At 29.0% G+C, this 56,713-nt stretch carries 66 protein-coding genes and 1 tRNA gene (2 of these 67 only partly in view); 19 read left to right on the forward strand and 48 right to left on the reverse strand.

The annotated features are described in order from the left end of the window. Positions 1–1,281, forward strand: partial view of an O-acetylhomoserine aminocarboxypropyltransferase/cysteine synthase family protein gene (locus AC5SLZ_RS03085; protein WP_494616151.1) — the 3' portion only. 48 nt of this gene lie to the left of the window's left edge; only the last 1,281 of its 1,329 coding nucleotides appear in the window; its start codon lies beyond the left edge, outside the window; it ends in the stop codon at positions 1,279–1,281. Between the two features lie 29 nt (positions 1,282–1,310). Here the strand turns inward: AC5SLZ_RS03085 and AC5SLZ_RS03090 are convergent, their stop codons facing one another. Next, the gene (locus AC5SLZ_RS03090) at positions 1,311–2,291 is read right to left on the reverse strand and encodes a COX15/CtaA family protein (RefSeq protein WP_494616153.1); all 981 of its coding nucleotides are present in this window, start codon (positions 2,289–2,291) and stop codon (positions 1,311–1,313) included. Positions 2,292–2,379: 88 nt separating this feature from the next. Between AC5SLZ_RS03090 and AC5SLZ_RS03095 the strand changes: the two genes are divergently transcribed. Beyond that, positions 2,380–2,670: a chorismate mutase gene (locus AC5SLZ_RS03095; RefSeq protein ID WP_494616154.1), complete on the forward strand. Its 291-nt coding sequence runs from the start codon at positions 2,380–2,382 to the stop codon at positions 2,668–2,670. Here AC5SLZ_RS03095 and AC5SLZ_RS03100 read toward each other — a convergent pair whose 3' ends face one another. From AC5SLZ_RS03100 to AC5SLZ_RS03125, 6 genes are read right to left on the reverse strand one after another with little or no spacing between them, the layout of a single operon-like run. After that, entirely contained in the window at positions 2,671–2,862 is a 192-nt protein-coding gene (locus AC5SLZ_RS03100) for a 50S ribosomal protein L33 (RefSeq protein ID WP_028036963.1), read from the reverse strand. Position 2,863: 1 nt separating this feature from the next. Next, complete coding sequence (locus AC5SLZ_RS03105; protein ID WP_494616155.1) at positions 2,864–3,235, reverse strand: MerR family transcriptional regulator; 372 nt, start codon at positions 3,233–3,235, stop codon at positions 2,864–2,866. Next, positions 3,228–3,527, reverse strand: a complete 300-nt coding sequence (locus tag AC5SLZ_RS03110; RefSeq protein WP_494616157.1) for an HU family DNA-binding protein — start codon at positions 3,525–3,527, stop codon at positions 3,228–3,230. Before AC5SLZ_RS03110 ends, AC5SLZ_RS03105 begins: the two co-directional genes overlap by 8 nt. Before the next feature lie 4 nt (positions 3,528–3,531). Then, entirely contained in the window at positions 3,532–4,533 is a 1,002-nt protein-coding gene (plsX, locus tag AC5SLZ_RS03115) for a phosphate acyltransferase PlsX (protein WP_494616158.1), read from the reverse strand. A gap of 13 nt (positions 4,534–4,546) precedes the next feature. Beyond that, on the reverse strand, positions 4,547–4,729 hold the full coding sequence (gene rpmF, locus AC5SLZ_RS03120; RefSeq protein WP_008544930.1) for a 50S ribosomal protein L32: 183 nt from the start codon (positions 4,727–4,729) through the stop codon (positions 4,547–4,549). A gap of 2 nt (positions 4,730–4,731) precedes the next feature. Next, a complete protein-coding gene (locus tag AC5SLZ_RS03125; RefSeq protein ID WP_028036959.1) occupies positions 4,732–5,199 on the reverse strand; it encodes a ubiquinol-cytochrome C chaperone family protein in 468 nt (155 codons plus the stop codon). On the opposite strand from AC5SLZ_RS03125, the gene bamE reads away from it, so the two are divergent. After that, positions 5,198–5,683, forward strand: coding sequence for an outer membrane protein assembly factor BamE domain-containing protein (bamE, locus tag AC5SLZ_RS03130; RefSeq protein WP_028036958.1), 486 nt, complete (start codon positions 5,198–5,200; stop codon positions 5,681–5,683). The two genes, AC5SLZ_RS03125 and bamE, sit on opposite strands and share 2 nt — an antisense overlap. Here bamE and AC5SLZ_RS03135 read toward each other — a convergent pair. The 11 genes from AC5SLZ_RS03135 to AC5SLZ_RS03185 all read right to left on the reverse strand — a co-directional run bounded on the left by AC5SLZ_RS03135 (position 5,670) and on the right by AC5SLZ_RS03185 (position 15,205). Beyond that, positions 5,670–7,775 carry a sodium-translocating pyrophosphatase gene (locus AC5SLZ_RS03135; RefSeq protein ID WP_028036957.1) on the reverse strand — a complete coding sequence of 702 codons (2,106 nt, stop codon included), beginning with the start codon at positions 7,773–7,775 and terminating at the stop codon, positions 5,670–5,672. The two genes, bamE and AC5SLZ_RS03135, sit on opposite strands and share 14 nt — an antisense overlap. Before the next feature lie 78 nt (positions 7,776–7,853). After that, complete coding sequence (gene thiL, locus AC5SLZ_RS03140; RefSeq protein WP_494616160.1) at positions 7,854–8,813, reverse strand: thiamine-phosphate kinase; 960 nt, start codon at positions 8,811–8,813, stop codon at positions 7,854–7,856. Beyond that, positions 8,806–9,210, reverse strand: coding sequence for a transcription antitermination factor NusB (locus AC5SLZ_RS03145; RefSeq protein ID WP_494616161.1), 405 nt, complete (start codon positions 9,208–9,210; stop codon positions 8,806–8,808). The genes thiL and AC5SLZ_RS03145 overlap by 8 nt, the downstream gene beginning before the upstream one ends. Further along, a complete protein-coding gene (gene ribH, locus AC5SLZ_RS03150) occupies positions 9,207–9,596 on the reverse strand; it encodes a 6,7-dimethyl-8-ribityllumazine synthase (RefSeq protein WP_494616162.1) in 390 nt (129 codons plus the stop codon). Before ribH ends, AC5SLZ_RS03145 begins: the two co-directional genes overlap by 4 nt. Continuing rightward, positions 9,596–10,696: a 3,4-dihydroxy-2-butanone-4-phosphate synthase gene (ribB, locus tag AC5SLZ_RS03155; RefSeq protein ID WP_494616164.1), complete on the reverse strand. Its 1,101-nt coding sequence runs from the start codon at positions 10,694–10,696 to the stop codon at positions 9,596–9,598. The genes ribH and ribB overlap by 1 nt, the downstream gene beginning before the upstream one ends. Continuing rightward, positions 10,683–11,276, reverse strand: coding sequence for a riboflavin synthase (locus AC5SLZ_RS03160; RefSeq protein WP_494616165.1), 594 nt, complete (start codon positions 11,274–11,276; stop codon positions 10,683–10,685). Before AC5SLZ_RS03160 ends, ribB begins: the two co-directional genes overlap by 14 nt. Before the next feature lies 1 nt (position 11,277). Beyond that, complete coding sequence (gene ribD, locus AC5SLZ_RS03165; RefSeq protein ID WP_494616166.1) at positions 11,278–12,384, reverse strand: bifunctional diaminohydroxyphosphoribosylaminopyrimidine deaminase/5-amino-6-(5-phosphoribosylamino)uracil reductase RibD; 1,107 nt, start codon at positions 12,382–12,384, stop codon at positions 11,278–11,280. Continuing rightward, positions 12,365–12,823, reverse strand: coding sequence for a transcriptional regulator NrdR (nrdR, locus tag AC5SLZ_RS03170; protein ID WP_028036950.1), 459 nt, complete (start codon positions 12,821–12,823; stop codon positions 12,365–12,367). The genes ribD and nrdR overlap by 20 nt, the downstream gene beginning before the upstream one ends. 3 nt (positions 12,824–12,826) lie before the next feature. Further along, a complete protein-coding gene (glyA, locus tag AC5SLZ_RS03175; RefSeq protein WP_494616168.1) occupies positions 12,827–14,134 on the reverse strand; it encodes a serine hydroxymethyltransferase in 1,308 nt (435 codons plus the stop codon). Between the two features lie 2 nt (positions 14,135–14,136). Continuing rightward, positions 14,137–14,562 (reverse strand): ribose 5-phosphate isomerase B, encoded by a 426-nt coding sequence (gene rpiB / locus AC5SLZ_RS03180; RefSeq protein WP_494616169.1) that lies wholly within the window; start codon positions 14,560–14,562, stop codon positions 14,137–14,139. 1 nt (position 14,563) lies between these two features. Further along, the gene (locus tag AC5SLZ_RS03185; protein ID WP_494616170.1) at positions 14,564–15,205 is read right to left on the reverse strand and encodes an aspartyl/asparaginyl beta-hydroxylase domain-containing protein; all 642 of its coding nucleotides are present in this window, start codon (positions 15,203–15,205) and stop codon (positions 14,564–14,566) included. 73 nt (positions 15,206–15,278) lie between these two features. Between AC5SLZ_RS03185 and hemB the strand changes: the two genes are divergently transcribed. Beyond that, positions 15,279–16,268 (forward strand): porphobilinogen synthase, encoded by a 990-nt coding sequence (hemB, locus tag AC5SLZ_RS03190; protein ID WP_494616171.1) that lies wholly within the window; start codon positions 15,279–15,281, stop codon positions 16,266–16,268. Here the strand turns inward: hemB and recO are convergent, their stop codons facing one another. Genes recO through dapA form a run of 10 tightly spaced genes read right to left on the reverse strand, consistent with a single transcriptional unit; the run spans position 16,269 to position 23,597 of the window. Next, complete coding sequence (recO, locus tag AC5SLZ_RS03195) at positions 16,269–16,949, reverse strand: DNA repair protein RecO (RefSeq protein ID WP_494616173.1); 681 nt, start codon at positions 16,947–16,949, stop codon at positions 16,269–16,271. A 7-nt stretch (positions 16,950–16,956) separates the two neighbouring features. Next, positions 16,957–17,619: a ribonuclease III gene (rnc, locus tag AC5SLZ_RS03200; protein WP_494616174.1), complete on the reverse strand. Its 663-nt coding sequence runs from the start codon at positions 17,617–17,619 to the stop codon at positions 16,957–16,959. Then, positions 17,619–18,356 carry a signal peptidase I gene (gene lepB / locus AC5SLZ_RS03205; protein WP_494616175.1) on the reverse strand — a complete coding sequence of 246 codons (738 nt, stop codon included), beginning with the start codon at positions 18,354–18,356 and terminating at the stop codon, positions 17,619–17,621. Before lepB ends, rnc begins: the two co-directional genes overlap by 1 nt. Further along, positions 18,353–18,739, reverse strand: a complete 387-nt coding sequence (gene acpS / locus AC5SLZ_RS03210) for a holo-ACP synthase (protein WP_028036942.1) — start codon at positions 18,737–18,739, stop codon at positions 18,353–18,355. Before acpS ends, lepB begins: the two co-directional genes overlap by 4 nt. A gap of 3 nt (positions 18,740–18,742) precedes the next feature. Further along, on the reverse strand, positions 18,743–19,462 hold the full coding sequence (locus tag AC5SLZ_RS03215; RefSeq protein ID WP_494616176.1) for a pyridoxine 5'-phosphate synthase: 720 nt from the start codon (positions 19,460–19,462) through the stop codon (positions 18,743–18,745). Next, entirely contained in the window at positions 19,459–20,046 is a 588-nt protein-coding gene (gene pyrE, locus AC5SLZ_RS03220) for an orotate phosphoribosyltransferase (RefSeq protein WP_028036940.1), read from the reverse strand. Before pyrE ends, AC5SLZ_RS03215 begins: the two co-directional genes overlap by 4 nt. Continuing rightward, positions 20,003–21,748, reverse strand: a complete 1,746-nt coding sequence (locus AC5SLZ_RS03225) for a RelA/SpoT family protein (protein WP_028036939.1) — start codon at positions 21,746–21,748, stop codon at positions 20,003–20,005. The genes pyrE and AC5SLZ_RS03225 overlap by 44 nt, the downstream gene beginning before the upstream one ends. A 19-nt stretch (positions 21,749–21,767) precedes the next feature. After that, a complete protein-coding gene (gene folK / locus AC5SLZ_RS03230) occupies positions 21,768–22,280 on the reverse strand; it encodes a 2-amino-4-hydroxy-6-hydroxymethyldihydropteridine diphosphokinase (RefSeq protein ID WP_494616178.1) in 513 nt (170 codons plus the stop codon). Beyond that, positions 22,246–22,716 carry an SsrA-binding protein SmpB gene (gene smpB / locus AC5SLZ_RS03235; protein WP_494616179.1) on the reverse strand — a complete coding sequence of 157 codons (471 nt, stop codon included), beginning with the start codon at positions 22,714–22,716 and terminating at the stop codon, positions 22,246–22,248. Before smpB ends, folK begins: the two co-directional genes overlap by 35 nt. Then, positions 22,716–23,597: a 4-hydroxy-tetrahydrodipicolinate synthase gene (dapA, locus tag AC5SLZ_RS03240; protein ID WP_494616180.1), complete on the reverse strand. Its 882-nt coding sequence runs from the start codon at positions 23,595–23,597 to the stop codon at positions 22,716–22,718. The genes smpB and dapA overlap by 1 nt, the downstream gene beginning before the upstream one ends. A gap of 43 nt (positions 23,598–23,640) precedes the next feature. Between dapA and AC5SLZ_RS03245 the strand changes: the two genes are divergently transcribed. After that, positions 23,641–25,869 (forward strand): lytic transglycosylase domain-containing protein, encoded by a 2,229-nt coding sequence (locus AC5SLZ_RS03245; RefSeq protein ID WP_494616181.1) that lies wholly within the window; start codon positions 23,641–23,643, stop codon positions 25,867–25,869. Here the strand turns inward: AC5SLZ_RS03245 and AC5SLZ_RS03250 are convergent. After that, a tRNA-Ser gene (locus AC5SLZ_RS03250) sits at positions 25,870–25,961 on the reverse strand. Positions 25,962–26,028: 67 nt separating this feature from the next. Here AC5SLZ_RS03250 and AC5SLZ_RS03255 point away from each other — a divergent pair. Genes AC5SLZ_RS03255 through AC5SLZ_RS03280 form a run of 6 tightly spaced genes read left to right on the forward strand, consistent with a single transcriptional unit; the run spans position 26,029 to position 32,694 of the window. Then, complete coding sequence (locus tag AC5SLZ_RS03255; RefSeq protein ID WP_494616183.1) at positions 26,029–27,282, forward strand: sarcosine oxidase subunit beta family protein; 1,254 nt, start codon at positions 26,029–26,031, stop codon at positions 27,280–27,282. Next, a complete protein-coding gene (locus AC5SLZ_RS03260) occupies positions 27,282–27,557 on the forward strand; it encodes a sarcosine oxidase subunit delta (RefSeq protein WP_494616184.1) in 276 nt (91 codons plus the stop codon). Before AC5SLZ_RS03255 ends, AC5SLZ_RS03260 begins: the two co-directional genes overlap by 1 nt. Before the next feature lies 1 nt (position 27,558). Then, entirely contained in the window at positions 27,559–30,564 is a 3,006-nt protein-coding gene (locus tag AC5SLZ_RS03265; protein WP_494616185.1) for a sarcosine oxidase subunit alpha family protein, read from the forward strand. Then, a complete protein-coding gene (locus AC5SLZ_RS03270; protein WP_494616186.1) occupies positions 30,557–31,120 on the forward strand; it encodes a sarcosine oxidase subunit gamma family protein in 564 nt (187 codons plus the stop codon). Before AC5SLZ_RS03265 ends, AC5SLZ_RS03270 begins: the two co-directional genes overlap by 8 nt. Before the next feature lie 34 nt (positions 31,121–31,154). Continuing rightward, a complete protein-coding gene (locus AC5SLZ_RS03275) occupies positions 31,155–31,922 on the forward strand; it encodes a transporter substrate-binding domain-containing protein (RefSeq protein ID WP_494616187.1) in 768 nt (255 codons plus the stop codon). Between the two features lie 40 nt (positions 31,923–31,962). Further along, entirely contained in the window at positions 31,963–32,694 is a 732-nt protein-coding gene (locus tag AC5SLZ_RS03280) for an amino acid ABC transporter permease (RefSeq protein ID WP_494616189.1), read from the forward strand. A gap of 3 nt (positions 32,695–32,697) precedes the next feature. Here the strand turns inward: AC5SLZ_RS03280 and AC5SLZ_RS03285 are convergent, their stop codons facing one another. The 7 genes from AC5SLZ_RS03285 to gatC are packed head-to-tail and all read right to left on the reverse strand — an operon-like array spanning position 32,698 to position 39,333. Further along, positions 32,698–33,177: a thermonuclease family protein gene (locus tag AC5SLZ_RS03285; RefSeq protein ID WP_494616190.1), complete on the reverse strand. Its 480-nt coding sequence runs from the start codon at positions 33,175–33,177 to the stop codon at positions 32,698–32,700. Further along, positions 33,140–34,510, reverse strand: a complete 1,371-nt coding sequence (locus tag AC5SLZ_RS03290; protein WP_494616192.1) for an MATE family efflux transporter — start codon at positions 34,508–34,510, stop codon at positions 33,140–33,142. The genes AC5SLZ_RS03285 and AC5SLZ_RS03290 overlap by 38 nt, the downstream gene beginning before the upstream one ends. A 6-nt stretch (positions 34,511–34,516) precedes the next feature. Continuing rightward, complete coding sequence (trhO, locus tag AC5SLZ_RS03295; protein ID WP_494616193.1) at positions 34,517–35,425, reverse strand: oxygen-dependent tRNA uridine(34) hydroxylase TrhO; 909 nt, start codon at positions 35,423–35,425, stop codon at positions 34,517–34,519. Next, the gene (locus AC5SLZ_RS03300; protein WP_494616194.1) at positions 35,425–36,075 is read right to left on the reverse strand and encodes an O-methyltransferase; all 651 of its coding nucleotides are present in this window, start codon (positions 36,073–36,075) and stop codon (positions 35,425–35,427) included. The genes trhO and AC5SLZ_RS03300 overlap by 1 nt, the downstream gene beginning before the upstream one ends. Before the next feature lie 38 nt (positions 36,076–36,113). Next, entirely contained in the window at positions 36,114–37,589 is a 1,476-nt protein-coding gene (gene gatB / locus AC5SLZ_RS03305; RefSeq protein WP_494616196.1) for an Asp-tRNA(Asn)/Glu-tRNA(Gln) amidotransferase subunit GatB, read from the reverse strand. Beyond that, a complete protein-coding gene (gatA, locus tag AC5SLZ_RS03310; protein ID WP_494616197.1) occupies positions 37,589–39,046 on the reverse strand; it encodes an Asp-tRNA(Asn)/Glu-tRNA(Gln) amidotransferase subunit GatA in 1,458 nt (485 codons plus the stop codon). The genes gatB and gatA overlap by 1 nt, the downstream gene beginning before the upstream one ends. Next, positions 39,046–39,333 carry an Asp-tRNA(Asn)/Glu-tRNA(Gln) amidotransferase subunit GatC gene (gatC, locus tag AC5SLZ_RS03315; protein WP_028036922.1) on the reverse strand — a complete coding sequence of 96 codons (288 nt, stop codon included), beginning with the start codon at positions 39,331–39,333 and terminating at the stop codon, positions 39,046–39,048. The genes gatA and gatC overlap by 1 nt, the downstream gene beginning before the upstream one ends. A 50-nt stretch (positions 39,334–39,383) precedes the next feature. Here gatC and ruvX point away from each other — a divergent pair, with 50 nt between their 5' ends. The 6 genes from ruvX to AC5SLZ_RS03345 are packed head-to-tail and all read left to right on the forward strand — an operon-like array spanning position 39,384 to position 45,846. Continuing rightward, a complete protein-coding gene (gene ruvX / locus AC5SLZ_RS03320; protein ID WP_028036921.1) occupies positions 39,384–39,839 on the forward strand; it encodes a Holliday junction resolvase RuvX in 456 nt (151 codons plus the stop codon). Positions 39,840–39,881: 42 nt separating this feature from the next. Beyond that, a complete protein-coding gene (locus AC5SLZ_RS03325; protein ID WP_028036920.1) occupies positions 39,882–40,823 on the forward strand; it encodes an aspartate carbamoyltransferase catalytic subunit in 942 nt (313 codons plus the stop codon). Next, entirely contained in the window at positions 40,824–42,110 is a 1,287-nt protein-coding gene (pyrC, locus tag AC5SLZ_RS03330; protein ID WP_494616199.1) for a dihydroorotase, read from the forward strand. A gap of 2 nt (positions 42,111–42,112) precedes the next feature. Then, a complete protein-coding gene (gene plsY / locus AC5SLZ_RS03335) occupies positions 42,113–42,691 on the forward strand; it encodes a glycerol-3-phosphate 1-O-acyltransferase PlsY (protein WP_494616200.1) in 579 nt (192 codons plus the stop codon). Positions 42,692–42,728: 37 nt separating this feature from the next. Beyond that, positions 42,729–45,332, forward strand: coding sequence for a type I DNA topoisomerase (gene topA, locus AC5SLZ_RS03340; RefSeq protein ID WP_494616202.1), 2,604 nt, complete (start codon positions 42,729–42,731; stop codon positions 45,330–45,332). Between the two features lie 52 nt (positions 45,333–45,384). Then, positions 45,385–45,846, forward strand: coding sequence for a RidA family protein (locus AC5SLZ_RS03345; protein WP_494616204.1), 462 nt, complete (start codon positions 45,385–45,387; stop codon positions 45,844–45,846). A gap of 3 nt (positions 45,847–45,849) precedes the next feature. Here the strand turns inward: AC5SLZ_RS03345 and AC5SLZ_RS03350 are convergent, their stop codons facing one another. Continuing rightward, positions 45,850–47,148: a UDP-glucose dehydrogenase family protein gene (locus AC5SLZ_RS03350; protein ID WP_494616205.1), complete on the reverse strand. Its 1,299-nt coding sequence runs from the start codon at positions 47,146–47,148 to the stop codon at positions 45,850–45,852. Further along, a complete protein-coding gene (locus tag AC5SLZ_RS03355) occupies positions 47,145–47,960 on the reverse strand; it encodes a sugar phosphate nucleotidyltransferase (protein WP_494616207.1) in 816 nt (271 codons plus the stop codon). Before AC5SLZ_RS03355 ends, AC5SLZ_RS03350 begins: the two co-directional genes overlap by 4 nt. A 4-nt stretch (positions 47,961–47,964) precedes the next feature. Between AC5SLZ_RS03355 and AC5SLZ_RS03360 the strand changes: the two genes are divergently transcribed. Continuing rightward, positions 47,965–48,810 (forward strand): pantoate--beta-alanine ligase, encoded by an 846-nt coding sequence (locus AC5SLZ_RS03360; RefSeq protein ID WP_494616208.1) that lies wholly within the window; start codon positions 47,965–47,967, stop codon positions 48,808–48,810. Positions 48,811–48,812: 2 nt separating this feature from the next. Here AC5SLZ_RS03360 and mgtE read toward each other — a convergent pair whose 3' ends face one another. Next, positions 48,813–50,186 (reverse strand): magnesium transporter, encoded by a 1,374-nt coding sequence (gene mgtE, locus AC5SLZ_RS03365; protein WP_297681950.1) that lies wholly within the window; start codon positions 50,184–50,186, stop codon positions 48,813–48,815. A gap of 60 nt (positions 50,187–50,246) precedes the next feature. On the opposite strand from mgtE, the gene lipB reads away from it, so the two are divergent. After that, the gene (lipB, locus tag AC5SLZ_RS03370; protein WP_494616210.1) at positions 50,247–50,864 is read left to right on the forward strand and encodes a lipoyl(octanoyl) transferase LipB; all 618 of its coding nucleotides are present in this window, start codon (positions 50,247–50,249) and stop codon (positions 50,862–50,864) included. Here the strand turns inward: lipB and AC5SLZ_RS03375 are convergent. The 9 genes in view from AC5SLZ_RS03375 to rpsE are tightly spaced (at most 56 nt apart) and all read right to left on the reverse strand, a layout consistent with a single transcriptional unit that may run on beyond the window. Beyond that, entirely contained in the window at positions 50,842–51,759 is a 918-nt protein-coding gene (locus tag AC5SLZ_RS03375) for an RluA family pseudouridine synthase (RefSeq protein ID WP_494616212.1), read from the reverse strand. The two genes, lipB and AC5SLZ_RS03375, sit on opposite strands and share 23 nt — an antisense overlap. A 10-nt stretch (positions 51,760–51,769) precedes the next feature. After that, entirely contained in the window at positions 51,770–52,213 is a 444-nt protein-coding gene (rplQ, locus tag AC5SLZ_RS03380) for a 50S ribosomal protein L17 (protein ID WP_028036909.1), read from the reverse strand. Beyond that, a complete protein-coding gene (locus AC5SLZ_RS03385; protein WP_028036908.1) occupies positions 52,213–53,241 on the reverse strand; it encodes a DNA-directed RNA polymerase subunit alpha in 1,029 nt (342 codons plus the stop codon). Before AC5SLZ_RS03385 ends, rplQ begins: the two co-directional genes overlap by 1 nt. After that, positions 53,241–53,690, reverse strand: coding sequence for a 30S ribosomal protein S11 (gene rpsK / locus AC5SLZ_RS03390; protein WP_080658537.1), 450 nt, complete (start codon positions 53,688–53,690; stop codon positions 53,241–53,243). The genes AC5SLZ_RS03385 and rpsK overlap by 1 nt, the downstream gene beginning before the upstream one ends. 2 nt (positions 53,691–53,692) lie before the next feature. Further along, positions 53,693–54,076, reverse strand: coding sequence for a 30S ribosomal protein S13 (rpsM, locus tag AC5SLZ_RS03395; protein WP_028036906.1), 384 nt, complete (start codon positions 54,074–54,076; stop codon positions 53,693–53,695). A gap of 56 nt (positions 54,077–54,132) precedes the next feature. After that, positions 54,133–54,696, reverse strand: coding sequence for an adenylate kinase (locus AC5SLZ_RS03400; RefSeq protein WP_494614944.1), 564 nt, complete (start codon positions 54,694–54,696; stop codon positions 54,133–54,135). 2 nt (positions 54,697–54,698) lie between these two features. Then, positions 54,699–55,979, reverse strand: coding sequence for a preprotein translocase subunit SecY (secY, locus tag AC5SLZ_RS03405; protein WP_494614945.1), 1,281 nt, complete (start codon positions 55,977–55,979; stop codon positions 54,699–54,701). A gap of 9 nt (positions 55,980–55,988) precedes the next feature. Then, a complete protein-coding gene (gene rplO, locus AC5SLZ_RS03410) occupies positions 55,989–56,441 on the reverse strand; it encodes a 50S ribosomal protein L15 (RefSeq protein WP_028036903.1) in 453 nt (150 codons plus the stop codon). After that, positions 56,441–56,713, reverse strand: partial view of a 30S ribosomal protein S5 gene (gene rpsE / locus AC5SLZ_RS03415; protein ID WP_028036902.1) — the 3' portion only. It continues 243 nt past the right edge of the window; 273 of the gene's 516 nt are visible here — the last part of the coding sequence; its start codon lies off the right edge, out of view — the gene reads right to left on this strand; it ends in the stop codon at positions 56,441–56,443. Before rpsE ends, rplO begins: the two co-directional genes overlap by 1 nt.

Raw genomic sequence — 56,713 nt, forward strand, 5'->3', positions numbered from 1 at the left:
GACTATAGAAGTGACCCTTCAACAAATGCTGTAGCAGTGCCTATCTATAGAACTACATCATATCAATTCGATAGTACAGAGCATGCAGCCAACCTGTTTGCATTAAAAGAGTTTGGTAATATTTACACAAGAATCATGAACCCAACCAATGATGTGTTGGAAAAAAGACTGGCGGCTCTTGATGGTGGTTTGGCGAGTTTAACCGTTTCATCTGGACAAACAGCTTCGACCTTTGCAATATTAAATGTTGCTCAAGCTGGAGATAACATTGTTAGTTCAACAGATCTTTATGGTGGAACTGTATCATTGTTTACACATACATTAAGTAAACTTGGTATTGAAGTAAGATATGCTGACCCTTCTGATCCAAAGAACTTTGAAAAAGCTATAGATGATAAAACAAGAGCTTTTTATGGAGAAACTTTACCAAATCCATATTTAAGAGCTTTTCCTATCAAAGAAGTTTCGGATATTGGAAGAAAATACAATATACCACTTATTGTTGATAATACGGCTGCACCAGTAATTTGTAAGCCATTAGAACATGGAGCTGCTGTTGTGGTTTATTCGCTAACAAAATATATAGCAGGTCACGGTACCGTTGTAGGTGGAGCATTGGTTGATGGTGGTAATTTTGATTGGACAGCAGATCCAAAAAGGCAACCTCTTTTCAACGAACCTGATGCTAGTTATGGGGGTGTAGTTTGGGGCAAAGCTGTTCCGGAACTTACAGGTGCCAATGTTTCTTTTGCAGTAAGAGCAAGAGTAACAATTTTAAGAGATCTTGGCTCAGCACTATCACCTGATAATGCATTTGGTGTAATTCAAGGCTTAGAAACTGTGGCTTTAAGAATGAAACAACATTGTGAAAATGCTTCTAAAGTTGTTGATTATTTAAAGAAACATAAAGCAGTAGATAAAGTGATTTATGCTACTGAACATAATGATGAAATAAATAATCGAGCTAAAAAATATCTCAAAGGTGGTTATGGTGCGCTAATTGGCATTGAACTGGCTGGAGGTATTGAAGCAGGAAAAAGATTTATTGAGTCTTTAAAAATGTTCTACCATGTTGCAAACATTGGTGATGCTAGAAGCTTAGCAATTCATCCAGCAACAACTACACATAGTCAACTTACTGAAAATGAGTTAGCTGCAGCCGGAGTAACACCTGGCTATGTAAGATTGAGTATTGGTTTGGAACATATAGACGACATTATTGATGATTTAGATCAAGCTTTAGAGAATTCTTCTAAAGGTAAATTAAAAGCTGTTAGTTAATTTGAGTTTTATATGTCTACAAATAGAAACTAATTAGTTTTTTCCTCATACTTAGTTATGTAGAGGAAATATAAAGTTGATAATATTATCAAAATAGAATTTATCTGGTGTAAAGATGCATAAAAGATTTTTACTCCAGATAAAATAGTAAATATCCCTAAAATAATTTGTAAAAATAAACTAGCTCCCATGAAAACCACAGGGATTCTAAAAATTTTATTCTGATCTTTAATAATAAAAAAAAGAATATAGATATAAATACCAACAATTAAATAAGCCAAATTTCGATGAATGAACTGAACTATAGAGGGATTATCAAAAACACTTATGTTTAAAAAATCAATAAACTGACTATCATCAGGAAAATAAGATAAACCCATCAATGGCCATGTATTATAAATTTTTCCAGCATCCATTCCGGATACAAAAGCACCTATTATTAATTGTAAAAATAATAAAAAAAGAAAAAACTTTACTAAATTGATATTTATTGAAGCATAATGAGTTTGAATTTTAGTCAATTTAAGAAAGTTCCAAAATACAACCGATAAAATTATAAAAGCTGTTACTAAATGTAATGAAAGTCTATAATGACTAACGTCCACTCTATCTATTAATCCACTTGATACCATATACCACCCCATAAATCCTTGAAAACAAACTAACAAAAAAATTAATCCATATTTTTTAAAAATCCATAAACCATTTTTAATGTAAAAAAACATAAGCGGTATTAACACTGTTAATCCAATTAATCTGCCTAATTGACGATGCCCCCACTCCCACCAAAAAATTACCTTAAATTCATGGAGTGTCATATTGTAGTTTTGTTCTCTAAATTCTGGGATAGTTTTATAAAGTTCAAAATAATCTAGCCATTTATCGTTTGTGAATGGTGGAAGAAATCCCACAAACAATTCCCAAGTTGTTATTGATAATCCTGAGTCAGTTAGTCTTGTTAAACCACCAACTAAAATTATAAGAATTATAAGTCCAATTAATGTAAGCAACCAGATTCTTAACTGTAAATTTAAGTGATTATTCTGACTGTACATATATAAATAAATATAATAATTATTAATAAATCCAATAAATTAAATGTCGCCAAAAAATAAAAAAAAATTAGAGAGTATTCGTATAAAACTAGATAATTTAGATAATAAACTTCTAGCTTTAATCAAATATCGAACTTCTCTTGTTAAAGAAGTTCTTAAGTTAAAAGAGTTTAAAAAAGAAATAGTAGATCAAAAAAGAATTAATTTTATTTTAAATAAAATTAAAGGGAAATCTAAAAAATTTAAAATTGACCCAAAAATTACTAATCGTATATGGAAGAATATGATTTGGTCCTACATTGACTACGAGAGACGAAATTTCAAAAAGAAGTGATTACTTACTGTGAGGTGGAAGCTTTTTTTCCACAAATGTTTCGTGTTTTCTTGTAGCCGGATTGTATTTTTTAGCTGAAAGTTTTACTTTTGCTTTCTCTCCGCCAGCAGGTTTTTTTACATAGTAAAAGAAAGGACTATCTGGTTTTGACTCGGGAACTAATCTAACTTTTACGTGTGTTTTTTTTGCCATTTTATTTTAAACTTTTTAAATTTTTAACTATTTTAGAAATTTTAACTAATTTATTTCTTAAATTATCAGCTTTTATAGAATTATTTGCCATTTCGTCAAGTTCTAAAGAATGCTCTCCATTAAGTAACTTTTTAACACCATTTATAGTCATGCCTTGTTCTTTAAGAAGAAATTTAACTTTTTTGAGAAGATTAATGCAATTTTCATCATAATACCTTCTATTCGAATTTAAGATTTTTGGTTTGATTTGCTTAAATTGTGTTTCCCAAAACCTAATAATATGAGTTGGAAGTTCCCCCTTTTTATTAGATTTTAAATTTAATATTTTAGCAACCTCGCCTATTGTTTTATAGGCACTATCAGATTTATCCATTATCTTTTAAATTTACAAATTCTTTAAATTCTTTTGAGGGTTTAAATAATACAACATCTCTACTTGAAATAATTTTAGTTTCTTTGGTTTTTGGATTTCTTCCTATTCTTGATTTCTTTTCTCGTATGGAAAAAGTACCAAATTTAGATAGTTTTAATTTCTTTTCTTTTTTAATATTTGAAACAATTGATGATAAAAAATCTTCAATAAGGTTTTCTGAAATTTGTTTTGAAAAACCTAGTTGCATATAAACTAAATTAACTAAGTCTTTTTTAGTTAAGTTTATTCTCATTAAATTAAATATTTTGCTTGATCTTTTCTATCAAATTACCTTTTACAATTCTATGACAAACATCTAAGGAATTTGAAAATCCAATATAATCAGTCCCCCCATGACTTTTGACAACTGGTGAGTCAAGACCAATAAAGATAGCACCATTATATAGCCTTGGATCTAGACGTTTTTTAAATTTATTCAAATTTGAAATATTTAATAATGATGAAATTTTTCCAATTATTGATCCTGTCATAGCCTTCTTAAGTTCACTAGTGATGAAGTTTGCCGTACCTTCAGCTGTCTTTAAGGCAACGTTACCAGTGAAACCATCAGAAACAATTACATTAACATTCCCATCCATTAAATGATTTCCTTCTATGTAACCTGAAAAATTATAGTTTTCTGTTTTTTTATCATTTAAAGCTTGGTAAGTTTCTTTAATAGTTTCATTTCCTTTAATTTCCTCTGATCCTATATTTAATAAACCAACATTAGGTTTTTCACTTGGGTATAATGATGTGTAAAGAGAGGCACCCATTATAGAAAAATCTAATAAGTTTTTAGAGCTACATTCTATATTTGCACCTAAATCTAAAACAACACTCATTCCTTTTTTGTTTGGCCAAAGAGCAGATAATGCGGGTTTGTCTATATTCTCAATCATTTTAAGATTAAGTTTTGAAATAACTAATAAAGCACCTGTATTTCCAGCTGACACAACAATATCAGCTTCCTTTTTCTTAACACTATCAATGGCAAGCCACATACTAGTATTTTTTCCTCTTTTAGCACCTTCAAGTGGGCTGTCAGTACTTTTAACTACATCTGTAGTATGAACGATTTCAAAATGATCTTTATTTACTTTGTTATTAATAAGATTATTAATTTTATTTTGATCACCAAAAATCTTATAAAATATATTTTTGTTTAATTCATGATTAAGAATAATACCTTCAATAACTTTATTTGGTGAGTTGTCACCACCCATTGCATCAACTGCAATTTTAATCAGATCTGTCATTTTAGATTTTTTATTATTCTTTTGGGTCTAAAACTTGTCTTCCCTTGTACATACCAGTTTTCAAATCTAAATGATGAGAAAGCCTATATTCTCCAGACTTTTTATCTTCAACAATATTTTTTGTTGAATATTTCATCGTTTGAGCTCTTCTCATTCCAGTTCTGGACGGGGTTTGTTTTCGTTTTGGTACAGCCATAATTATGGGTTACTTACACTTTTTAAATAAGAATTCAAAGTTTTTTTTGATAAATTTTCATCAAATAACTCAAAATAATCAAGTAAATGATCAATTTTAATAAAATCAGTTAAAAAAATTGTAAACTTTTCTATTTTTTGCAATCTTGTTAAATTGTTCCAGAAATGAATTTCTGAAACCATTGAGTGAAATAGATTTATATAATCTTTCATCTTTTTATTAATAGATTGGTCACCATAACCAATTTCTCTAATACTAAGCTCAAGTTGTCTGAAGTTGAAATCATAAATTTCTTGTAAAATAATCTTATTTTCTTCGTTTTTAAAATTTTTTAAAAAAAAAGCAAAATGTAATAAAAATAAGGTTAATCGATCTGAAAAATTATCTTCTCTATTTAAAGATTTATATAAGTCTTTATTTCTAGTGTAATTAATTAAATTGTTATAAATATATAGATATTTTTCACTCATGATAAAAATATTATATATAATTTTTCTTTCATTAATAGTTACAAATTGTTCAATTAAAAAAGTTGTTAAACATCACGGTGTACCTTTTCTAGAAAAAAAACAATCCTCATTAATTGTAAATAAAACTAATAAAAATGACATAATACAAATATTAGGAAATCCATCTACAAAAAGTAAGTTTGATAATGACTTATGGATCTATATTGAAAGAAAGCAAACACAATCAAAATTAATTAATTTAGGTAAAATGAAAATATATAAAAATGACGTCCTAGTATTAGATATAGACAATTATGGAATTCTTAGGAGTAAGCAATTTTACAACAAAAATGATATGAAAAAAATACAAAAGGTAGAAGCAACTACAAAAAGAGGATTTAAAAGAAATACGTTTGTTTATGATTTTATGTCTAGCATGAGACAAAAGATTAATGACCCTCTTGGATCGAGGGCCAAAAAAAGAAACGAAATTAACCAGCGATAACTGCTAATAAAAGTAAAGCAACAATATTGGTAATTTTTATCATTGGGTTAACAGCAGGACCTGCTGTATCTTTATATGGATCACCTACAGTATCACCAGTTACAGCAGCTTTATGAGCTTCTGAACCTTTTCCACCATAATTTCCATCTTCGATATATTTTTTAGCGTTATCCCAAGCACCACCACCAGCAGTCATTGATACGGCGACAAATAATCCTGTAATAATTACTCCCAACAACATGGCACCAACTGCAGCTAATGCAGCTACTTGGCCACCAATTAAAAGAATTATAAAATAAAGAACAACTGGAGATAAAACAGGCAATAAAGATGGTAATATCATTTCTTTAATTGCTGCTACAGTTAAAAGATCAACTAATTTAGCATAATCTGGTTTTTGTTTTCTCTTCATTATACCTGGGAATTTTTTAAATTGCCTTCTAACTTCAACAACTACAGCACCACCTGCTCTTCCAACAGCTTGCATTCCCATTGAACCAAATAGATAAGGTAACATTCCACCAATTAACAAACCTACAACTACGTAAGGATTAGATAAATCAAATGTTACAACTATACCCTCTAATTTAGAACCAGCTACATTTGAGAAATGTTTAATATCTTCAACGTAAGCTGCGAATAGAACTAAAGCTCCTAGACCAGCTGATCCAATCGCATAACCTTTAGTAACAGCTTTTGTAGTGTTACCTACAGCATCAAGAGCATCGGTAGTTTTTCTAACTTTTTTATCTAAGTTAGACATTTCGGCAATTCCACCGGCATTATCAGTTACTGGGCCATAAGCATCCAATGCAACAACCATACCAGCAAGAGCTAGCATAGTAGTAACAGCGATTGCTATTCCAAAAAGACCAGCGATCGCATTAGTGGCTAAAATTCCAGCAACAATAATTAACGCAGGGACAGCAGTAGCTTCCATAGAAACAGCTAAACCTTGAATAACGTTTGTACCATGTCCTGTTGTAGACGAAGCAGCTACAGATTTTACTGGTCTGTAATTTGTACCTGTATAATATTCAGTAATCCAAATTAACAATCCTGTAATTACTAGTCCAATTATTCCACAGTAATATAAACTCATACCATTAAAACTTTTACCATTAACATTATATTCTGTAGCAAAACCTATTACATAATCAGTAACTGGATACAAAATAACTATTGAAGTAATAGCTGATACAATAAACCCTTTATATAAAGCATTCATTACATTTTTGTCTTTTCCAAGTTTAACAAAGAAAGTTCCTAGTATTGAAGTTATAATACAAGCACCACCAATTGTTAGAGGGTAAATCATCATGCTCATGTCTCCTTGAAAGAAAATAGATGACAAAACCATAGTTGCAACAATTGTAACAGCATATGTTTCAAATAAATCAGCAGCCATACCAGCACAATCACCAACATTATCACCAACATTATCTGCAATAACAGCAGGGTTTCGTGGATCATCTTCTGGAATACCAGCCTCAACTTTACCCACTAAATCTGCACCAACGTCAGCACCTTTTGTAAAGATACCACCGCCTAGTCTTGCAAAAATAGAAATTAGAGAAGCCCCAAAACCTAGAGCAACAAGTGCGTTAACAATTTCTCTTTCATCGATGTTAAATTTTAATAAATAGTAATAATAAACAGCTATAGATAATAATGCTAAACCAGCAACCAACATACCAGTTACAGCACCCGATTTAAATGCTACTGATAAGCCTTGAGCCAGCCCTTTTCTAGAGGCTTCAGCTGTTCTAACGTTAGCTTCAACAGAAACTAACATTCCAACATAACCAGCTATACCAGATAATGTAGCACCAACTAAATATCCCAAACCAACTAAAGGACTAAATGCAATACTTACAATTACTAAAACAACTACACCAACAATAGCTATTGTTTTATATTGTCTAGCTAGATAAGCCTTAGCTCCAATTTGAATTGCAGAGGCAATTTCTTGCATTTTGGCATTACCTGCGCTTTGATTTAAAATATTTTTACCAGTAAAAAACCCATAAACTATGGATAATAAACCAGCTCCGATTGTGTATAATAAAATAGTCTCTACTGTTGCGCTCATATAAACCTTAAGGTTGTTGGTTGTTAAATTTTAAGCCCGGACAATACAAAAAAAGCTAAAAAAGACAATAATTAACTTTTAGAATTGGTGGATATAACCAGAGCTTTTAATCAGTAAAAGCTGACCTTTTTTATCAATAATAACCGGTTTTTCATTAATTCGTCTAATTTTGCCAATTTTTGATATTTTAATACCTAGTTTCTTTGATGTACTTTTAATGATTCTAGATTTATCAACACCAGCTGTAAATAAAATCTGATAATCATCACCATTAGATATAAAATTTATTTTTTTAAGATTGTTTGTTTTTAAATATGTATTTAAATTTCTAGATACAGGAATTTTTTCTTCAAAAATTTTATAGGATAATTTTTGCTTGTTTAGCATTTTTCTAAGATCATCAATCAAACCATCAGATATGTCTATTGACGAATTAGCAAATTTTAATAATTCTTTAGCTAATTTAATATGAATTTCAGGTTCAAAGTATTTTTTTACAAAATATTTTTTAAGTTTTTTGTTTGTTTTAATCTTGTTTTGTAAAATTTTTAAACCAATAAAACTATCCCCTAGATTCCCTGATACATATATATCATCATTATATTTAGCCTTATTTCTATAAACAATATTTTTTGAATAACCTACTGAGGTAATAGAGAAACTTAGTTTGTTTGAAAAAGTTGTATCACCTCCACATAAAAAAATTCCATATCTATCTTGTTCTTGTTTTAATGAGATAGAAATTTTAGACAAATTCTTATGTGTAAATGTTTTTTTATTCCCACTACCTGATATGAAATAATATTTTGGCAAAACACCTTTGCAAATTAGGTCTGAAATAGAAGACCTTATTATCTTTTTAATTACTAATTCAGGATTTTTAAAATCAAGAAAATGAGTTCCTTCATTATAAGTATCTATTGAAATCACTAAAGATTTTTTTTTATCGAAAAAAACATCATCGTTCAGATCTAGTGAATACTTATTAAATTTTGATAATTTTGAAAAATATTTCCTAATTAAATCAAATTCATGCATTTTTTGTTCTTAACTTTTTTCCAACATTATCTAGTAAGGCATTTAAATATTTTGTTTGGGAGTCTTCTAAGAAAAAATTTGATGAATTTAAGTATTCTTTGATTATGATATTGATGGAGATATTTGGTTTATATAAAAATTCGTAAGTAGCTGCTTTTAAAATAGTTTGAAAGACTTTGTCTAGGTTGTCTAAAACAAACTCATCACCAAGTTTATTGTTTAATTCATCTAATATTAAATCATTACGCTCAATAGTGCCAAAAACTATATCTTTTATAAACTTTTTAAATCTGTGCTTTGGAAAATCAATACTATCATCCTCATTATAAAATTTACCATATAGTTTTTGAATTATGATAACTCTTGGGTTATTTTTTGGATTAAAATGAGTTTTCATTTTTGTGATAAAACTGAGTTTACCGCAACTGCTGCTTCACCACCTTTTTTTCTTCGTAATTTAGCTTGTTTCATATTTAAACAAGTTATAATTCCATTTCCGATAGGTTTTTTACTAAGAACTGACATATGCATGATCGCATTAGTTGAAGCTTGTGAAATAAAATCGAAATGTGGTGTTTGACCTTTGATAACACATCCAAGAGCCAAAAAAGCATCGTATTTTTTAATATTTTTGGAAATAGTTACAGGTATCTCAAAAACTCCAGGTACTTTAATAGTCTTAACTATATTTGATTTTGGGATTAATCTTAATGCACTATCAAGAAGACCTTTGGCTATATCCTTATAATAATCTGCCACAACTATTAGATATTTTTTTTTCATTAAATAATTTCTTGTTTGGTAATTCTTATACCATAACCCTCTAAACCTATAACCTTTTTAGGAGATTTTGTAATCAAGGTCATATCTTTAATTTTTAAATCTTTTAATATTTGAGCACCAATACCATAATTTCTAATAAGTTTATCTTTTCCCTTTTTATAAAAATCCTTATTTTTGTAGTCTTTAAGAGTTTGAGTAACTGATTTAAGATTTATATCTTTTATAAATACCAGAACACAATTATTAAATTTTTTAAAATAATTTAAAGTTTTATTAAAAGAATTTGGTAACTGTTGATTTATAAGATAGTTTTGAACAACATTAGATGAAATTACTCTTACTCTAGGTTGAGCACCTTTTTTAATCGTACCCTTAATTAAAGCAAAATGTTCAGATCCATCTAATAGATTTTCGTATATTTTAATCTTATATTTTTGATTTTTAACTTCAATTAAACTCTGTTTCTTTAATTTAATTAATTTTTCTTTTTTTAACCTATAAGCAATTAAATCTTCAATTTTACCAATTTTAAGATTGTGTTTTTTTGCAAAATTAAATAAATCTTGCCCTTTGGCCATTGTTCCATCTTCATTCATAATTTCGCAAATTACAGCTGAGTTATTTTTTTTTGCTAATTTAGATATATCTACAGATGCCTCTGTATGACCAGCTCTTACTAAAACACCGCCATCTTTTGCAATTATTGGGAATACATGACCTGGGGACACAATATCATTTTTTTTTACATTTTTTTTAGATGCAATTTTAATAGTTTTAGCTCTATCTTTTGCAGAAATTCCGGTGGTAATTCCCTTTTTTGCTTCAATAGAAACTGTAAATGCAGTTTTGTTTCGTGATTGATTGTTTGCTGACATCAAAGTTAAATTCAATCGTTTTGCCTGAACAGAGTCTAAAGCTAAACAAATTAAACCACGGCCATACTTAGCCATAAAATTTATATTTTTTGCATTAGAATTAGATGTTGAGATTATCAAATCACCTTCGTTTTCTCTTTTCTCATCATCAACCAAGATAAACATACCACCTCTTTTAGCAATATTGATAATACTTTCTATTGATGCAAAATTATTTTTTGGCATTAAAATAATTCCTAACGTATTTAGATAAGATATCTATCTCTATATTTACAAGATCATTTTTTTTGATAGTCGACAGATTTGTTTCATTGTATGTATGAGGAATAACCCATATTTGAAACCCTTTTTTTGAAAGTTTTGATATTGTTAGGGAAATACCATTTACACATATTGATGCTTTTTCAATTAAGTTTTTTCGTTCTTTGATCGGGACCTCGAATTCAAATAAATAAGATTTATCCACATTCTTTATATCTTTTACCTTGGCGATAGTATCAACATGACCTTGGCAAATATGGCCTGAAATTTTTGTTCCATATTTTAAAGGTAATTCAAGATTTATAACATTTTTAGTTTTTAAATATTTGAATTTTGATCTAACTAAAGTTTCATTAGAGAGATAAAATTCCATTAATTTTGAGTTATATGAAATTAACGTCAAACAAACACCATCACAAGCTACTGACAAACCTTTATCTTTTTTGGAAACATTAAGATTGCTTTTTACAAATATATTTAACCCTTTTGGTCTTTTAATAATTTTTGCAACAGTACCCTGATTATAAATAATTCCATTAAACATATTAGTTTTTATATAATGTTATTTTATCTTTACCCAAGTTTAAGTTTAAATTTATTTTATTTTTATAATTTTTCTTTAATACATCTAAACTATTAAATTTCAAATACTCAGTTACTTTTGAAAGATTTTTAGGGCTTTTATATAAATAAAATTTATTAAAAATTCTATTTTTTAAAAGATGACTTGTTAATTCATCACCACCTTCAATTAATAAATTTCTACAATTTTGCATGTATAATTTTTTTAATAAATATTTAAAATTAAACCTACCTTGTTTGTTTACTTTAGATTTAATTAATTGGATTTTTTTTTTCGTAAAATCTAAAACTTTAGATTTATCAGCTTGATTATAAAAAATTATAGTATTATCTTTATTTGCAGTTTTTATTAGATAGCTATTAATTTTAGTTTGAAGTCTATTATCTAAAATTATTCTCTTGGGTGAATATTTACCAAACTCTTTAATTCTACAATTTAATTTAGAATTATCTTTGTTTAAAGTTTTGTATGAGACCATTATAGCATCATTCTTGTATCTTAATAAATGTGTAAATTTATCAGAATGTACATTTGTAATCTTTTTATTTAATTTACTATAAATAAGATTATTTTTTGATACAGCAATTTTACCAGTCACATAAGGTAATTCATTTTTTCTATTAAAAAAATATGTTGAGTAAAAGTTATTAATTTTATCCTGAAGAAGACCTTTTTTAACTTTGATATTATTTAATTTTAAAACTTTTAAACTTTTATTTCTTACTCTTTTATCAATATCTGCAACAGAATATATGACCTCAGAAATTTTAGATTTAATAATTATATCTGTACATGGTGGTGTTAACCCATGGTGACAACATGGTTCCAAAGTAACATACATCTTTGAACCATTTAATTCATCTATACAATTCTTTATCGCATTGAATTCTGCATGAGGTCTTCCATTATATGATGTTTGACCGATAGAGATTATTTTATCGTTTTTAACTATTACACACCCTACAGATGGATTTGATCCTGTAAGTCCTAGACGAGAGTTAGCCAACTTTAAGGCTATCTCCATATAAAATTTATCTTTTAGCGAAAATTTATCTTTTTTTGTAGACATCAAGTTTGTCCACGAATTGCACAAAATCTTTTTCTTCTCTAAAGTTTCTATAAACAGATGCAAATCGGACGTATGCAACTGGATCAAGTTCTTTTAAACCCTCCATCACCATGGTCCCAATTGTATTTGTCGAAATTTCACTTTGACCTAATTCTTCTAATGCTCTCGAAATTTTACTTATAAATTTCTCTACAGTTTCTGTATCTATTGGTCTTTTCTTAAGAGCTATATAGATTGATTTAGCCAATTTATCTCTATCAAAAGTTGATTTTCTTCCATTCTTTTTTACAACCATTATTTCTCTAAACTGAACTCTCTCGAATGTTGTAAAACGTGCACCACAGACACACAATCTTCTTCGTCTTATAGCGGTACCATCTTCAGTAGGTCTTGAGTCGACAACAGATGTCTCCCCTTTTTTACATATTGAACAAATCATCTATTATAAATTCTTATATATAGGAAATGATGAAGTTAAAGAAATAACTTCATTTCTGACTTCATTTTCAACTTTGCTATTATCAGTTGGATTTTCAGAAAGTCCTTTTATTACTTTAGTTATAAGTTCTCCAACTTTTTGACATTCATTAAGACCAAAACCTCTTGTTGTTATAGCTTGTGTTCCAAGTCTAATCCCAGAAGTTATCATTGGTTTTTCAGTATCAAAAGGAATACCATTTTTATTACATGTTATATTTGCTCTGGATAAACTTTCTGCTGCTAGATTACCTTTAACTTTGTAAGGTCTTAGATCTACTAACATTAAGTGTGTATCGGTACCATCTGAATAAATCTTAAAGCCATTATTCTTTAAAGTCTCAGCTAAAATTTTTGCATTAGCTAAAACAGACTTAATATATTCTTTGAACTCAGGCTGAAGTGCTTCTAAAAATCCAGCAGCTTTAGCGGCTATCACATGCATTAGTGGCCCACCTTGATAACCAGGAAAAACTGCTGTATTAAATTTTTTAGCTAAATCTTCATGATTAGTTAAAATAATTCCACCCCTTGCACTTCTGAAAACTTTATGAGTTGTTGAAGTGACTACGTGAGCATAATCACATGGGTTTGGATACCCTTTTCCAGCAACTAAACCAGAAAAATGAGCCATATCAACCATCAGGTATGCGCCAACTTTATCTGCTATATCTCTAAATCTTTTAAAATCAATTACTCTTGAATAAGCACTACCACCACAAATTATTAATTTTGGTTTATGTTCAAGAGCAAGTTTTTCAACATTATCGTAATCAATGAGCTCTGACTCTTTATCAACATCGTAACCTATTGGATTAAACCATTTACCTGACATTGAGATTTTTAATCCATGAGTAATATGACCACCAGAATTTAAACTCATTCCCATAAATGTGTCTCCTGGATTTAATAATGCTAAAAATACAGCACCATTAGCTTGTGCACCTGAATGTGGTTGGGCGTTAGCAAATTTACAATTGAATAATTTTTTTAATCTTTCAATAGCTAAATTTTCAGCTACATCAACGTGTTCACATCCGTTATAATATCTTCTACCAGGATAGCCTTCCGCATATTTGTTGGTTAAAACTGAACCTTGAGCCTCTAATACAGCTTGTGAAACAATATTTTCAGATGCTATCAACTCTATATGCTGTTGTTGTCTTAATAGCTCATCTTGAATTGCTTTGTATAGTGCAGGATCTTTTTTAGATAAACTATCTTCAAAAAAACTTTTATAGTTGTCATTTAAATAATTTTTTTCACTAGACATAATTAAATCTTTTTAATTCTTTTTGAATGTCTGCCACCTTCAAATTTTGTATCTAAAAAAACGCCCACACAACTTAAGGCATTTTTTTTGGTTAATAGTCTAGACCCTAATGTAATGATGTTTGCATCGTTATGCAATCTAGATAATTTGGTAGATTTTAAGTTAAAACATTGAGCTGCACGTATATTGTTATGTCTATTTGCCGCAATATTCATTCCCATACCAGAGCCACAAACTAAAATACCAATATTATTTTTATTTAACTTAACTTTTCTAGCAACTTTATGAGCAAAATCTGGATAATCTACTCTACTGTCATTGTAAGGACCCATGTCTGTAAATGATAATTTTTTATTAGATAAATAAGATTTTATAGCTTCTTTTAATTTAAAACCAGCGTGGTCAGATGAAATAAATATTTTTTTCAAATTAGTTAAATTTATAATCTAGAACACAAGCAACAAGATGAATTCTATTTTCTTCTCCACCATTAAATGCATTATGATATTTAGTGTTATTAGTGACCCAAACTGATCCATCAGCAGGCATATGTTTTGCAACATTATCTATAACCATTAAACACCCAGGATTACTAATTATTGGTATATGTAATCTTGGCTCAGGATCTCTATGCCAACTTAATGTTGATCTTGGCTCTTTTAGTAAAATTCTAACACGACCCAATTTATATTTTGAAGACAATACATCATAAACTTCTTTAAAATATGTGTTTTCATAATCTTTAATAAATTCTGAATATGCAGACTCGTCAACTTCAATATCTCTTGAAACTTCTTTTCCTGACTTATCAGGCTTAGTCCAATACACGCCTCTGGCTTTATTTCCCTTTATAGAGTCTGGATCACCAGGTATTTGAGTTAAAGAAATGGCTCCAAAATGTGTTACACCACCACCATCATCAAATTTTTTTGTTTGAACAATTTGATTGTACGCTTCATGTAACTTTGAAATGTCAAACTTGATGTTTTGTTTTTGAAAATCGCTAAAATCTAAAAGCTTATTTTCTTTTTTTATATTTAAGTCTACAACTTTTGTGTTATCTATGCTCATCGGAATTGTTTTGTACTTATTTTAATATATATTTGTATAATACATTTGTCGCATTAATAAAGTGATTTAAAACATGATTACAGGAAGATATCCAAACTTAAGACTAAGAAGAAATAGGAAGGAATCTTGGTCAAGACGATTGACTCAAGAAAGTACGCTAAGTCCAAATGACTTTATATTACCTATATTTTTAATAGATGGTTCCAATAAAAGAGAGTCTATATCAACAATGCCAGGGGTTTATAGATACTCAATCAATAGAATATCTCAAATTGTGGATAAAGCCATTAAAATTGGGATACCGATGGTAGCTCTTTTTCCTAAAACTAGAAATAGTCTTAAAAATGAAATTGGCTCAGAATCACTTAATGAAAATAACTTGGTATGTAGAGCAATTATTGAAATTAAAAAAAGGTATAAAAACAAAATTGGTATTATGTGTGATGTGGCACTAGATCCCTACACATCGCATGGCCACGATGGATTAATTAAATCAAATCAGATTATAAATGATGAAACAATAGAAGTTTTAATTAATCAATCTTTGTTACAAGCCGAAATGGGATGCGATGTGTTAGCTCCATCAGACATGATGGATGGAAGAATAGGAAAAATAAGAAAAGCTCTTGATAAATCAAACTATCAAAATGTTCAAATATTATCTTATGCTGCGAAATATGCTTCAAGTTTTTATGGACCATTTAGAGATGCAGTAGGATCTAAAGGATCATTAAAAGGAGATAAAAAAACATACCAGATGGATTTTAGAAATAGTGATGAGGCTTTAAGAGAGGTTGCTCTAGACATTAATGAAGGAGCTGACATGGTGATGGTAAAACCAGGGATGCCTTATTTAGATATTATAAAATCAGTAAAAGAAAAATTTAAAATACCAGTATTAGCTTATCAAGTATCAGGAGAATACAGTTTGATTTCAAATGCTATTCAAAAAAAATTAATAAATGAAGATGCTATATTTGAAAGCCTGGTGGCTTTTAAAAGAGCTGGAGCTAATGCAATTGTTAGTTATTACGCAGACAGAATAGACAAAATTTTAAAATAATTATGTTAAAGAATTGATAAATAACAATCTACTATTTGGATAGTTCAAATTATTTGGCTTTAAAATTGTTTTATCTAGATAATCACCAACTAATTTTAATCCACTCAATAAAACTTTTAAATCATTAACTTCCACATCTTTTTCAATTAGAAAATTAGGGACATATTTTTTTTCTGTTGATGAAATAGCATAATAAATAGTTTTGTCTTCAACAATATCTTTTTCAACAAGATTTTCTAATTCTAAATCATAACCAATCACTTTTAGTAAATCTAATTCCCAAAAAATATATTTTTTTAACCAGTCTTTATCGTTTAATATTAAAAAAAGATTTTCAATTATTTGATAAACTTTAATATTTGATTGAGAGTCAGCAGTAAGAATTTTAATTAAATTAATTGCAGATGTAATACATGACAATTTTTGTTTATGATCAAAATATAATGGACTGTGAGCATTCAAAATCTCTACTTTAAAATAACCAATTCTATTATCACTTTTAGAACTATAATTTACATGTAATCTATTGCCTATTTGTAAATAATTTTTAATTTTTTTTGAAGTACCCCCAAAAATTATACCTGAAATTTTTCCTCTATCTTTTGTATATATCTCAGCAATTAAAGAATTTTCACTATATCTATTTTTGCTTATTAAAAAACCTTCATCTATCCAGTTCATAATTTTATCATTTAATACTTTTTAAACATTCTATTGCAGCATTTTGTTCAGCATCTTTTTTTGATTTACCAGAGCCAAAAAAATATTTTGTATTAGGTAACTTAACTCCTATTTTAAACAATGGTTTGTGTCGAGGTCCAGTATTAGAAATTAGCTTATAAATTGGAAGCTTTTTAAAATTTTTTAACGTTAACTCTTGTAAAGTTGTTTTTGCATCTATTTGGGTAATAACACTTTCCTTAATATGATTTTTCCAAAGATCTAAGATTACTTTTTCAGCTACAGCTAAGTTTTTATCAAGGTAAATTGCTCCAATTAATGCTTCACAACTATCAGAAATAATTTTGTCTTCAATTTTTATTTTTTTATTATTAGGATTAAAGGTTAAAATATATTTTTCTAAATTAATTTTTTTTGCAATTTGTAAACACGTTTTTTTATTTACTAATGAGGCAAATTTTTTATCAAGTATACCTTCTTTTTCATCTGGATATATTTCTAAAAGTTTTTTAGCGATTACCAATCCTAAAACTCTATCACCTAAAAACTCAACTTTTTCATTATTATTTTTTGTATCAAAACTTTTGTGAGTGAGTGATTGAGTTAGTAAATCTAAATCTTTGAATTTAAAATTAATTTTTTTTTGTAGATCTTGATAATTAATTTTCATTAATTAATTCGCTCAAATGTTCTATTAAATCTAATAGATTTATGCCATTTCCAGAATGCAAAAATACTACCTACTTTTCTATCAGATGAAAAAAAAATAAATTGAGCTTTACCAACTAAATTATCTTTGTGAACGTATCCAACACTTGATAAAAATCTACTATCTTTGGAGCAATCCCTGTTATCTCCTAAGAAATAATAATGGTTTTTTGGAACTTCGAATACATCGGAATTCTGATAAGTGTAATCTTTTAAATAGACTGTATGAAATTTTTTTCCATTTGGAAGTTTTTCTTCAAACCTAAAAACATCAATTGCTCTATTTCCACAATTTATTTTTAATTTATTTTTAATTTTTGATTTTAAAATTTCACTATTATTTAAATATAAATTAGCATCAATAAATTGAACTTTATCACCTGGTAGTCCAATTAATCTCTTAATATAGTCAGTCCTATTATCTGCAGGCGTTTTAAATACTACTACATCACCTCTATCTGGACTGTTAAAAAATATTCTTTTATTCAAAATTGGTGGGCTAAAAGGTAATGAATGCTTACTATAGCCATAAGAATACTTAGTTACAAAAAGTCTATCTCCTACTAACAAAGTAGGTTCCATTGATGAAGAAGGAATATAAAATGGTTGTATAATTAAAGATCTAATTACTACAGCTATTACCAATGCATAAAAAAGAGTTTTTATGTTTTCAGAAATAAAGTCTTTATCTAACTTCATATTGATTGGATTATAGCAAAAGCTGTTGAATATTCTTTTTCATCTGAAATAGATAAGAAAGAATTAAAATTTTTAACTTTAAATTCTTTTTTAATTATTTTAGTTATTTTTTTAGAATCTGAATAATACGGTTTACCAAATTTATCATTCATTATCTCTATATCTTTAAAATTTAAATCATTTCTAAATCCAGTGCCTAAGGCTTTAGCAAAAGCTTCTTTAGCAGCAAATCTTTTTGAAAAGTATCCAATTTTGTTTTTTGAAGAAGCTGATAATTTAAGTTCATTGGAACTGAAAATTCGATCTCTAAACTTATGATTTTTGATCGAATTTTTTATTCTATCATTTTTAATTATATCAACACCAACACCTAAAATTTTCATAAATTAATTTTTTATAATACTTTTAAATTTTTTAATTACTTTTGAAAGACCAATAAATATAGACTCACCAATTATAAAATGTCCTATATTAAATTCTTCAATCTCTTTAATTTTGTTTAATATACCTGTTGTTTTATAATCAAGTCCGTGGCCAGCATGGACTTCTATATTAAGTTTACTTGCCAAGATAGAGCATTTCTTAATTCTATTTAATTCATTATTATATTTTTTTTTTGACTTTACCAAGTTCGACAATTTTCCGGTATGAATTTCAACACAATCTACATTAAGTTCTTTTGATAATGTAATATCTTTAATCGATGGGTTTATAAATAAACTGGTCCGAATTTTTTTCTTTTTAAACTTTTCAATGATACTTTTTAATCTTTTTTTATTTTTTATTATATTTAATCCACCTTCTGTGGTTATCTCTTTACGGTTTTCAGGAACAAGACAAATATAATCTGGTTTAATTTTGAGCGCATTATTTACAATCTTATCATTCATAGAAATTTCAAGATTAACTAAGACACTTTTTGTTTTGCAAATTTTTTTTGCATCTAAATCATTTATGTGTCTTCTATCTTCTCTCAAATGGATAGTTACTGAGTCAGCACCCATTTTCATAACTTGTAAAGCTGCATAATATGGATCAGGATGATTTTCTCCTCTAGCATTCCTTACGGTAGCTACATGATCAATATTTACCCCTAATCTTTTCACTTAATAAATCTACTTCCAGGCGTGGTGATAGGCATTGACTTTAGGTCATGGGGTAATTGGTTTTCAGTATATGTTGGAACATCAATTTTTAAATGTGATATAATTCCAGTCTTAATCCTAAGCGATTTTTTAGTTGATCTATCTATTATGGAAGCAAAACCTATGAGTTTTGCATCAGCTTTTTTTATTAGTTTAACACATTCTAAGCTTGATTTTCCAGTTGTTATAACATCCTCAATAATTAAAACCTTTGCACCTTTTTTGATTTCAAATCCTCTTCTTAATTTAAATTTTCCACTAACACGTTCACAAAATATTGTTTCTTTTTTTAAAAGTTTACCCACTTCATAACCAATGATTACACCACCCATAGCTGGAGCTAAAATTAAATCAATATTTTTATGTTTTTTTTTAATTTTATTGGCTAGAGATTTGCATATTTTCTCAGCTAAAAATGGAAAACTTAAAAGTTTTGCACATTGAATATATTTTGATGAGTGTAAGCCAGAAGATAGTACAAAATGTCCTTCTAAAAGAGCATCAGTCTTTTTTAAAATATTTAAGGATTTTTTGAGTGAAAGCATTTCTTTTATCTTCGTGTCTAATTATCTTAAATTTTATACCTTTTTGTTTAAGCTCTGCAATAAAATTTGTGAAGTTTTTAAGGTTCGTTATGATTAGTTTGAATTTAAAGTTAATGTATTTTGTACTTTTACCTGCCATTTCAACATTTGAAATATTAAGTTTGTGACTACCAATCAATGAACTTATATCCCCTAACTGACCTGGCTGATCAGGTAATGAAATCCATAAAGTAGTGTTATATTTCTTTATTTTTTCCTCTTTTTGCTCCCCTTTATCGTGCCAATATCTTCTAATAGCTGCTCTTGCTTTTCCTGTTTTAGTTATTGGTATCCAGTGTAATGAAGGTGATTGATTTTTAGATGTAATTATATTTACCCTATCTCCATTTCTTAATAATTCCTGTAATTCAGATTTATTTCCATTAATTTCACATCCTATTGCAGTGTTACCTATCTTTGTGTGTACAGCGTATGCAAAATCAATTGGTGTTGCATCTTTTGGTAATTTTATAACTGAGCCTTTTGGAGTAAAACAAAATACATTTTCCTGGAACATTTGAAGCTTTGTGTACTCATAGGAATGTTCAGGATTTTCATTTTTTTCGATAATTTCAACAAGATCCTTTAACCAATCATATTCTTTCCAACTTAAAGAATTAAATTTTTCTGAAGATTTATATTTCCAATGAGAGGCAACTCCTCTTTCAGCAAATTCATGCATCTCATTTGTTCTAATTTGAATTTCAATTGGTTTTTGATTGGAGCCAATGACAGATGTATGTAGAGATTTATAGCCATTAATTTTAGGTGATGATATGTAATCCTTAAACTTACCTGGAATGCAGTTCCATTTTTTATGAAATATACCTAGTGTTTTATAACATTCATCTACCGACGAAAGTGTAATTCTAAATCCAATTATGTCCGTGATTTGTTCAAGTGAAATTCTTTTTTTTTGAACTTTACGCCAAATTGAAAAAGGAGTTTTTTCACGACCATGTATTTCTGCATTAATATGATTTTCATTTAAAATTGAACTTAATTCAAAAGAAAGAGATTCAAAGAGATCTTTTTTATCTAATTTAATTTCATCAAGTCTATTTTTAATTAATTTTCTTGCTTCGTTATTTAAAATTTCAAAAGATAAATCTTCAAGTTCATCTCTTATTCTGTGCATACCCATTCTATCAGCTAAGGGTGCATAAATTTCCATGGTCTCTTGTGCTATACGTTGTCTTTTTTCCTCTTTTGGAATTGCTTTAATCGTTCTCATATTGTGAAGACGATCAGCAATTTTTACTAATAAAACTCTTATATCTTTAGATGTAGCTAAAATTAATTTTCTAAAATTTTCTACCTTTGAATTTAAGCCAGCAGTATTTTCAAATACAGATATTTTTGTAACACCATCAACTAACTCAGCAATCTCATCACCAAATTCGTTTTTAATAGTTTCATAAGTAGCGAAGGTGTCTTCTATTGTGTCATGAAGTAAACCTGTGGTAATTGTTGCACTATCAAGTTTTAGTTCAGTCAAAATATTAGCAACCTCTATAGGATGTACTGAATACGGATCACCTGATGCTCTTTTTTGATTTTGATGAGCTTTAACAGCAAAATTAAAAGCTTTATCTAATCTTTCTGGATTTAAAAATTTATTATAAATTTTAACCTTATTTATTAACTCATTAGAATTAAGCATATTTTATTATAACATTAATTCAAATTTGTTTAATAGATCTAATATCTTTAATTGGTAGGGAAAAAATTAACTTTTTTATGTTAACTTTTTTAATTGGGTGAACCCACTCTTTTTCGATTTCAAATAAAGGGAATAAAACAAAATTTCTTTCATGCATTCTTGAATGGGGAAGACATAGTTCATCTTTCAAAACCAACCCATCAAAGTCAATGATATCTATATCACAGATTCTTGGTGAATTTTTGGTAGATTTTCTTCTGCCTAATTTAGCTTCAATAATTTTACATAAATTGATCATTTCCTGAGGTTCGTGCTTGCAGCTAGCTTTTAAAACAATATTTATAAACTTTGGTTTTTTTGGATCTGGCCATGATGGGGTTTCGTAATAATTTGATACAGAAATAAAATTTATTCCATTTACCAATAAAAGTGATTTTGCTTTTTCAATATTAATAATTCTATTTCCTAAATTTGAACCAATTCCTAAAAAAATATTTTTAGCTCGATTTTTTGATATATCTTGCTTTTTCACGGTTCCAATCTCGATTTTTTTTTGTAGCTCTTTTATCAAATTGCTTTTTTCCTTTTGCAACAGCTAATTCAACTTTAGCTTTTCCTTTTTTAAAATACATTTTAGTGGGAACAATAGTAAATCCATCCCTTTGCATTTTACCAATTAATTTATTAATTTCTTTTTTATTTAGTAAAAGTTTTCTTTCGTCAGTTGGATTGTGATTTGAATAACTTGCCTGTTTATAGGCTGATATATGAGAATTTATTAAAACTAATTCACCATTTTTTTCTACAGCATAAGAATCTGCTATATTAACTTTTCCATCTCTTATAGATTTTATTTCTGATCCTTTTAAAACAATTCCAGCCTCTAAAAGATCTTCAAAAAAATAATTAAAACTAGCTTTTCTATTTAAACAAATAATTTTTAAACCAGGATTGGTTTTTTTGTTCATTAAATCAATTTTGCTGATTCTAAAGCTTTTTTGATAACAGGTTTAGCATTTTCAGAAGTTTTGACCAAAGGCAATCTAACCCCATCATCACATAAATTCATTAATTTAGCAGCATACTTAACTGGACTCGGGTTACTTTCAATAAACATTGCACTATGCACTGGTTGTAAAATTTTATCTAATTTTTCAGCTTCAGCAATATCAATTTCATTATTTGAAACTGAGAGTTTTTGAAAATCAGAACAAAGCTTAGGTGCAATATTTGCTGTCACGCTAATAGTCCCAACACCACCTCTTTTATTAAACTCAAAAGCATTATCATCATTGCCGGTCAATTGAATAAAATCTTTTCCCATTTTAGTCAATTGTTGGTCAACTCTATCAAGATCACCTGTAGCATCTTTCACACCTATAATGTTTTTTAATTCAAATAGTCTTGCCATTGTATCAACTGACATATCTATTACTGACCTACCAGGTATGTTATAAATTATAATTGGAATTCCACATTTGTCATTAATAGCTTTATAGTGTTGATACAAACCCTCTTGAGTTGGTTTATTGTAATAAGGCGTAACAACTAAAGCACCATTAGCACCAGCTTTTTCAGCGTGTGAGGTTAATGAAATAGCTTCTTCTGTAGAGTTAGATCCTGTTCCTGCTATGACAGGTATTCTTCCATTGCTCTCTTTTATACATAAATCAATAACTCTTTGATGTTCATTATGGTTCAAAGTTGGTGACTCTCCTGTAGTTCCGGCAGGAACCAGACCACTGGTACCATTATCCATATGAAAATGAATTAATTTTATATAAGCTTCTTCATCAAGACCATTATCTTTAAATGGTGTTATTAAAGCAACATTTGATCCTTTGAACATAAATACTTATAACATAGTTTATAGATTCATATACTAAAACATTATGCTTAAAATATTATTATTTATTGGATTGTTGATAACAATTTTTTTAAATTTTAGTTATGCTTTGGCTGAAACATCTTTAATAATTCCTCTAAAAAAACCCTCCCTTACTGATAAAGAAATAAAGAATAAAATATCTCAAAACATTTTAAAACCTTTAAGGAAACCAAGTAAAAACAAAAATGTTAAAGTTGAACGAAAAGAAGTAGCTGAAATAAAAAAAACAAAAAAAGATAAAAAATTATCATTTAAAATTCCTAAAAAAAAGCCTGCTATAGCTGGATTAACTAAGTCTAGAAGTGTCAAAATTTCTAAATATTATAATAAAAAAGATTTTAATATTGCAAAAAAGGCAATATCTGAAATGCAAAAAAATAAGTGGTCTTCGTCACTTAAAACTGCAAAAAAAGCTAAGGATAAATCAATATATAATTTTATTCAGTGGCGATACCTTTTAACCACAGGAAATCAGGCATCATTTTATGATTATAAAACTTTTATAGATAAAAATAGCCAATATCCAAGAATTGATAGATTAAAGTACCTTGCTGAACATAAGCTATCCACATCAAAAATATCACCAAAGAAAATAATTAATTGGTTTGGTCAAGCAGAACCGTTAAGTGGATTTGGAAAAATGATACTTGGAGAAAGTTATGCTCTAACTGGTAACAAAATAAAGGGAACAAATTTAATAAAAGAAGGATGGATAACTGCAAAATTATCTAAAAATGATTTAAAATTTTTTAGAAAAAAATTTAAGAAATATTTAAATGCAGAGGATTATATTAATAGAGCTGATTATCTAGCTTGGGATGGCAAATATTGGGATCTTAGGAGATTAACAAGATATCTACCTAAAGATTATGAACTTTTATATACGGCAAGACAAATTTTAATCAGTAAAGGCTATGGTGTTGACCAAGCAATAAAAAATGTACCAGAAAAATTTAAAAATAATGCAGGATTAAATTATGACAGATTAAAATGGAGAAGAAAAAAAGGTAGAGTGGACGCATCTGCAGAAATTTTACTTAAAATTAGAAATGATAAAGATTATTTAGTTAAGCCTGAAAAATGGTGGAAAGAACGTGAAATAATTTCACGAGCACTTATATACAAAAAAAAATATGAAATAGCATATAAAATTTCAAGTAATCATGGAATGACAGAAGGTTCTGAATTTGCAGCTGCCGAATGGATGAGTGGCTGGATTGCCCTAAGTTTTTTGAATGACCCACTAATTGCAAAAGATCATTTTCGAAATTTTTATAAAAATGTAAGTTATCCTATTAGCACATCTAGAGGTGCTTATTGGCTTGCAAGATCTTATGAGAAATTAGGTAATAAAGCACAATCTAATAAATGGTATGTAGAAGCATCAAAATATTTAACCACATATTACGGTCAGTTAGCTTTTTTAAAATTAAATCCAAACGGTAAATTTGAACTTAAAAAAGATATGGAAGTTGATAATAAGTATCGTTATATATTTTTTAATAAAGAACTTGTTAAAATTGTTTATCTCTTAAATGAATTAAAAAAAGACAAATACACAAAATTCATTTTAAGACATCTTGCTAATGATAATATTAACAAAGGGAGTGAGGTTTTAGCTGCTGAACTTGCAACAAATATTGAAAGATATGATTTTGCAATACAAGTTTCGAAAATAGCCTCTTATCAAAAAAGATTTCATAACCAATTTAATTATCCAATTATAAGCACTCCCAAAAATATCAATGGTCGAAAAATTCCTGAAAGTGCTTTTATCCTATCTATCATCAGGCAAGAAAGTGAATTTGATTTGAGTGCTAATAGTCACGCAGGTGCAAAAGGTTTGATGCAATTAATGCCTTACACGGCCAAGCTAGTTTCCAAACAAGCAAAACTTCCTTATTCAAAATCAAGACTTACTACTGATCCTGAATATAACATTAATCTAGGTTCTCATTATATTGCTGGTTTAATTTTACAATATGATGGTGCCTATCCTTTTGCTGTAGCAGCTTATAACGCAGGACCTAATAGAGTTAAATATTGGAAAAAATTAAATAAAAATCCTCAAAAAAAACAAATCAATTTTGTAGATTGGGTTGAGTTGATAAAATTTAGAGAAACAAGAAACTATGTTCAGCGTGTTTTAGAAAACTATAATGTTTACAGATATATCTTGGAAAAAAAACCTATACAAATGAAAGACTTTTTTAAAGACCATCCCCTATTTTAATGGCGGAAGAGGAGGGATTCGAACCCTCGGTACAAGTTTCCTCGCACGGTCATTTAGCAAACGACTGGTTTCAGCCTCTCACCCACTCTTCCGTATGACATAGTGTATTAAGTGATTGTATTGAAAATTCAATATTTATAAAGTAATTATTCGATAATAATGAAAAATAAGTACTCTGTATTTTCGCTAATCAAAAATGCTTTCTCATACCATGAGAATTGGCAAAGAGCATGGAAAGATCCTTTGCCAAAAAAAGAATATGATGCTGTTATTATTGGTGGAGGTGGTCATGGTTTAGCGACCGCATATTATTTGGCAAAAAAACACAATATGAAAAATATTGCAGTTGTTGAAAAAGGTTGGATTGGTGGAGGAAATACTGGAAGAAATACTACCATAATTAGATCAAATTATTTGTGGGATGCAAGCGCAGGGCTTTATGATCATGCATTAAAAATTTGGGAAGGTTTATCTCAGGAACTAAATTATAATGTAATGTTCAGCCAAAGAGGTGTTATGAATCTTGCTCATAATCTTCAAGATGTCAGAGATTTAAAAAGAAGGACTCATGCGAATAGATTAAATGGTATAGATGCTGTTTATTTGAGTACTGAAGAAGTAAAAAAATTTTGTCCAATAATTAATACATCACCGGATATCAGATATCCTGTTCTAGGCGGAACTTTACAACGAAGAGCTGGAACAGCAAGACATGATGCTGTTGCTTGGGGTTATGCTAGAGGAGCAGATGAAATGGGTGTTGATATAATTCAAAATTGTGAAGTTAAAGGAATTAAAAGAAATCTTGATACTGTTGAAGGTTTAGAAACAACAAAAGGTTTTATAAAAACAAAAAAAATTGGCGTTGTTGCCGCTGGTCATTCAAGTGTTGTAGCAAATATGGCTGGTATAAAATTGCCTCTTGAAAGTAAACCATTACAAGCATTGGTTTCAGAACCTGTTAAACCAATTATTGATACTGTAGTTATGTCTAACGCGGTGCATGCTTATGTTAGTCAATCAGATAAGGGTGAACTGGTAATTGGCGCAGGAACAGACGACTACGTTTCATATTCGCAAAAAGGTAGTCACCAGATAGTAGAAGGAACATTAAATGCTATTTTAGAACTATACCCTATTTTTAGTAGAATGAGAATGTTGAGGCAATGGGGAGGTATTGTGGATATTTGTCCAGATGCTAGTCCAATATTAAGCAAGACCTCTGTTAAAGGATTATATTTTAATTGTGGCTGGGGAACGGGTGGATTTAAAGCAACACCTGGTTCGGGAGATTTATTTGCGCACACTATTGCTAATGATGAACCTCATAAGCTAAATGCTGCATTCAACTTAAATAGATTTGTAAGCGGAGACCTTGTTGATGAACATGGTGCTGCAGCGGTTGCTCATTAATGTTTATCATAAAATGCCCATATTGTGGTGAGCGGGACCATCAAGAATTTAAAGCTGGTGGAGAAGCGCATATAGAAAGACCAAAACAACCAACAGAATTAAGTGATGATGAATGGGCAGAGTATTTGTTTATGAGAAAAAATATTAAAGGAGTTCAATTTGAAAGATGGAATCATGCACATGGGTGTAGAAAATGGTTTAATATGGTGAGAGACACATCTAACGATGAGATAAAATTAATTTATAAAATGGGTAAAAAACCTCCTTCAGAATAATATGCCAACAAATTTAAGAGTTCAATCGAGTGAATTTATAGATGAAACTGTTAGAGTTTCTTTTAAATTTAATGGCAAAATTTACTACGGATTCAAAGGGGACACATTAGCTTCTGCTCTACTCGCTAATGATATTCATTTAGTTGGTAGAAGTTTTAAATATCATAGACCAAGAGGCATAATGACTGCTGGATCTGAAGAGCCAAACGCAATTGTTCAGGTAAATGATAAAACTAATAGAACCGAACCAAATGTGAGAGCTACAGAGCTAGAGATATATGAAGGACTAGAGGCATCTAGCCAAAATTGTTGGCCAAGTGTAAATTTTGATATTGGAGGAATAAATAATGCAATTTCAGCATTTTTACCCGCTGGATTTTATTACAAAACATTTATGTGGCCAGCAAGCTTCTGGGAGAAATATGAATTTTTAATTAGACATTCAGCTGGTTTAGGTAAATCCCCAACAGATAGAGATCCTGATATTTATGATCACAGATATGTTCATTGTGATGTATTGGTAGTTGGAGCTGGTATATCTGGAATTTTAGCTGCTAAAAATGCTGCAAAAAATAATTTTAAAACATTATTGGTAGATGAAAAAAATGAATTGGGAGGATCAACTATTTATCAAAATAGAGAATTTAATAAAATTGAAAACCAAAGTTCTTCGGATTGGATTAAAAAAGAAATTAAAGAATTAAACAATATCAGAAATCTAGAAGTTAAAACCAGAACAAGCGTTGCGGCATTTCATGGATATAATTATTTATTAGCAAGAGAAAACTTGACAGATCATTTAGAGAAAAAAAATAAACAAGGTAAAATTAGACAAAGATTATTAAAAATTAGAGCTAAAAAAGTTATTCTTGCAACAGGTGCATTAGAAAGGCCACTTATCTTTAATAATAATGATAGGCCTGGGATTATGCTTTCTTCAGCTATAAAAAAATATGCTGATTTTTTTGGTGTAGTTTCGGGTAAAAAAAATGTTTTTTTTACTAATAATGATAGTGCTTACGAAACTGCCTTATGCCTTCACAACAAAGGTATTAAAGTTGAGGCAGTTATTGATATCAGGGAAAGTTCAAATTCAAAAATTATAAAAGCAGTTGAGAATGTTGGTATAAAAATTCATTGGTCTCACACAATTGTAGATACAAAAGGCTATAAAAGACTAAATTCTATATCGGCAATGAAGCTGTCTAATGATGGTTTGTCTGTAACTGGAAACAAAATAGATATTTCTTGTGATTGTCTAGGTGTAGCTGGAGGTTGGACCCCTGCTGTCCATTTATTTACACAATCAGGTGGAAAACTAAAATTTGATGAAAACAATAAAGTTTTTTTACCAAACAAATATCCATCTGATCAATTAAGTGTTGGATCTTGTAATGGGGATTTTAAGATAAATGAAATTGTAAATAATTTATCAAATAATTTAAAAAAATTTTTAAAAATTGAAAAAACAGATTTTGACAACTTATCTATAGAAAGTGAAGAGGATAATTCAAAAAGAAATATTTGGCTTTTACCATCAGATAAACCAATAGGAAAAACAAAACCATTTGTTGATTACCAAAATGATGCAACAGCAAAGGATATTAAGCTTGCTCTAAGAGAAGGCTTTAGATCAATAGAACATGTGAAAAGATATACAACAACTGGTATGGGTACTGATCAAGGTAAACTTGGGAATATGCATGCACTTGGAATAATTGCTGATACAGCTGGTGTTAAAATGGGTGAGCTTGGAACCACAACATTTAGACCTCCTTATACACCACTAACTTTTGGAACTATTGTTGGGCGTAATGTTGGAGAGTATTTTGATGTATTCAGAAGAACTCCTATGAATGATTGGCACATAGAAAATAAAGCTGAATTTGAAAATGTTGGTCAGTGGAAGAGAGCTTGGTACTACCCTATTAAAGGTGAAACTATGCATGAAGCTGTTCAAAGAGAAAGTGTTGCAGCAAGAGAAAGTGCCGGGATATTAGATGCATCAACATTAGGTAAAATTGACATTCAAGGTAGTGATGCATCAGAATTTTTAAATAGGATTTATACAAACGCTTGGTCAAAACTTGGTATTGGTAAGTGTAGATATGGTTTAATGTTAAACGAGGATGGCATGGTTTATGACGATGGCGTTACTACAAGACTTGGAGAAAATCATTACCTGATGACAACAACAACCGGTGGTGCTGCAAACGTTTTAGGTAAACTTGAAGATTACCTACAAACTGAATGGCCTGAACTTGATGTTTATTTAACTTCTGTAACTGATCATTACGCTACAGCTAGTATTTGTGGTCCAAATAGTAAGAAAATATTAAATAAAATTATTCCTGATCTAGATTTATCTGAAGAAAGTTTTCCTCATATGTCATTTAAGAATACTCAAATTGGAAATATTAAATGTAGAATAATGAGAATTAGTTTTACTGGAGAACATAGCTATGAAATTAATGTTCAAGCAAATTATGGAAAAGCTCTTTGGGAAAAATGTATGGAAGCAGGTAATGAATTTAATATAACTCCATATGGAACTGAAACTATGCATTTACTACGTGCTGAAAAAGGCTTTATTATTGTTGGTCAAGATACAGATGGAACGATGACCCCTATTGATCTTCAGATGGATTGGGTTGTAAGTAAAAAGAAATATGATTTTATTGGTAAAAGATCACTTTATAGATCGGATACTATGAAAGAAGATCGTAAACAATTAGTTGGGCTTGTGACAGATGATCCAAATATAGTTTTAGAAGAAGGGGCACAAATAGTCTCGGACCTTAATCAGTCTCCTGTCAATATGCTCGGGCACGTTACATCAAGCTATTACAGTCCTAATTTAAAAAAATCTATTGCCTTAGCCGTTGTTAAGGGTGGAAAGAATATGATGGGAAAAAAATTATTCATTCCAATGGAAAATAAAACGATTAATGTGACTATTTCAAATTCAATTTTTTTTGATGAAGAAAATAAGAGGTTGAATGCTTAATTATAATTCTCCAATTAATAAAGCAATTAAACATAATGATATCTCTATTAAAGAAATTTCACCTATAATGAAACTTAATCTAAGAGGAAAAAAAAGAGAATTTTTTACTACAGTTGGTAAACATTTAGATATGATTTTGCCTACAGAAGCAAATACTTCATCATCAAGTTCTAAGCTTACTTCTATTTGGCTAAGCCCAGATGAGTGGATGATAATATCCAACGAGACAAGTGAAAAAGATACAAATAAATATGATGTTGAAGAAAGTTTATACAACAGTGTTTCAAAAACAAATTTAGGTGGTGTAATTGATGTTACAGATCATTTTGTAATGCTAGAATTAGAAGGAAAAAATATTTATGAATTATTTGCATCTGGTAGTCCATTTAATTTTAATGAATTTAAAGAAAAAAAGGGATCAACGACACAAACCCTACTAAATAACATAGATGTTATAATAATTAATAAGGGTAAAAATTTAGTTAATTTATTTGTTAGGCGTTCATTTTCAGAGCATTTGTGCTCATGGATTAATGATAGTGCGTCAAGGTTATAAGGTTATTTTTAATCATTTGTAGGTAAAAAGAGTTATGAAAAAACTTATCTTACTTGCACTAATGGTGCTTTTACCCCTTTCAGTTAACGCAGAGTCTAAACTAGATCAGATATTAGCATCTGGTGAATTAAAAGCTGGAACTACAGGTGACTGGGATCCAATGACCATGAAAGACCCAGCAACAAATAAATATAAGGGTTTTGATATTGATGTAATGAATGAATTAGCAAAAGACATGGGTGTAAAAGTTACTTTTGTTCCAACAGAATGGAAAACTATCGTTTCAGGAATTACTTCAGGTAGATATGATATATCAACAAGTGTTACTAAGACCCCTAAAAGAGCAGAAGTTGCTGGTTTTACTTCTACATATTACAAATATGGAACAGTACCGCTAGTTCTTAAAAAAAATTTAAACAAGTTTTCAACTTGGGATTCTTTAAATAAAAATGGTGTTAAAATAGCTACTACACTTGGAACTTCTCAAGAGCAAAAAGCAAAAGAATTTTTCCCAAATTCTACTTTAAAATCAGTTGAAGCCCCAGCTAGAGATTTTCAAGAAGTTTTAGCAGGTAGAGCTGATGGAAACATTACAAGTTCAACAGAAGCTAATAAACTAGTTATTAAATACCCACAATTAGCAATAGTTCAGGATGGTGAAAAAAATCCTGCTTTTCTAGCTATGATGGTTCCAAAAAAAGATAGTGTTTGGAATGAATATGTCAGTAACTGGATAGAAAAGAAAAAAAGCTCTGGTTTCTTTGAACAGCTGTTAGCTAAATATAACCTTAAAAGTTTATAATCAATTAGATATTAACAATTAATTATCTATAATTTTAAGAGTGAAAAATATATTTTTTTTACTCTTAATATTTCCCCTCACCTCTTGTACAAATCAAGAACTAGGGTGGTTTATTATTTCACCTAATAATGTTGAGGGATTAACAAATCTAAAATTCTTATTAAGTGGATTAACTACAACAATCTTTATCTCTGTAGTGTCTATTATTATATCTATGATATTGGGTTTTATTGTTGCCATCCCCTCTTTAGCAAAAAACAAATATTTAACTTATATAAATATTGGTTATGTTGAAATTGTAAGAGCTGTTCCATTATTAGTTTTAATTTTATGGATCTACTATGGTTTACCAATAATGACAGGAATTAGCTTTAGTCCGTTTGTTTCTGGAATAATTGCTTTAGCTATAAGTGAAAGCGCTTTTCAAGCTGAAATTTTTAGGGCAGGAATAAATTCAATTAAAAAAGCACAATGGGAAGCTGGAAGTTCATTAGGTTTAAATTTCTTTAAAAGATTAAGGTTAGTAATACTTCCTCAAGCAATAAAAAATATTTTACCTGCTATTGGAAATCAATTTGTTTATGTTCTTAAAATGTCATCATTGGTTTCTATAATTGGTATCGGTGATTTAACTAGAAAAGCTAATGAATTAGTTGTTACTACCTATAGACCTTTAGAAATCTATACTTTCTTAATATTGGAGTATTTAGTCTTAATATTAATTGTTTCTTTCTTTGTAAGAAAATTAGAGAAAAATTTAAGAACAGATTAAATATTAATTTTTTCTTCTCCAATCCCATGGATAATCGAATTCCATCGACCACATACCAAATTTATTAGATTTGGCATAATTTTCATCAGGTATAAATTTTTTAGAATACCTTCTATAAGCAAATGCATAGCCACTTCTAACTAAATAACTTGATAAACTATCGTTATTTACAAAACACTCGGCTAAAGTTCTTTTATATCGATCTTGACCTTCCTTTACACAGGAAACATTATTATTAGCAATCTTATCTATAAGAATTTGTTTGGCTGTTATTCCACATGGTATTTTAATCCCTTGCTTAATACAGGTTTGTTTTAATTCTGGAGTATCAATACCGCTAAACCTAATTTTCTCTCCATTTACTTTAATGGTATCTCCATCTGTTATCTTGATATCTTGAGATTTAATATCTGAGTATGTGAAAAAAAATATTAGTATGAAAATACTAATAACTAAAATGGCTTTTCTTTTGCTTAAAAACATTATTTAAAAAATACCCAATGAAAATTATTAAAGCAATACCCATTACCCAGTTAGTAACCATTATTGTATAGAATATATCATTATAATCACCTCCTCTTATATTAATAACATACCATAAAGATAAAAATGGAAATGCTGTTAACCTAAGAATGCTTAAATATAAGCTGTAAATTGGTTTTTTAAGAGCTTGGAATACTGCTGTGGTGATAAAGAATACTGGGTAAATTGGACCAATTAGTGCTGCAACCTTAAGGTAAAGCGTTCCATGTTTAATTGCTTCTAAATTGTCTGTAAATTGAGATACAAAAAATTCTGCTCCAAAAAATAATATAATTCCTGCACCAACCATAAAAGATGAGCCAAATAAAAGAGCCTTTGTATATAATTCTCTTATACGATTAAATTTCTTTGCACCAAAGTTCTGACCACCGATTGAAAGTACTGCTGTATTCAAGCCAATAACGGGTAATAAAAAAACTTGCTCAACCCTTAAAGCAGAACCATAGCCAGCTGTTGCCATTTCACCAAACTGTCCTATAAAATATAAAATATTAAATATACCAACTCCTATGAAGAGCATACTAAACATTATAGGAAGTGCTTGAGAAAATAATTCTTTCAACATATTTAATTTAGGAATGAAGCACTGTATGTATAAATATTTTCTTAATTTACATGAGTTAATTTTATAAGCTAAATAAAATGTTCCAATGGATTGAGAAATTACTGTTGCAATAGCAAGTCCACCTATACCAAAGGCAGGTATAAATCCATAACCCCAAATAAATAATGGATTTAAAAAAATATTTAAGAAAAAGCTAAAAATTAATACATTTCTGTAGCTCTTAGTATCACCTTGAGCATTTAGTGCGCCATTTAAAGAAATTTGTATCATTACGATAAAAGTACCGTAGAAAATTATATCTAAATATTCTCTTGTTAAAGCTATGCTTGAAACATCAGAGCCCATTACGCCTAAAAGAAAATTAGAAACATTTAATCCAAATAATGTGACTATAACGGAGGTTAATATTGCAAAAATAACTGATTGAGCAATAAATAGTGATGCCTTATTAAATTTTTTTTCTCCTAATAAATTACCTATACAGGCATTTGTTGCAGCACCTATACCTACACCAACAGCTATGATTACAAAATATATAGGAAATGATTTAGCTACTGCACCTATAGCTTCAGCTGAAATTCTACCCGCAAACCAAGTATCGACTAAATTGTAGAAGGTCTGGAACAAAGAGCCTACGCTTGCAGGAATTGTTACTTTTCTTAGAAGATCCCAAATAGGGTCTTTTGTTAAATTTATTTGTTTAGACAATATTTTTTATTTAAATTCTTTCTGGAATATATGCTTTGATCCACTCTTTTTAGCAAGGTTTATTTGTTTCTGTCTCATTCTAAATCTGGCTTTTTGAGTATCAGTTAAATCATCATGACAATTTGGGCAAGAAACACCTTCTTCATATTTTTTAGATTTTTTATCTTTTACTGAAATTGGTTTTCTGCAACCGCTACACATAAAGTAACTTCCAACTTTTAACCCATGTTTAAGACTGATTCTGTTATCAAAAACAAAACATTCACCTTTCCACAAACTATCTTTTTCCTTAGTTTTTTTAAGATAATTTAAAATGCCACCATTTAATTGGTAGATATTTTTAAATCCTTTTTTTTTTAAATAAACAGAAGTTTTTTCACATCTAATTCCCCCAGTGCAAAACATAGCAACAGGTTTGTCTTTTTTAAGTTTGTTTAGGTATTTAGGAAAGTCTCTAAAATTATTAACATCCGGGTTAACTGATTTTTTGAACGTCCCAACATTAAATTCAAAAGGTTTTCTTGTATCTATTATATGTGTGTCTTTTTTTTGGATTAATTTATTCCATTCTTTTGGATCTAAATGTGTATCCAAATTTCTTTCTTTAGAATTTAAAGTCAAGCTCATAGGAATGACTTCTTTTTTAATTTTTACTTTTGGCTTATGGAATGGTTGAAAACCAGATTTGGATTTATTACTGTTATCAAATTCTTTGAAGGAAAATATTTTTTTTAATTTATTAATAATACTTTTAATATCATTAATATCACCAGATATTGTTCCGTTTAAACCTTCATTTGCAATAATAATAGTTCCCCTAATTTTCTTTTTAATTAAAAAATCTTGAAGTAAGTCTTTATTTTTTTTTAAAGATCTAATCTTTATAAATTTATAGAAACCTAAAACTTCAAACATTACAAAACTCTACAAACCATCATCCCATCACCCAATGGTACTATAATTTGTTCCACTCTTTTGTCATTTGAAACATATGAATTAAATTCTCTTATATTAACGGTATATTTATCTAGATTATCTTTGTCAGCAACTTCACCATGCCACAGAACATTATCAATAATTATCAATCCACCTTTATCTACTAACTTTAAAGATCTTTCATAATATTCTTTATAATTCATTTTATCCGCATCAATAAAAACCATATCAAATTTATTATTTTTTAATTCATCTAAACTTTCTAGAGCAGGTTTTATTTTTGTTTCAATTTTATGATCTTGATTTGCTTTTTTGAAAAAGTTTAAAGCAACTTTGTTTGTTTCTTCATTTTTATCAAGAGCTATAAGTTTTCCATCATTAGGCAGTGCGAGTGAAATTGAAAGTGCACTTAGACCTGTGAAAGTTCCAATTTCAAGTACATTTTTAATATTAGAAGTTTTTATAATTAAGTGTAGAAAATGACATTGTGATGTTGCAACTTGCATTCTTTTAATATCACCAAGTGTATTGTTGTGATCTATTATCTCTTGCTGAATAGGATTAAGCTTTAAGCTAAAATTATCTATGTATTGTTGAAGTTTATCGTTAATTTTTAGGTTCGTACCCATGGCCTTTTAAGTCCTTTGTGTCTACCAATTTCACAAAATTAAAGTTTCTTCTTTAATATCTCATTTATTAACTGTGGGTTAGCTTTACCACCAGAAACTTTCATTGCTTGACCCACAAAAAAACCAAATAATTTTTCTTTTCCATTTTTGTATTCAATAGCTTTTTCTCGATTATCATCAATTATCTTATCAATTAAAGCTTCTAGTGCTTTAGGGTCACTCTCTTGTTTTAAACCTTTTTCTTCAACAATTACTTGAGGATCTTTGTCTCCATTCAACATTAATTCAAATATTGTTTTAGCTATTTTTCCAGAAATTGTTCCATTTTTAATCAAATTAATTAACTTAGCTAAATTTTTTGCACTTATTGGACTTTCAGATATTTCTAAATTTTTATTATTCAAGACAGCAAATAATTCACCCGTAATCCAGTTAACAGCTAATTTCATATCACGGTTCTTACCCATTTTTGCAACAACTTCTTCAAAGTACTTTGCGGTATCAATATCAGATACTAAAATTGTAGCTTCATAAGCAGATACTTTAAATTCATCTATAAATCTTTTCTTTTTATCGTCAGGTAATTCTGGAATATCCACTTTTAATTGATCGATAAATTCATCGCTGACTTCTAATGGTAATAAATCTGGATCTGGAAAATATCTATAGTCATGAGCATCTTCTTTAGATCTCATTGATCTAGTTTCATTTTTTTTTGTATCAAATAATCTTGTTTCTTGGTCAATCGATTTACCCTCTTCAATTAAATCAACTTGTCTATTTGCTTCATAATCAATCGCCATTTGCATAAATTTTATAGAGTTAACATTTTTAATTTCACAACGTGTTCCAAGTTCTTTAGAATCTTTTAATCTGACAGAAACGTTAACATCTGCTCTTAAAGAGCCTTCCTGCATGTTACCATCACAAGTACCTAAATATCTCATTATTGATCTGAGTTTTTTTATATACGCACTTACTTCATCTGGGGTTCTAAGATCAGGTTTACTTACTATTTCCATTAGAGCTACACCCGATCTATTTAAATCTACTAATGTATTTTGTGGATCCATATCATGAATACTTTTTCCAGCATCTTGCTCTAAATGAAGTCTTTCAATGCCAACCTCTTTTTGTCCATTAGGCATATCTAGAATCACTGTTCCTTCACCTACTATGGGGTATTTAAATTGAGAAATTTGATATCCTTGAGGAAGATCAGCATAAAAATAATTTTTTCTATCAAAAACTGATCTCTTATTAATTTTAGCTTTTAAACCAATACCTGTTTTTATTGCTTGTTTCACACAGTATTCATTAATTACAGGTAACATTCCTGGAAATGCAGCATCAACTAAACTAACTTGGGTGTTAGGTTCTGCTCCAAATTTTGTTGATGAAGATGAAAATAATTTTGAATTAGATGTTACTTGCGCATGCACTTCAAGACCAATAACAACTTCATAAACGTTATCATACCTTTCAATTAGATATTCTGAATTTTCTTTAGGCACTATTTAATCCACCAATCAGTGATTTTATTTTTAAAATTAATTTTATCCTCCATTGCATATGCTAAATTTAAAATTTCTTGTTCTTGAAATGCTTTACCAATAATCTGTAATCCTAAAGGATATCCTGATGCGTCAAGACCTGCTGGTATAGATATAGCTGGCAAACCTGCTAAATTTACAGGTACAGTAAAGATGTCATTTAAATACATTGAAACTGGATCATTTTTCTTTTCACCTATCTTAAACGCTGAACTAGGTGTTGAAGGTGTTAAAATAGCATCTACTTTTTTATACGCTTCATCAAAATCATTTTTAATCAACTTTCTAACTTTTTGTGCTTTTAAGTAATAAGCATCGTAATATCCTGATGATAAAACATAAGTTCCAATCATTATTCTTCGTTGGACTTCAGCACCAAAACCTTCTGATCTTGTTTTTTCATACATATCTATTAAGTTTTCGCCTTTAGCTCTAAAACCATACTTGACACCATCATATCTGGCTAAATTTGAGGAAGCTTCTGCGGGAGCAACTATATAATATGTTGGTAAAGCATAACTAGTGTTAGGTAATGAAATATCAATTATCTCCGCACCACAATCTTTTGCGTATTCAATTCCTTTTTTCCATAACTCTTCAATTTCTTTTGGCATACCCTCTACTCTATACTCTTTGGGTATTCCTATTTTTTTTCCTTTAATATCTTTTGATAATTCTTTGCTATATTGACTTCTTTTAAAATCTATTGATGTAGAGTCTTTGTTGTCATAAGAACTAATTACTTCTTGCAACAATGCACAGTCCTCAACATTTTGTGACATTGGTCCCGCTTGATCTAATGAAGATGCAAAGGCAACTATTCCATACCTAGAACAACTTCCATAAGTAGGTTTTAAACCTACTGTTCCTGTAAAAGATGCTGGTTGTCTTATTGATCCACCAGTATCAGTTCCTATCGTAATCGGTGTCAGTTGGCCACTCACTGCTGCAGCAGAACCACCAGAAGATCCACCTGGTACCAATCCTTTATCAATTGGGTTTTGAACATTTCCATAGAAACTTGTTTCGTTTGAGGATCCCATGGCAAATTCATCGCAATTTAATTTACCAAGCAAAATAGCTCCTTCGTTCCATATATTTTGAGTCACTGAAGACTCGTAAGTGGGAATAAAATTTTCAAGAATTTTACTACCTGCAGTAGTTCTAATATCTTTAGTACAAAAAAGATCTTTTACTGCCATTGGTATTCCTGGGAGCTTTAAATCTAGATTGGGTTTTTCATCAAATTTTTTTGATTTATCAATTGCATTTGAAAAATCTTCAGTAATATAAGAATTTAATTCTTTTGATTTTTCAGAACGATCAACAAAAGCTTTGGTAACTTCCTCAGAGGATAATTTTTTTTCTTTAATATTTTTTACTAATGAAGTTAATGATTGTGAAGTTATATCAGACATTATTCAACAACTTTTGGAACTACAAAAAAATCCTCGTTATCTTCAGGTGAATTTTTTATAATTTGTTCTCTTATATTTTGATTTTTAACTTCATCAGATCTAAATTTTAAAGTTGTTTCAGCAACAGATGTAAGTGGTTCTACATTGTCAGTATCTAATTCATTCAATTTTTCAATAAATTTGAAAATTGAGTTTAAATCACCTGCAAGCTTTTCAGCTTTTTGTTCATCAACTGAAATCCTTGATAGTTTTGAAATATGTTTTATTGTTTTAAGATCAATGCTCATATGGTATTTAAATATGTCGCAAACTATCACTTAAGTTAAAAATATACAATATGATCGCTATTGAAGATTTAAAAAAAAAACAGGCTGAACCCTCTAGATTAATTGGATTAGATCTTGGCTCTAAAAGAATTGGTGTATCAATATGTGATGAGAGGCAATCTATAGCCACCCCCTTTAAGACAATTGCTAAAACAAATACAAATGAGTTAATTATTCAATTAAAAGAGATAATTAATGAGTATGATATTAAAGGAATTATAATTGGCAATCCTCTCAATATGGATGGTTCTTCAGGTAGATCTGCGCAATCTGTTAACGATGTTTCAGCTAATATAGATAAGGCTATTGGTATAGATGTGTGCCTTTGGGATGAGAGGCTTTCTACCGTCGGAGCTTTTAATCTATCTAGCCAACTTGATGTTAATGTGAGCAAAAGAGAAAAAAATATAGATCAAAATGCTGCAGCTTTTATACTTCAGGGAGCAATAGATTTTTTAAACAATTAATACTTGCCATGACATTACTTTATAGTTATAGAGTTAATTTTAATGGCATCTAAAACACATAAAGCTATTAAAATTTCCCAAAAACATTTGTTAGGTATTCAAGATTTATCAATCAATGATGTGAATTTGATTTTAGATGAGTCACAGTCATTCATTAAGCTTAATCAAAGTAAAAATAAACGTTTAAATATTCTAAATGGAAAAACACAAATTAACTTATTTTTTGAACCTTCTACTAGAACACAAAGTTCCTTTGAATTAGCAGGTAAACGTTTAGGAGCAGATGTCATGTCAATGAATATGGGAAACTCTGCAATTAAAAAAGGTGAAACTTTAATTGATACAGCAATGACGTTAAATGCTATGCACCCTGATATAATTGTCATTAGACACCAAGACTCAGGAGCTTGTAACTTATTATCTCAAAAAGTTAATTGTGCTGTACTAAATGCTGGTGATGGTCGAAGAGAACACCCTACTCAAGCTTTACTAGATGCCTTAACAATAATTAACCGAAAAAATAAAATTCAAGGATTAAAAATTGCAATTTGCGGTGACATTCTCCATTCAAGAGTTGCAAGATCAAATATTTATTTATTAACTATGCTAGGCGCTGAAGTAAATATTATTGCACCAACAAATTTAATGCCAAAAGAAATTGAAAAATTTGGAGTCAATACTTTTACTAACATGAAAAAAGGGCTTAAAGATTGTGATATAGTAATGATGTTAAGACTTCAAAACGAAAGAATGACTAGTTCATTTCTTTCCTCAAATAGAGAGTACTATGAGTATTATGGTTTAACTCCAGACAAACTTGATCATGCAAAATCAGATGCAATTATTATGCATCCTGGTCCTATGAATAGAGGAATAGAAATCGATACAAGACTGGCTGATGATATTAATAAAAGTGTAATAAAAGAACAAGTAGAACTTGGTGTAGCGGTAAGAATGGCTTGTTTAAAAATATTTTGTGAATAAATGAAAAAACAATATTTTATAAATGCAAATATTATTGATCCTTTTAACTCATTAAATGAGAATGGAGGTTTAATAATATCAGAAGATGGAAAAATTGAAGCTATAGGTAAAAAAGTAAATTCTAATAATTTACCCACAAGGGAAAAACCATTAGATTTGAAAGGCAAATATATCTTTCCTGGACTAGTTGATATGAGAGTTTTTGTAGGTGAGCCAGGCTATGAATATAAAGAAAATTTTAGAACATTAAGTAACGCAGCATTATCAGGTGGAGTAACCTCTGTAGTTACAATGCCTAACACTGATCCAATAATAGACAACGTTTCAATTGTAGATTTCTTAAAAAGAAGAGGAAGAGATAAATCTAAGATAAATATATTTCCTTGTGCTTCTTTAACACAAAATATTGAGGGAACTAACATGACCGAATTTGGCTTGTTAGCAAAAAAAGGAATAATTGCATTTACAGATGGAATTAAAACTATTCAAAATACTAGTTTAATGTCCAGAATAATGAATTCAGCTAAAGACTTAGATTGTTTAATTATGCAACATGCTGAAGACTATCATCTCTCTAAAAATGGAATGATTAACTCAGGTATAATTGCTACTAAACTAGGTTTATCAGGAATACCTGATATTGCTGAAAGAATTATCATTGAAAGAGACTTAGCTCTTCTTGAGAAAAATAAGTGTCGATACCATATATCGCAACTCTCTGCAGCAAAATCAGTCGAAGTAATTAAGGAAAGAAAAAGTGATATAAAATTTACCTGTGGTGTCTCTATAAATAATTTATCTCTTAATGAAAATGATATTGGTGATTTTAAAACATTTTTAAAATTGTCTCCTCCTCTAAGAAAAGAAGAAGATAGAGAAGCACTAGTACAAGGACTTAAAGATAAAACTATTGATGTAATAGTTTCAGATCATAAACCTGAAGATGAAGAGTCTAAACGATTGACTTTTTCACAAGCTGCTACGGGAGCTTCAGGTATAGAAACATTACTATCTTTATCCCTAGAATTATATCATAACGGGTCAGTAAAACTTGAAACCATTATTCAAGCACTTACAACTAATCCAGCAAAAATTTTAAGAATTGATAAAGGAAATCTTTCAATAGGTAATGATGCAGATTTTTGTATTGTTGATCTAAATAAACCATGGATTGTAAAAAAAGAAAATTTAATTTCAAAATCTAAAAATACTTCCATTGAAGACAAAAAACTTCAGGGAAAGGTCACTAATACCTTTGTAAAAGGTAGAGAGTTATTTAAAATATAAAAATGGATTATTTAGTTGTTGGTATTGCCTCATATCTAATGGGTTCTATTCCATTTGGTTTAATTTTAACTAAAATCTTCTTAAACAAAGATATTAGGGAAATAGGTTCTGGTAACATAGGTGCAACAAATGCGTTAAGAACAGGTAATAAGCTGATTGGTTATACAACTTTGATATTAGATATAACTAAAGCTATAATTCCAGTTATTTACGTAAAAGTTAATTTTCCTGAATTAATATACATAGCTTCTTTATGTGCTTTTTTAGGACATGTTTTTCCACTATGGCTTAAATTTAAAGGTGGCAAAGGGGTAGCTACATACGTTGGAATTTTATTTTCTGTAAATTTTTTACTAGGTTTTATCTTTGTTTCAAGTTGGGGAATCATATTTTTAATATCCAGATACTCTTCACTTTCATCAATAATAGGATCTATGTCAGTGCCTATTTATATTCTAATTACTGGCCAGTTAAGTAATGCTATTTTTTTTGGAATAATGTTTATTTTGATCTTCTTCACTCATAGAGAAAATATTAAACGATTGAAAAATAAAGAAGAAAGCAAGACTAAAATTTATTAATTTGACTATCAAAGACTTTTGGGTAGTTTGTTAAATTATGAATCTAGTCATAGTTGAAAGTCCTGCAAAAGCTAAAACTATTAATAAATACTTGGGTGATAATTATACTGTTTTAGCTAGCTATGGACATATTAGAGATTTACCATCAAAAAATGGCTCAGTTGACCCAAATCAAAATTTTAAAATGGAATGGGAAGTTGATAGTTTTTCAAAAAAATATTTAAAAGAAATTACTGATGCAGCAAAAGACTCAAGTAAAATTATTTTGGCAACTGACCCGGATCGTGAAGGAGAAGCGATAGCGTGGCACGTAAAAGAATATTTAAATGAAAAAAAACTATTAAAAGATAAAGAAGTTGAGAGAGTTGTTTTTAATGAAATTACTAAAAAGGCAGTAACTTATGGTATTGATAATCCACGCCAAATTGAGCCATTACTTGTTGATGCTTATATGGCCAGAAGAGCTCTTGATTATTTAGTTGGTTTTAATATATCACCTATTCTTTGGACCAAATTACCAGGATCAAAATCTGCTGGTAGAGTACAATCTGTAGCTTTAAAACTTATAACCGAGAGAGAGCATGAAATAGAGTCTTTTGATCCAGAAGAATTTTGGACATTAAGTATTAATTTTCAAGATAAAAAAAATAAATTGATTACTTCAAGTATTTCTCAATTAAATGGAAACAAAATAGAAAAATTTTCTTTTAAAAATAAAATTGAAATTAATGATGCAATAAAGAGCATTAAAGATAAAAAATTTAATATAAGTGATATTTCATCAAAAATTGTAAATAGAAACCCTTCTGGTCCATTTACAACATCAACATTACAACAGGCAGCTTCGAGTAGATTGGGTTTTGGAGCTTCTAGAACAATGCAAATTGCTCAAAAATTATATCAAGGCATCGAGATTGATGGGGAAACTATAGGATTGATTACCTATATGAGAACTGACGGGACAAATCTTTCTGCTGATGCGATTTCAGATTTTAGAGATTTTATCAAAAGTCAATATGGGGCAGAATATTTACCTGAAAAATCCTTAAATTATTCAGGAAAAAAAGCAAAGAATGCTCAAGAGGCTCATGAAGCTATTAGACCAACTGATATAAGTAGATCACCAGACACAGTTAAAAAATATTTGAGTACAGATCAGCAAAAACTCTATAATTTAATTTGGGGTAGAGCTTTATCATCTCAAATGGAGACTGCAAAATTTGATCGAAATACAATAACAATAACTTCTGAAGACAACCTAACAATATGTAAATCTAGTGGTTCAGTATTGAAATTTGATGGGTATTTAAAAGTATACCCTAGTCCTAGTAAAGATGAAGATGAAGCAATCTTACCTGAAATGGAAAAAGGCCCAATTAATATTGAGTCACTTATAGATGAACAGCATTTTACTCAACCTCCACCAAGATACTCAGAAGCAAGTCTAGTAAAAAAATTAGAAGAACTTGGAATTGGTAGACCATCCACTTATGCGAGTATTATATCTACTATCGCAAACCGAGGATACGCAGAAATACTTAATAAAAGATTTTTTCCCACTGATCGTGGAAAACTAATATCTGCCTTTTTAGAAAAATTATTTTCCAAATATGTAGATTACAATTTTACCGCAGGATTAGAGGATCAACTAGATGAAATAACAACCGGAAAAGAAAGCTGGATAAAAGTTTTAGAAATGTTTTGGAAAGATTTTAATAATAATGTTTTAGAAGTAAAAGAAAAAAGAACCAGAGAAGTTTTAGATCTGTTGAATGAAAGCTTAGGTACTTTGATTTTTGACAAAGATAAGGATGGAAAAGTTGTTAGAAAATGTCAATTATGTGAAACAGGTTCATTAAGTTTAAAAAATAGTTTTAGAGGTGGAGCGTTTATTGGATGTTCTAATTATCCAGAATGTAAATTTACTAGACCTTTATCTAAAGCAAAAGCAGCAGCACAAGCTCAATTATCTGAACCTAAGTTCATTGGTAAACACGAAAATGGAAATGATATTTATTTAAAGAATGGAAGATTTGGCCCCTATCTTCAATATGAGAAAATGCCAGAGGAAAATTCAATAGAAAAAGTTACAAAGAAAAAAAAGAAAACAAAAAAACTTAAACCTGATGTCAATGAACTTTTAAAAAATGTATCTATACCTAAAGGTTTAGAATTAGAAAATATTGATTTAGAAAAAGCTCAATTTTTATGTTCATTACCTAAATCTTTAGGATTAAATCCTGAAAACCAAAAAGAAATTACTCTAAATACTGGAAGATTTGGTCCATATCTAAAATGTGAAAACAAATCTGCAAGAATTGAAAACATAGAAGAAATATTTTCAATTGGTCTTAACAGGGCAATTACCCTTATCGCTGAGGCAAAACCAGGAAGAATGTCTTCTTCAATAATTAAAGAACTTGGAGAGCATCCTGAGGATAAAAAACCTGTTAGAGTAATGAAAGGTCAGTATGGTCCGTATATTAAATATAAGTCTTTAAACGCTACAATTCCAGAAGAAAAAGATCCAACTGAATTAACAATGGAAGAAGCATTAATCCTTATTGAGAAAAGAAAAGAATACGATAAAAATAAGAAAGGTAAAAAAAAGAAAACAAAAAAGAAAACAAAAAAGAATTAAAAAAGTACAAAAAATTTAAAAATATAAACAAAATAAAAAGAGAGAATAGTTAATGAACTTTGAAAATAAAATTAAAGAATTAAAAATAGAATTACCTGAAGCTAAAGCTCCTGTTGGTTCTTATGTGGCAACAAAAATTGTAGGAAACCTTCTTTATGTTTCTGGCCAAATATCAATTAACTCAAAAGGTGAGCTAATCAAAGGTAAGGTTGGTAAAGACTTGACTACAGAAGAAGCTTACAAAGCAGCAGAAAGATGTGGGCTAAGTATTGTTGCACAGGTAAAAAAAGCTTGTGATGAAGATCTTTCTAAAATTAAATCTTGCGTTAAACTAACTGGATTTGTTAATTCAACAGAGGATTATACTGAGCAACCAAAAGTAATTAATGGTGCTTCTGATTTAATAGCTTCAATTTTTGGTGATGCAGGAATGCATACAAGAGCAGCAGTAAGCACAAATAGTCTTCCACTAGGAGTATCTGTTGAAGTTGATGCTATTTTTGAGCTAAATTAAATTTTATCTTCCAATACCAAAATATTTAAATCCTTGTGATTTAATCTTTAGTGGAGAAAAAATATTTCTCATATCATAAATTTTTAGATTTTTGGATGGATGTAGTTTTTTAAAATTAATTGATTTAAAATCATTCCATTCTGTGTGTAAAACTACAAGGTCAGATCCCTCAACAGCATCACTAACGGAATTTACAAAATTTACATTCTTAATATTTTTAAATTCTTTTTTAAATCCACTTGGATCATAATATTTTATTTTAGCTCCTTTTTTTGAAAAGAATGGTATCATCTCTAGACTAGATGAGTCTCTCATGTCATCAGTATTTGCCTTAAATGTAACCCCTAAAAAACAAATCTTTTTGTTTCTAACTTTGTTATTGAGTATTTGGCTAATCTTTTTTAAAAGTAATTCTGATCTTAAAGAGTTTGATTTAATAACACTTTTAATTACTGATAAATTTGTTTTAAATTTATCTGCAGTTGTAACAATAGCCTTAGTGTCTTTTGGGAAACAAGATCCGCCATATGCTGGACCTGCTCTTAAAAAACGACTTCCTATTCTTTTATCTAAACCAATACCTATTGAAATATCCTCAACATCAATGTTCGTCTTTTCACATAAATTTGCAATTTCATTAATAAATGTAATCTTTGTTGCTAAAAAAGCATTAGCAGCATATTTAATAAGTTCAGCAGCTCTTCGGTTGGTAGATATAAATTTTGCTCCTTTGGATATTAATGGCAAGTAAAGATTTCGTAACATTTTAGCAGATTTTTTGTCATTAGCTCCAATTACAATTCTATCAGGATAAATAAAATCTCTTATAGCTTCCCCTTCTCGTAGAAATTCAGGATTAGATACTACTGAAAATTTTTTTTTATTTACCTTTTTTGATAATATCTTTTCAATTTCGTCTCCAGTTGCAACTGGAACTGTTGATTTCGTTATAATTATTTTGAACTTATTAAAAGTTTTCGATATTGAATTTACTACTGAATATATTTGGCTAAGATCTGCACCAGTCCCATTCTTTTTTACAGGTGTTCCAACACATATAAAAACAATATCTGATTTTTTTACTGAGTCATTTAAATCAGTTGAAAATTTTAATCTTTTATTTTTATAATTTTTAATAGCCAATTCTGCTAATCCTGGCTCATAGATTGGAATTATACCTTGCTTAAGATTATCTATTTTATTTTTATCTCTATCGACACAAATGACATCATTTCCAAGATCTGAAAAACATACACCACTTACAAGGCCGACATAACCTGTACCAATCATGCAAAGTTTCATAATTTTGCAATCTCCTTAGAAGAATTAATATATCCATCCATGCTTCCACAATCTAAATATTTTCCGGTAAAATTATGTGCTATGAATTTTTTATTGTCATTAATTAATAATTGAATAGCATCAGTAATATGGATTTCACCACTTTTACTAGGTTTCAAATTTTTTAGTTTTGAAAAAATATTTTTAGGTAATATATATCTACCAATTACAGCTTTATTGGAAGGAGCATCTTTAATATTTGGTTTTTCAACTACACTATTAATTAGATAATCTGTCTTATTTAATTTTTTATCAAGTTTATAGATTCCCCATCTTGAAACATTTTTTTTGTTAACAGTCATACTTGCCATCACTGAGGCTTTGTTCTTTTTATGTGAAGCAATCATAGACTTGGAGCAGTTTTTTTTTATTATAAGATCGTCTGGTAATAACATTAAAAAGTATTCATCTTTAATATATTTTTTAGTTTTAAGAACAGCATCTCCAGTTCCTTTTGGTTTATTCTGATAAACAAATTTAATCATTTTTCTAAATCTTAAGATTTTTTTATACTCCTCAATAATGCGTGGATCATTTTTCTTAATAATCAAATTTTTATAAAATTTATCATTATAAAAATATTTTTTAATCATCATTTTTCTTTTTGATATAATGAAAATTATTTCCTTAATGCCTGCATCTATGCATTCATTTATTATATATTCTAATCCAGGTTTTCCATTAATAGGTAAAAGTTCTTTTGCAAAAACACTCGTTAAAGGTAGCAGTCGTGTACCTAACCCAGCCAAAGGAATAATAGCTTGTTTAATCATTTAAATGTTTTACTTATTAAATATTTTAATACAAATGAAAATTATATTAAATAACAATATTTTACGTAAAACATTGAAACCTTTTAATGATATTGGTTTTGTACCTACAATGGGTGGTATACATGAGGGTCACATATCTCTTATAAAAAAATCAATTCAGTTAAATAAAAAAACAATAGTGAGTATATTTGTAAATCCAAAACAATTTAATGATATTAAAGATTTCAAATCCTACCCATCTAATATTAAAAATGATTTATCTATTTTAACAAAGATAAAAAAATTAGATTTTTTATATATTCCCAAATTTAGTGATATTTACGAAGATAAAAAACAATCACATATAAGGCTTGAAAAAAAAGACAAAATACTTTGCGCCAAATATAGAAAAGGCCATTTTGAAGGTGTTTTAGATGTTATGAGTAGATTAACAATATTAATTAAACCTAAAAAAATATTTATGGGCAAAAAGGATTTTCAACAATTTTTTTTGGTAAGAAATTTTATTGAACAAAAATTTAATACAAAGGTAATAGGATGCAAAACAATCAGAAATAAAAATAAACTAGCATTATCATCAAGAAATTTCTTACTTAAAAAACAAGAATTAAATGATGTTGAAAAAATTTCTAAATTATTTCTTAATTTGAAAAATAAAATCAAAAATATTAATAATATTAATAGATTTTTACAAAAATCAAAAAAAGATTTTGAAAGATTATTTAAAATTAAAATTGAATATTTAGAGAATAGAAATACAAAAAATCTAAAAATTTCAAACAAATACCAAAAATCAAAAATATTTCTAAGTTATTATTATAAGGGTATTAGATTAATTGATAATTTTTAAGCTTATAAAAAATAGGCGCCCACACCTAAGAATGATACAAAACCTATTACATCTGTAATTGTTGTTACAAATACACTGGAAGCAATAGCAGGATCAATATTTATTTTTTTTAAAGTGACTGGAACTAAAATACCAAAGAGTCCTGCTATGATCATAGTTAAAACCATCGAAATTGAAATTATTATTGACAAAGTATTGTCTTGGAACCAAATTTGAACAATAAATGCACTAATAGCTGCAAAAATAATTCCATTTAAAATTCCTATAAAAAATTCTTTTAAAACATTTGATGAAAAATTATTTTCTGTCAAATCATTTGTCGCTATTGTTCTAACAGTTACAGCCAATGTTTGCATTCCAGCATTTCCTCCCATTGATGCTACAATAGGCATCAAAAAAGCTAATACTACCATTTGCTCGATGGTAGCACCAAACAAGCTAATACACCAAGTAGCTAAAAAGGCTGTAAATAAATTTAACAGAAGCCAATTAAATCTTCTTTTAGTTTTAGTTATGACACCATCGGTAATTTCTTCATCCCCTACCCCTGCCAACCTCAATGCATCCTCTTCAGCTTCTTCTTTTAAAACAGTTAAAACATCATCACTCATAATCATGCCAACCAATTTGTTGTTCTTATCTACAACAGCAGCTGAATTTAGGTTGTAGTTCTCAAATAAATTTCCAACCTCTTCTTTATCCATATCTACTGGTATTAGTAATTGAGACTCAGACATAATTGAAAGCATTTTTGTATCTCTAGAAGTTGTTAGTACACGAGACGATGGAACTGTACCAATTGGTTTAAACTCTTCATTAGTAATAAATATTTCTAAAAATTCTTCTGGAAGGTCTTTATTTTCTCTTAAGTAATCAATTGTTTGACCTACAGACCAATTACTAGGAATTGCAGTAAATTCACGTTGCATTATTCTTGCCGCTGTATCTTCTGGATAACTTAAGCTTTCTAATAAAGCAAAACGGTCTTTAGGTGGTAATGAGCTAAGAATGTTATTTTTCTCATCTTCAGGAACATTTTCTAAAATTGATATTGCATCATCTGACTCAAGATTAACTAATATTGAAACTATAGATTCTGATGAAAGATAAGTAATAATCTCTGTCTGAACAGACTCGTTAAGCTCTATGAAAACCTCAGGGTCAATCTTAAAATTATTAAGTTTTATTAGACTTTCTCTATCAGATTGATTTAAGTGTTCGATTATATCTGCAGCATCAGCGGGATGCATTTCATTAAAAGAATTAGTAATGAAAAGAGCATCATTGTTAGCAATTTTAGATGTAACAACTTTTATGTATTCTTTATTAAATTCAAAATTTACTTTTTTATCTTTTATTTTTTTAACTAAAGACATAAATCTACCTATAATTTAGATTGGACTATTAATAGATAATTAAGATAATACAATTTATAAATGAATATAGAGATCAAAAAGTCAGTAAAACCAATAAATTATTTTGATGCAATAAACTTATTAGAGAAGAGATTGGAAGATTTATACAGCAAGAAAGATAAGGAGCTTATTTGGACATTAGAACATAATGAGATATTTACAGCAGGTACAAGCTATAAAGAAAATGAAATTTTAGATAATTCTATAAAACTAATAAAAACTAATCGTGGAGGTAAAATTACTTGTCACGGTCCTGGTCAATTAATCTGTTATTTTGTTATAGATTTAAGAGAAAAAAAAGATATTAGAAAATTTATTACCTGTATTGAAAATACAATTATTGAAACTCTAAAGAGTTATAAGATAGATACTTTTTCAGACAAAGATAATATTGGAATTTGGTATAAAAAAAATCAAAAAATAAATAAGGTTGCAGCAATTGGAGTAAGAGTGAAAAAGTGGATTGCATACCATGGATTTGCAATTAATATTAATAATAATCTAACTCAATATAAAAAGATTATACCGTGTGGTATAAAGGATAAAGGTGTTACCAATTTAGTTAATATTTCTGATAATGACTATTCAAACTTAAATAATTTATTAATAGAAAAATTTATTTCGAATCTAAAAACCTAAGTCTTTTTGTCTTTAGTAATTTTCTAAAATAATCTGGTAACAATGCTGTATAGGTATGCTTAACATCATCAATAATAAATTTAATTTGGTATGAATGAAGCATCAAATTTTTGTTTATCCCTTTAGGAGAGTTAGTCAATTTATATTTAATATCACCAAATATGGGTTGTCCTAAAGCATATAATTGTTTTCGTAGTTGATGTTTTCGTCCAGTAATAGGTTTAAGTTCAACTAGACTTGCCTCAGAATTTTTATCTAAAACTTTATAAATTGTTTTTGCTTTTTCAGTGATTTTTTTATCTCCATCATATCGAATAAGATCATCATTCCACTCTCCAGAGTCTTTATTTAATTCCCCATGACAAATAGCCAAGTATGTTTTGTGAACTTTACGCAACCTGAATAAAGAGGTTAATAATTGTGCTGCCTCTCTAGTCTTAGCCATTATAAATACTCCAGAAGTATCTTTATCTAGTCTATGAACTGAATATGGTTTGGTTCCTTGAAAAATTTCACTTTTAGCAAAAATATCTACTAGATTCTTTTTTGATTTTGTTCCACCTTGTACAGAAATTCCTGAGCTTTTATTTAATACTATAAAATTTTCATTATTATCTATAATTTGATCTTCATTAGATTTAATAATTTCACGAGATGGTTCAAATTTAATTTTTTTTTGAATTATAGTTTCTTTAAAATCTAAATTAAAAAAATCTACAACATCATTAGTCTTAACTTTTGATGAACTTTTAATCTTTTTTTTATTAATCTTTATTTTGCCTGATCTCAGGTATTTTTCGATTAAACCTTGAGGTATCTTGCCAATTTTAAGCCTTGTCCAACGATCTATACGCATATCATTACACGTTGAATCAACGGTGAATGACTTTTTCATGATTTAAAAATTATGCTGTTGCTTGTTTCTTTTCTTCAGCTTTTGGGGTTTCTTTACTAATATCTTTTTTGGGCTTATCAATTCTCTTAGCTTCAACATCTCTGTCTACAAATTCAATAATAGCCATTGGTGCATTATCGCCATATCTGAACCCTGCTTTTATAATTCTAGTATATCCACCGTTTCTTTTTTCATATCTTTTTGAAAGAGTTTTTTTTACTTTATTTGCAGATTTTATATCTTGAAGTTGAGAAACTAACATTTTTGTAGTTTGTAATGTTTCTTTTTTACCTAAAGTAATAATTTTGTCAGCTTGAGGTTTTAAAAATTTAGCTTTTGGCAAGGTAGTTTTGATTTGCTCATATTTAATTAAAGAATTTAACATATTCTTTAAAAGAGCCTTTCTATGTTCAGAAGTTCTATTTAACTTCTTATTTGCCATTCCGTGTCTCATTAGATAGCTTCCTCTAATTTTTTAGACATTTCAGCGATATTATCTGGTGGCCAGTTTGGAATTTCCATTCCTAAGTATAACGACATTCCAGTCAAAACTTCTTTGATTTCGTTCAAAGATTTTCTTCCAAAATTAGGTGTTCTAAGCATTTCTCCTTCAGATTTTTGAACTAAATCACCAATATAAATTATATTATCATTTTTAAGACAATTCATTGATCTAACTGAAAGCTCAAGTTCATCAACTTTTCTTAATAAATTCTTATTAAACTCTGGTTCAGTAGATACTTCTTTTACAGGAGCTTCAACTGGCTCATCAAAATTGACGAACATTTTTAGTTGGTCTTGAAATATCCTTGCTGAATAAGCTACAGCATCTTCTGCAGAAATTGAGCCATTCGTTTCAACTTCCATTATAAGCTTATCATAATCTAATGCTTTACCTTCTCTAGCGGTACTTATTGAATAAGATACTTTTTTTACTGGACTATATAATGAGTCTATAGCAATTAAGCCTAATGGTGGCTCTTCAGGTTTATTTAAGTCGGCAGGAACATAACCTTTTCCCGTACTTACATTCATTTCCATATGGAAATTTGTATTTTCATCAAGATTACATATTACAAGTTCAGGGTTTAATATCTCTACATCTGCAACTTGAGCAATATCAGAAGCTTTAATTTCACCTGGGCCTTTTGCATCTAATATTAGTTTTTTTGTTCCTTCTGAATTACTTTTTAATGCTAAAGATTTTACATTTAAAACTATATCCGTAACGTCTTCTCTTACACCCTTAATAGATGTAAACTCATGTAAAACACCATCAATTTGTATAGAAGTTACAGCTGCACCTCTTATTGATGATAGTAAAATTCTTCTTAGGGAATTACCTAATGTTAGTCCGTAGCCTTTTTCTAAAGGCTCAGCTATAATTTTCGCATGAGTTAAATCATCACTAATTTGAACATCTAATTTAGATGGTTTGATTAATGATTTCCAATTTTTAACATTTACATTTTCGACTTCCATTAAACTCTCCTTTTCTTTGGTGGTCTAGTTCCATTATGAGGCATGGGTGTTGTATCTTTAATTGATAAAATTTTAAAGCCTCTTGCTTGCAATGCTCTTAAAGCTGTTTCACGTCCAGAACCAGGACCCTTAACTTCAACAGATAAAGTTTTCATTCCATATTCTAATGCCTTAGAGGCAGCAGCATCAGCAGCAATTTGTGCGGCATAAGGAGTAGATTTTCTTGAACCTTTAAAACCTTTTTGCCCAGCAGATGCCCAAGAAATTACATTTCCATTAGTATCTGCAATTGAAATTATTGTGTTATTAAAAGTAGATTGTACGTAAGCAATACCATTTAAAATATTTTTTTTAATTTTTTTCTTTTTAGAGTATGAACTCTTATTGCTCTTCTTGGAAGATTTTTCTACCTTCTGATCTTTGTTTTCAACTTTATCAGCTTTAGCCATAATTATTTTTTAGTTGGAGTTAATTTTTTTCCTGCAATAGCGATTGCTTTACCTTTTCTTGTTCTTGCATTACACCTTGTTCTTTGACCTCTTACAGGTAATTTTTTTCTATGTCTTGTTCCTCTGTAGCAAGCAAGATCTATTAATCTTTTAATTGTAAGTGAGTAATCTCTTCTTAGATCGCCCTCAACTTTAAAATTAGCATCAATATATTCTCTGATTTTTAATATTTCATCATCAGTTAATTCATTAATTCTTTTTGCTCTAGGAATTTCAAGAGAAGTGCAAATTTGATTAGAAAACTTATCTCCAATTCCATAAATATAAGTTAAACCTATATGAACAAGTTTATTTTGTGGAATGTTGATACCTGCGATACGAGCCATAGTTTTTGTGATAATTTTGTGCCTTTTATATAATAAGATTCCCTAAAGTCAATGTCTTAAACATTGATAAAAGCCTCAATTTCCTTTGTTATTTGATCAATTTCTTTTGTCCCGTTAATCTCATGAAAATTTGGATTTTTTGAGTAAAAATCTAACACAGGTCTAGTGGTTTCCATGTAAGTGTCATATCTTTTAAGAATAGTATCCGTATTATCGTCAGATCTATTCTCTAATGTTTTTCTTTTTTCAACTCTTTCTATAACTGTATCTTTGTTTACATTTAGGAAGAAAATATGGTCTATTTTTTGATTTGATTTATCTAATAATAAATCCAAATATTGTGCCTGACTTAATGATCTAGGGTATCCATCAAATATTAATTTGTCTCTTTTTTGAGGGTCAAGCATAAGTTTTTCAATCAACGAGTTAACAATTTCATCACTGACAAATTTACCTTCATTCATATTCTTAGTTATTTGTTGACCTATTTCAGAATTATTTTTAATCTCTTCTCTTAAGATATCACCTGTAGAAACTTGAAAATTTTTTAATTTACTAACTAGATACTTTGACTGAGTGCCTTTACCTGCGCCTGGAGGCCCAAATAAAATAATATTCACTTTTATTTACCAAATTTTGTTTTCTTGATTAATTGTTCATACTGAGAACTCATTAATCTTGTTTGAATTTGTGTTACAGTATCAATAGCAACAACCACAACAATCAAAATTGAAGCACCACCTAAATAAAAAGGTATAGGATAGTTTGCAATTAAAAATTCTGGCATTAAACAAACTAGAGTTAAATATAATGCACCAATAGTTGTTAATTTAGTCGATATATTTTGAATATATAAAGCTGTACTTTCACCAGGTCTTATTCCAGGAACAAAACCACCATATTTTCTCAAGTTATCTGCAGTTTCAGTAGGATTAAAAGTTATGGATGTATAGAAAAAGGTAAAAAATATTATTCCAGATGCATACAGCAACATATAAAGGGGCTGACCTTGAGTAAAATAAGAGCTTAAATTTAAAAAAGTATCATTACTTGAAAAAGAAAAATTTGAAAAAGTTACAGGTAATAAAAGTAAAGCTGAAGCAAAAATTGCAGGTATTACACCAGCTTGGTTAATTTTAAGTGGTAGATGTGAAGACTCACCGCCATACATTTTGTTACCCATTTGTCTTTTAGGATAATTAATTAAAATTTTTCTTAATGCTCTTTCCATAAAAACAACAAATAAAATGGTACCAACTAGTAAAACAAAGATAGCTAAAATCATGAAAGTTGAAACAGCTCCTGTTCTACCAAGTTCAAAAGTTGTAACTAATGCTCTTGGAATTTCAGCAACTATTCCTGCAAATATTATCAAAGAAATACCATTACCAATTCCTCTTTGAGTGATTTGTTCACCAAGCCACATTAAAAACATTGTACCAGCAACTATAGTTGTAACTGTTGTTATCTTAAAAAAAGCACCAGGATTTATTACAAGGTCTGCTGAAGACTCTAAACCAACAGATAAACCATATCCTTGAACTGTTGCTAATAATACAGCTCCATATCTTGTAATTTGAGTAATTTTAGCTCTTCCAGTTTCACCCTGTGCTTTTAAATTTTTAAAATATTCAGAAACCCCTGTCATTAACTGAACGATAATTGCAGATGAAATATAAGGCATTATTCCTAGTGCAAATATAGCCATTCTACTGACAGCACCACCAGCAAAAACATTAAACATTCCGAGTAAACCTTTTTGGTTACCGTCCATCATTATCTTCAGTTGCTCAGGATCTATACCAGGTAATGGTACAAAAGTTCCAAATCTATAAACAGCTAGAATGAAGATGGTAAATAGAATTCTATTTCTTAAATCGTTTGATGATGACGACGCACTCATTGAAATTTATTATTTTTTCAATTGAATAGATCCACTAATTTTCTCTAGTTTCTCTATTGCTGATTTAGATGCTAAATCTGCCTCTATATTAACTTTATCTTTAATCTCTCCAGTTCCAAGTATTTTAAGCTTTTGAGAATTTTTATTAATCAGTTTAAGTTTTTTAAGTAATTCCATGTTTATAGTATCGCTTGGATTAATGGTTTTTTCGTTGATAAAAGATTGAATTTTTTCAAGATTCATTATTGCTATATTTGTTCTTGAGATAGGATTAAAACCTCTTTTAGGCAATCTTCTGTATAATGGCATTTGACCACCTTCAAATGCTTTAATTGCAACACCAGATCTAGATTTTTGACCCTTAACACCTCTTCCAGAAGTTTTACCTTTACCAGAACCAATGCCTCTGCCAACACGCATTTTAGATTTATTGATTTTATCTTTAGTGTTTAAAGTTATCATTATCCTCTTTTCTCAACTATTTCAGAAATCTTTTTATTTCTAATTGCTGAAATTTGTTTTGGTGAATTTTGTTTCAATAAAGCTTTCATAGTAGCTCTGATAACATTATGAGCATTAGAGGTTCCCATTGATTTTGCTACAATATCTTTAACTCCTAAAACTTCACATACGGCTCTAACAGGACCACCTGCAATAATACCAGTTCCTTTCGATGCAGCTCTCAATATAATTCTTCCTGAACCATCTTTTGCTTTAACATCGTGATGAATTGT

Source organism: Candidatus Pelagibacter sp. PS_06 (assembly GCF_059418045.1).

Bases quoted from the DNA above. Each gene is read 5' to 3' on its own strand.
- AC5SLZ_RS03095 (WP_494616154.1), top strand. From the start codon at position 2,380: ATGTCGCCAAAAAATAAAAAAAAATTAGAGAGTATTCGTATAAAACTA.
- AC5SLZ_RS03100 (WP_028036963.1), bottom strand. From the start codon at position 2,862: ATGGCAAAAAAAACACACGTAAAAGTTAGATTAGTTCCCGAGTCAAAA.
- AC5SLZ_RS03105 (WP_494616155.1), bottom strand. From the start codon at position 3,235: ATGGATAAATCTGATAGTGCCTATAAAACAATAGGCGAGGTTGCTAAA.
- AC5SLZ_RS03110 (WP_494616157.1), bottom strand. From the start codon at position 3,527: ATGAGAATAAACTTAACTAAAAAAGACTTAGTTAATTTAGTTTATATG.
- plsX (WP_494616158.1), bottom strand. From the start codon at position 4,533: ATGACAGATCTGATTAAAATTGCAGTTGATGCAATGGGTGGTGACAAC.
- rpmF (WP_008544930.1), bottom strand. From the start codon at position 4,729: ATGGCTGTACCAAAACGAAAACAAACCCCGTCCAGAACTGGAATGAGA.
- bamE (WP_028036958.1), top strand. From the start codon at position 5,198: ATGATAAAAATATTATATATAATTTTTCTTTCATTAATAGTTACAAAT.
- AC5SLZ_RS03125 (WP_028036959.1), bottom strand. From the start codon at position 5,199: ATGAGTGAAAAATATCTATATATTTATAACAATTTAATTAATTACACT.
- AC5SLZ_RS03135 (WP_028036957.1), bottom strand. From the start codon at position 7,775: ATGAGCGCAACAGTAGAGACTATTTTATTATACACAATCGGAGCTGGT.
- thiL (WP_494616160.1), bottom strand. From the start codon at position 8,813: ATGCATGAATTTGATTTAATTAGGAAATATTTTTCAAAATTATCAAAA.
- AC5SLZ_RS03145 (WP_494616161.1), bottom strand. From the start codon at position 9,210: ATGAAAACTCATTTTAATCCAAAAAATAACCCAAGAGTTATCATAATT.
- ribH (WP_494616162.1), bottom strand. From the start codon at position 9,596: ATGAAAAAAAAATATCTAATAGTTGTGGCAGATTATTATAAGGATATA.
- ribB (WP_494616164.1), bottom strand. From the start codon at position 10,696: ATGCCAAAAAATAATTTTGCATCAATAGAAAGTATTATCAATATTGCT.
- AC5SLZ_RS03160 (WP_494616165.1), bottom strand. From the start codon at position 11,276: ATGTTTAATGGAATTATTTATAATCAGGGTACTGTTGCAAAAATTATT.
- ribD (WP_494616166.1), bottom strand. From the start codon at position 12,384: ATGTCTACAAAAAAAGATAAATTTTCGCTAAAAGATAAATTTTATATG.
- nrdR (WP_028036950.1), bottom strand. From the start codon at position 12,823: ATGATTTGTTCAATATGTAAAAAAGGGGAGACATCTGTTGTCGACTCA.
- glyA (WP_494616168.1), bottom strand. From the start codon at position 14,134: ATGTCTAGTGAAAAAAATTATTTAAATGACAACTATAAAAGTTTTTTT.
- AC5SLZ_RS03185 (WP_494616170.1), bottom strand. From the start codon at position 15,205: ATGAGCATAGATAACACAAAAGTTGTAGACTTAAATATAAAAAAAGAA.
- hemB (WP_494616171.1), top strand. From the start codon at position 15,279: ATGATTACAGGAAGATATCCAAACTTAAGACTAAGAAGAAATAGGAAG.
- recO (WP_494616173.1), bottom strand. From the start codon at position 16,949: ATGAACTGGATAGATGAAGGTTTTTTAATAAGCAAAAATAGATATAGT.
- rnc (WP_494616174.1), bottom strand. From the start codon at position 17,619: ATGAAAATTAATTATCAAGATCTACAAAAAAAAATTAATTTTAAATTC.
- lepB (WP_494616175.1), bottom strand. From the start codon at position 18,356: ATGAAGTTAGATAAAGACTTTATTTCTGAAAACATAAAAACTCTTTTT.
- acpS (WP_028036942.1), bottom strand. From the start codon at position 18,739: ATGAAAATTTTAGGTGTTGGTGTTGATATAATTAAAAATGATAGAATA.
- pyrE (WP_028036940.1), bottom strand. From the start codon at position 20,046: ATGCTTTCACTCAAAAAATCCTTAAATATTTTAAAAAAGACTGATGCT.
- AC5SLZ_RS03225 (WP_028036939.1), bottom strand. From the start codon at position 21,748: ATGCTTAATTCTAATGAGTTAATAAATAAGGTTAAAATTTATAATAAA.
- smpB (WP_494616179.1), bottom strand. From the start codon at position 22,716: ATGAACAAAAAAACCAATCCTGGTTTAAAAATTATTTGTTTAAATAGA.
- dapA (WP_494616180.1), bottom strand. From the start codon at position 23,597: ATGTTCAAAGGATCAAATGTTGCTTTAATAACACCATTTAAAGATAAT.
- AC5SLZ_RS03245 (WP_494616181.1), top strand. From the start codon at position 23,641: ATGCTTAAAATATTATTATTTATTGGATTGTTGATAACAATTTTTTTA.
- AC5SLZ_RS03255 (WP_494616183.1), top strand. From the start codon at position 26,029: ATGAAAAATAAGTACTCTGTATTTTCGCTAATCAAAAATGCTTTCTCA.
- AC5SLZ_RS03260 (WP_494616184.1), top strand. From the start codon at position 27,282: ATGTTTATCATAAAATGCCCATATTGTGGTGAGCGGGACCATCAAGAA.
- AC5SLZ_RS03265 (WP_494616185.1), top strand. From the start codon at position 27,559: ATGCCAACAAATTTAAGAGTTCAATCGAGTGAATTTATAGATGAAACT.
- AC5SLZ_RS03270 (WP_494616186.1), top strand. From the start codon at position 30,557: ATGCTTAATTATAATTCTCCAATTAATAAAGCAATTAAACATAATGAT.
- AC5SLZ_RS03275 (WP_494616187.1), top strand. From the start codon at position 31,155: ATGAAAAAACTTATCTTACTTGCACTAATGGTGCTTTTACCCCTTTCA.
- AC5SLZ_RS03285 (WP_494616190.1), bottom strand. From the start codon at position 33,177: ATGTTTTTAAGCAAAAGAAAAGCCATTTTAGTTATTAGTATTTTCATA.
- trhO (WP_494616193.1), bottom strand. From the start codon at position 35,425: ATGTTTGAAGTTTTAGGTTTCTATAAATTTATAAAGATTAGATCTTTA.
- AC5SLZ_RS03300 (WP_494616194.1), bottom strand. From the start codon at position 36,075: ATGGGTACGAACCTAAAAATTAACGATAAACTTCAACAATACATAGAT.
- gatA (WP_494616197.1), bottom strand. From the start codon at position 39,046: ATGTCTGATATAACTTCACAATCATTAACTTCATTAGTAAAAAATATT.
- gatC (WP_028036922.1), bottom strand. From the start codon at position 39,333: ATGAGCATTGATCTTAAAACAATAAAACATATTTCAAAACTATCAAGG.
- ruvX (WP_028036921.1), top strand. From the start codon at position 39,384: ATGATCGCTATTGAAGATTTAAAAAAAAAACAGGCTGAACCCTCTAGA.
- AC5SLZ_RS03325 (WP_028036920.1), top strand. From the start codon at position 39,882: ATGGCATCTAAAACACATAAAGCTATTAAAATTTCCCAAAAACATTTG.
- pyrC (WP_494616199.1), top strand. From the start codon at position 40,824: ATGAAAAAACAATATTTTATAAATGCAAATATTATTGATCCTTTTAAC.
- plsY (WP_494616200.1), top strand. From the start codon at position 42,113: ATGGATTATTTAGTTGTTGGTATTGCCTCATATCTAATGGGTTCTATT.
- topA (WP_494616202.1), top strand. From the start codon at position 42,729: ATGAATCTAGTCATAGTTGAAAGTCCTGCAAAAGCTAAAACTATTAAT.
- AC5SLZ_RS03345 (WP_494616204.1), top strand. From the start codon at position 45,385: ATGAACTTTGAAAATAAAATTAAAGAATTAAAAATAGAATTACCTGAA.
- AC5SLZ_RS03350 (WP_494616205.1), bottom strand. From the start codon at position 47,148: ATGAAACTTTGCATGATTGGTACAGGTTATGTCGGCCTTGTAAGTGGT.
- AC5SLZ_RS03355 (WP_494616207.1), bottom strand. From the start codon at position 47,960: ATGATTAAACAAGCTATTATTCCTTTGGCTGGGTTAGGTACACGACTG.
- AC5SLZ_RS03360 (WP_494616208.1), top strand. From the start codon at position 47,965: ATGTTTTACTTATTAAATATTTTAATACAAATGAAAATTATATTAAAT.
- mgtE (WP_297681950.1), bottom strand. From the start codon at position 50,186: ATGTCTTTAGTTAAAAAAATAAAAGATAAAAAAGTAAATTTTGAATTT.
- lipB (WP_494616210.1), top strand. From the start codon at position 50,247: ATGAATATAGAGATCAAAAAGTCAGTAAAACCAATAAATTATTTTGAT.
- AC5SLZ_RS03375 (WP_494616212.1), bottom strand. From the start codon at position 51,759: ATGAAAAAGTCATTCACCGTTGATTCAACGTGTAATGATATGCGTATA.
- rplQ (WP_028036909.1), bottom strand. From the start codon at position 52,213: ATGAGACACGGAATGGCAAATAAGAAGTTAAATAGAACTTCTGAACAT.
- AC5SLZ_RS03385 (WP_028036908.1), bottom strand. From the start codon at position 53,241: ATGGAAGTCGAAAATGTAAATGTTAAAAATTGGAAATCATTAATCAAA.
- rpsK (WP_080658537.1), bottom strand. From the start codon at position 53,690: ATGGCTAAAGCTGATAAAGTTGAAAACAAAGATCAGAAGGTAGAAAAA.
- rpsM (WP_028036906.1), bottom strand. From the start codon at position 54,076: ATGGCTCGTATCGCAGGTATCAACATTCCACAAAATAAACTTGTTCAT.
- secY (WP_494614945.1), bottom strand. From the start codon at position 55,979: ATGAGTGCGTCGTCATCATCAAACGATTTAAGAAATAGAATTCTATTT.
- rplO (WP_028036903.1), bottom strand. From the start codon at position 56,441: ATGATAACTTTAAACACTAAAGATAAAATCAATAAATCTAAAATGCGT.